Origin of the sequence: Pseudomonas sp. B6(2017), assembly GCF_002112765.1 — a bacterium.
In the GTDB taxonomy this organism is placed as follows: domain Bacteria; phylum Pseudomonadota; class Gammaproteobacteria; order Pseudomonadales; family Pseudomonadaceae; genus Aquipseudomonas; species Aquipseudomonas piscis.
Genome location: NZ_NEIQ01000023.1, coordinates 1 through 53,159, shown reverse-complemented (window position 1 = coordinate 53,159; position 53,159 = coordinate 1). Strand labels below are relative to the sequence as shown.

The following is a 53,159-nucleotide window of genomic DNA, read 5'->3' as shown; positions in this document are numbered from 1 at the left end:
TGGGCGGCCAGGTTCCCGACCTGGCACAGGATCCGCAGGCTGGTTTCGATCCGGATTCACTGCTACCGCCCAAGGAACAGCGCAAGATGGACCGCTTCATCCTGTTCGCCCTGGCGGCGGCGGAAGAAGCCCTGGCCCAGGCCAACTGGCGGCCGGGCAACGCTGCGGCCCAGGAGCGCACGGCCACCATCATCGCCTCGGGGGTCGGCGGCTTCCCGGCCATCGCCGATGCCGTGCGCACCACTGACAACAAGGGCCCGCGGCGCCTGTCGCCCTTCACCATTCCTTCGTTCCTGTGCAACCTGGCGGCCGGCCACGTCTCGATCCGCCATGGCCTCAAGGGCCCCCTGGGCACACCGGTCACCGCTTGCGCCGCCGGGGTCCAGGCCATCGGCGATGCGGCACGGATGATCCGCGCGGGCGAGATCGACATCGCCGTCTGCGGCGGCGCGGAAGCCACGATCCACCAGGTCAGCCTGGGCGGCTTCGCTGCGGCCCGGGCACTGTCCAGCGACTACAACGACACTCCGGAACGCGCCTCGCGCCCCTTCGACCAGGGCCGTGACGGTTTCGTCATGGGCGAAGGCGCCGGCTTGCTGGTCATCGAGGATCTGGAGCACGCCCTGGCCCGAGGCGCCCGGCCCATCGCCGAGCTGGTGGGGTATGGCACCAGCGCCGACGCCTACCACATGACCGCCGGCCCGGAGGATGGCGACGGCGCCCGGCGCGCCATGGAGCAAGCCCTGCGCCAGGCGGGCGTGTCGCCGAAGGAGGTCCAGCACCTCAACGCCCACGCCACCTCCACACCGGTGGGCGACAAGGGTGAGCTGGCAGCCATCAGGCAGTTGTTCGGCACCGGCAACGGCCCGGCCATCAGTGCGACCAAGTCCGCCACCGGCCATCTGCTGGGCGCGGCCGGCGGGATCGAGGCGATCTTCACCATCCTCGCCCTGCGCGACCAGGTCGCCCCGGCGACGCTCAACCTGGAGAATCCCGACAGCGCCGCTGAGGGCATGGACCTGGTGCACGGCCAGGCGCGCAAGATGCCCATGCAGTACGCGTTGTCCAATGGCTTCGGCTTTGGCGGGGTGAATGCCAGCGTGCTGTTCAAGCGCTGGGAGTGATCCCCGGCGCGATACCGCGCCAGCGCTACTTGCCCGCCTTGCGACGTCGGATCAGCACCCGGCCAGCAAGTCGGGCCGGTAGTCGCAGTGGATCTGCAGGCTTTCCGTGTGATTGCGGTGGATCTGGAACCCATGGCGCACCAGCGCGCTCTTGACCTCGTCCACCAACGTGCCATGGCGGGCCTTGCGCAATTCCTGGCGAGCTGGCGAGGTGAACACCCCCAAGGGCAGGAAACGCAGGCGCTTGCCAGCGAGAACGATCGATACATCGACATGGGTGCCGTCCACATCATGCCCATTGCTACCGAAGATGTCCTGCACCTCGTCCCGGCGCCCCGGGTAGCAGCACACGAACAAGCGGATGCCCAACCAGCGCGAGAGCCTACGGAACCCTCCCAGCCGGCTGCCTTTGTGCTCATACCCTCGGGTCACCAGCAAGCGCACGGTATCGGGCAGGCTCGACTGGACCTTGCGCAACTGCTGGAAGACCTGTCCTTCCAGCTGCACTGTCGACGAGGGCCAGCGCGGCCCGATCTGCAACCCCTGGTGGTTGCCCCTGGTAAGAATCAGCATGGAAATAAACCCTGGTGGCTTGCGCAGGGCAATACTACCCATGCTGGCGCCAAGCGCAGCGAAAATCCTCCCGTTCTTCAGGTTCTTGTCAGCCCCCGGTGACAGGCGATGGGCCGCTTCGGTATGCTATTGATGGCTCATAGCCATTACCATAAGAACAGTGACCACGGGTGCTGAATGTACGATTTAACGAATCTGGTCATTGTCGATAAGAGCTATGGCTTGACCGTCCTGCAGGTCACTGCGGACCTGGTTGCCGGCGCGCTGGAAGAACTACTGGCCAACTGTGCGGGCAACGCCAATATCACCCAGAAGCTGGACTACTCGATCCTCAGTCTCTACCAGGACAAGCTCGAGGTGGCCATGCGCAACATGAGCCTCCCGGCCCTGCCCATGGGCTCACCGGCCGAGAGCCTTCGCTGATCCAGGCTTGAGCCGCCAATGGCGGCTCAACGTCCCTGCTTCTGACGCCGCCGGCCACTGGCCGCAGCCGGCGCCTGCCCTTCGTTTTCCCGCCACTGGGCCAGCAGGCGCTGGGCATTCTCCTCGCAGCCCAGGCCTTCGGGCTTGCCTTCGATACCGGCGATCAGGGTCAGCAGATGCTGGCGATTCTGCGTCAGGCGCTGCTGCAGGGCTTCGATCTCCGCCACCTTGCTGCGCAGGCTGGCCAACAGTCGGTCATGCTGGAAGCGCCCATCGCTCCGGGTGGACTCCAGGGTCAGGGTGCGCATTTCCTCCAGGCTGAAGCCCGCCTGCTGACCGCAGGTAATGATCTCCAGGCGCTGCACCACATCTTCCGGGTAGTCGCGGTAACCATTGCCCAGGCGCTGGGCCTCGATCAGGCCGCTGGCCTCGTAGAATCGCAAGCGCGATGCACTCAATCCCGTACGTCGGGCTAGTTCACCAATTTTCATCGAGTTGCAAACCTCCTATTGACCTTAAGGATAACTTTAACCTTAGCCTTCTTTGCAACACAGCCCCCTCCTGCATACAAACCGACGCACGGGCTGTACCTGGAGAACCCCATGACTGCTTTCCAATCCCTGCGTTTACCCAACGGAACCCTGCTGCCCAACCGCATCGCCAAGGCGGCGATGGAGGAAAACCTGGCCAATCTCGACCAGACCCCTTCCGAGCAGTTGCTACGTCTGTACAAGGCCTGGGCCGAAGGCGGCGCCGGCCTGTTGCTGACCGGCAACGTGATGGTCGATCCGCGGGCCATGACCGGGCCCGGCGGCGTGATGCTCGACGACAGCCAGCAACTGCAGCGCTTTCGCGAGTGGGCGCGAATCGGCCAGGCCCACGGCGCGCAATTCTGGATGCAGATCAACCATCCCGGTCGCCAGATGCAGGCCAGCCTCGGTCAGGCCACGGTGGCACCCTCGGCAGTCGCCTTGGACATGGGCGGCCTGTCGAAGATGTTTCCCGTACCCAAGGCCCTGGATGAAGCCCAGATCGCGACCCTGATCCAGCGTTTCGCCCGCACCGCGGCCCTGGCCGAGGACGCCGGTTTCAGTGGCGTGCAGATCCACGCCGCCCACGGCTATCTGCTGAGCCAGTTCCTTTCTCCCCTGAGCAACCAGCGCCAGGACCGCTGGGGCGGCAGCCTGGAAAATCGTGCGCGGCTGCTGCTGGAGGTGGTGAAGGCCGTACGGGCCAGCGTCTCGCCGCGCTTTTGCGTGGCGGTCAAGCTCAACTCCGCGGATTTCCAGCGCGGCGGCTTCGAACCTGCCGACGCGCGCCAGGTCGTACTCTGGCTCAACGAACTGCCGGTGGACCTGGTGGAGTTGTCCGGCGGCAGCTACGAGGCGCCAGCCATGCAAGGCGATGCCCGCGACGGCCGGACCCTGGCCCGGGAAGCCTACTTCCTCGAGTTCGCCCAACAGATCGCCGCCGTGGCCCGGATGCCGGTGATGGTCACCGGTGGCATCCGCCGCCTGCCCGTGGTGGAGCAAGTGCTGGACAGCGGAGTGGCCATGGCCGGCATCGCCACCGCCCTGGCCGTGGACCCGGCCCTGCCCCGGCGCTGGAAAAACGGCGACAGCAAGGCCAGCGCCGAACTGCCGCCGATCCGCTGGAAGCGCAAGGCCCTGGCCGCACTCGCCTACATGGCGCTGGTGAAACTGCAGATGCGCCAGTTGGCCGATGGCCATTCCACCAGGCCCGGCGCCTCGCCACTACGGGCATTGCTGGCGGAACAGTGGAGCACCCTGCGCCGCACCCGCCAGTACCGGCGCATGATGCAAGGTCGCAACGACCCGGCAGCCGCCGCAACGGCCTGAACCCCTTGCCGCCACCCGGAGCCATTTCCGGGTGGCCCCGCTCCCGGCCGACATCTACCGAGCTACCTGGGGCCGGCCACAAGTCAAAACCTTGTACCACCAGGCTCTGCGGCGCAGCACTGACGGATCTGGCATGATGCCCCCGCGACCCCGCAAGACCTGCATCCCGAGAGGCCCTGCGCCTTCTCGCCGAAGTACCGTGCGCTTGCAAGACAGCGGCGGTCAGCCACATGGAGAGCGTTTTGAGCAATTACTTCGAGAGCCCCTTCAAGGGCATCACCCTTGACCGCCAGGTCACCAACCCCAACATCAAGGTAGGCCGCTACAGCTATTACTCCGGTTACTACCACGGGCACAGTTTCGACGAATGCGCACGCTACCTGCCCCCCGACGAGGGCGTCGACCAGCTGATCGTCGGCAGCTTCTGCTCGATCGGCTCGGGCGCTGCATTCATCATGGCCGGCAACCAGGGCCACCGGAACGAATGGATCAGCACCTTCCCCTTCTATTGGATGTCGGAAGAGCCGGCCTTCGCCGGAGCGCAGAACGGCTATGAGGGAGCCGGCGATACGGTCATCGGCAACGATGTCTGGATAGGTTCCGAGGCAGTCATCATGCCGGGTATCAAGGTCGGCGACGGCGCGGTGATCGGCACTCGCGCCCTGGTGACCCGGGATGTGGAACCCTACGCCATCATCGGCGGCAATCCGGCCAAGACCATCCGCAAGCGCTTCGACGAACGAACCGTGCAGATGCTCCTGGAAATGAAATGGTGGGACTGGCCCATCGACCAGTTGCAAGCCGTGATGCCGCTGATGACCAGCGGCAATGTCGAGGCCCTGTACCAACATTGGCAGGCCGCCAGCCAGCCTGCCTAGTTAGCCCATCGAGCTCCGGCCCGCAGGCTAGCGACCTGCCGGCCCACGGGCACCCTGCCCGCAAGCGGTGCCGGGCGAATCAGCCATCGGCCTGGTAGCTGGCCAGGGACAAGGCAAAGAACTCGCTGTCGATCACATCCCGCAACTCCACCAGCGACAAGCCCTGGTAGCCCGGCAGGACGCGGATGCCGAACGCCTCGATATTGCTGATCACCGCCGCACCGCGCCGGATGATCTGGTAGGCACAATAGGGGATCGAATCCTCCGCGGAGCAGTTCATCTTCCTGGAACGCACTTCGAAGGCCAGCCGCTCGGGATCGAAGATCTCGCACTTGTCGTGCATCACCTGGTTCAAGAGCTTGTCGAAGCGCCGCAGGATCGCCTGCTTCTGTGGCTCGTCGTAGGTGTTCCACTGGATCACTTCATATTCGAAGCGCTTGCATCCGCGGCAGACCACATCGCCATAGACGGTCGAGCAGAGCCCTATGCAGGGGGTCTTGATCTTTTCGAACAACATGAACAACTCCCGAAGGCCGGGCCCATGGCCCGGCCGTTGTCTGCAAGCCCGGTCAATCCCAGGACAAGGCTCCGCCGGTCTGGTACTCGATCACGCGGGTCTCGAAGAAGTTCTTCTCTTTCTTCAGGTCCATGATCTCGCTCATCCACGGGAACGGATTGACGGTGCCCGGGTATTCCTCCTTCAGGCCGATCTGCGACAGGCGTCGGTTGGCGATGAACTTCAGGTAGTCCTCCATCATCACCGCATTCATCCCCAGCACCCCGCGCGGCATGGTGTCGCGAGCGTATTCGATCTCCAGCTGAGTGCCCTGGATGATCATCTGGGTGGCCTCTTCCATCAGGGCGTGGTCCCACAGGTGAGGATTCTCGATCTTGATCTGGTTGATCACGTCGATACCGAAGTTCAGGTGCATGGATTCGTCGCGCAGGATGTACTGGAACTGCTCCGCCACCCCATTCATCTTGTTGCGCCGGCCCATGGACAGGATCTGGGTGAAACCGCAGTAGAAGAAGATGCCTTCCAGCACACAGTAATAGGCGATCAGGTTGCGCAGCAGCTCCTTGTCGGCGAATAGGGTGCCGGTCTTGAAATTCGGGTCGGATATGGCGCGGGTATACCTGAGCCCCCAGGCGGCCTTCTTGGCCACGGTGGGCACCTCGCGGTACATGTTGAAGATCTCGCCTTCATCCATGCCCAGCGACTCGATGCAGTACTGGTAGGCGTGGGTATGGATCGCTTCCTCGAAGGCCTGGCGCAGGATGTACTGGCGGCACTCGGGATTGGTGATCAAGCGGTACACGGCCAGGGCCAGGTTGTTGGCGACCAGGGAGTCGGCGGTGGCGAAGAACCCCAGGCTGCGCATGACGATGCGGCGCTCGTCTTCGCTCAGGCCTTCGGCGCTCTTCCACAGGATGATGTCGGCGGTCATGTTGACCTCTTGCGGCATCCAGTGGTTGGCGCAGCCGTCCAGGTACTTCTGCCAGGCCCAGTCGTACTTCAACGGCACCAGCTGATTCAGGTCGGCGCGGCAATTGATCATGCGCTTTTCATCGACGGCCACGCGCCCGGCAGCGCCTTCCAGTTCCTCCAGGCCTTGGGTGACGTCCAGCGCATTGAGCGCTTTCTTCGCCCGGACCACCGCGGCCGAGTCACGGGAGTCAATCATCCTGGCGTTTCCGGCAGCGGCATTTCCCGCCGCATCGAGGGCCCCGGCGGCGGTTGCCCGTGGTTCCGATCTATCCGCTGCATCAGCTCCTGGGGCCTTGTGGCCGTGTATATCGAGCTCATCCCAATTCAACATTTCATTCATCCTTACCTTGGCCGAACCGGCGGGCGACGAACCCGTTCGGGCGGCCAATATTCTTCTTGGTGAAAGCCGTTGGCTTCAGAACGCCTCGCCCCAGACAAAACACTACATATAGAATTAAAACAAAAACAAAACACCATATGTAGTGCCAAGGGCGAAAGCGAGGCACAAGGTATAGAACGAAGGCCGGGACGTCAACACAACATATTGTGCTTTTCAAAAGACAGAAACACAAAATATAGTACCCAGCATCATCCCCATCACCACTCAACCAGGGTCGGAAAATAACGTTCGCAACCAGATAAATGCAGGCAGCCGGCAGCGGCCATGCCAGGTCGACATAGCCCTGCTGCAGCGCAAGGATCGGGACAAAGCAGGAGCAAGGCCCGTGGTGGGCCTCGAGCCTATTCGCGGCGCAGCGCAAGCCTCAACGCTACCTGCAAGCCCTGGGAATGCCATGTGCGATCAACGGCGCCTCCGGCAGAGCCGGCCAGTTGATCGATCATCTCGCTGCCATAGCCGTAGCGCGCAGGTGGTGCGGCAATGGGTGGCCCACCGCTTTCCTGCCAGTCGATAGCCAGCTTCGCATCGGTCGTGCTCCAACTGATCCGCACCTGGCCTTCAGGAAGGCTGAGCGCCCCGTGCTTCACGGAATTGGTGACCAGTTCATGGAGGAACAACGCCAGCAAGTTGGCCAAGTGGCCCGGAACCGGGTGCCTGGGCCCACTGACGTGGCACTGGGACTCAAAGGGAAAGAGCACCGACCCCATGAAGGAATGAAGCTCTACCTGGCCGCCGTCGTCCACGGCCAATACCCTGTCGTAGACCCTGGACAAGGCCTTGAACTTGCCGGCGGCGATCGCCGCCAGCTGGTCGGTGTTGCCACCGGCGCGAGCTTCGCGATCGGCCATCATCATCACCGCGGACGCCACGGTGAACAGGTTCTTGATCCGGTGCACCATCTCCCCCGACAGCAACTGCTCCCTGGCCAGCAATTGGCCCAGTTGGCGTTGCATCAGCACCTGCTCGGTGACATCCCGGGAGACACAGACGACGGACTGGACCTGACCTGCGGAATCGACTACCGGGGTCAACAGGTTGTCCCAGTGCACGGTGTGCCCTGCCGCATCGCTGTAGCCGGCGAACCGGGCGCTGGTGCCGGTGGCGGCCAGGGCCAAGGCGTCACTGGCGGCAGCGTGGATGCCAACAGGCAGCAAGGGAATCCAGGCCATGCCCCTGACCCGCGCTTGCGGGATGCCCAACGCCATGCAGCCGGCCTCGCTCATGGCCAGGAGCACGCCGTCCGGGGTCAGGACCTTGATACAGTCGGGAGTTGCGTCCAGCATCGCGCGTTGTGCATCGAAGACAGGCGGCAGGCCACCTGGTGCAGGCCCGGCGGAATCGCCGGCGTCCTTATCGTCCTTTTCCATGATTTCAACTACCCAAAGGCCGAGACAGCGAGCCCAAAGATAGAGCAATCAAATCTTAACGACAATCGTTCAGCCATGGTCGACTCAGCCTTGCAGCGATCTGCGAGGGGCGCAGGTAGGTCCCGACGGCAACGCCCTGCCCTCGTCCCGCTTCCACTGCTCCATCCTGGTGATTCCCCGGCCCGGCGCGCATGATTGGGCGCCACATCCGCGGCATCGCCAGAGGAGTGTTTCAATGTATGAAATTCGCCCCGTATCGCTGCATGGCGTGCTGGCGACCCTGGCAGTGACCCGGGCTCGGAGCGTACCGGACGCGGTGATCCTGCAGGGTGCCGGCAAGCTGCCGCAGGCCCTCACCGACCCCGACACGGCGATCACCATGGAGCAGGAACTGGTGGTGTTCGACAACGCTCGCCGAGCGTTGCCCGAACCGCACCTGGGGCTGTTGATCGGCAGCTCCATGCCGATTTCCACCCTGGGCCTGCTGGGCTACACCCTGCTGGTGGCGCCGACCCTCGGCGATGCGCTGGATACCGGCCTGCGCTTCCCCATCCAGCTGGCCAGCCAGTTCGCCCCGGCCATGGTCCACCAGGGCGGCGAGCTGCATTTCGTCGCCAACGACTGCCATGGCTTCTTCGAAGGCCACGGGTTTTTCAGCGATGTGTTCCTCAGCGCCAGCCTGCGGGTCATCCGCGATTGCCTGCAATCGAACAGCGAGCCATTGTGCGTGCACTTCAAGCGCCAGGCGCCCCAGGACCAGGAGCCTTATCGCCAGCTGTTCGGGGGCGACATCCGTTTCGCCAGCCATGGCGATTCGCTCAAGTTGCCCAAGGCCCTGCTGACCCGCCCGCTACCGCTGGCGGACCCGATCAGCTACCAGGCCATGCTCAGGCTGACCCAGGCCCGGGAACAGGAACTGCAGGCCATCGGCGGTGGCGGTTTTGCCAGTGAAGTGGCCGCCCTGCTCAAGTCCGATATCCAGCGCTACAGCGACCTGCTGGCCGTGGCCCAGGCCCTGAATGTCTCCGAGCGCACCCTGCGACGTCGCCTGGCCGAGCGCGAGGTGAGCTTCAAGCGCCTGCAGAACATGGCGCGCCACCAGCTAGCCAACCGACTGCTGAGCACCACCCAACTGCCCCTGGACGCCATCAGCCAGCAACTGGGTTTCGCCGCGCCCTCCTCCTTCGTCCACGCCTACTACAAGTGGGCCGGGGTCTCGCCCGGACGCTTTCGCCGCTCGCTGCGCGGCTGAGCGTTAGTCGCCCCGGGACTGGCGACCGCCAGCTGGATTGGCCGGAAAAGACAAAAAACTGGCCGGCTTCAGCACCTGGCGCCCGCGCCCGGGCCAGATACTGGAACCCGCTTCATTGCCTGTCCAATTCTAATAATACGGTCGTCTCCGCCAGCCAAGGCTGCGTGGGACGGCTGACAGGAGCACGTCGAATGCGCGCCACCACCAGCACCGCACAACCCAGCACAGATTCCGCCGCCACAGGATCACGCCTGGTCCGCCGCCTTTCTCTTTCCGATGTACTGGTCTATGGCCTGCTGTACTTCTGCCCCCTGGCTCCCACGGCGGTATTCGGCATCGTCTACGGCATGTCCGGCGGCATGGCGGCCCTGGTCTATGCCGTCGCCGCCCTGGCCATGACCTTCAGCGCCATCAGCTACAGCGAAATGGCCAAGTCGGTGAATGTCAGCGGTTCGGTGTATCGCTACGTCAGCCTCAGCACCAACGCCTTCACCGGTTTCGTCACCGGCTGGCTGATCCTGCTGGACTACTTCCTGCTGCCGGCCCTGCTGTCGATCCTCACCGCCATCGGCATGGTCCTGCAGTTCCCAGAAAGCTCGCGGGGCTTCTGGATCCTGGCGTTCATCTGGTTGCCGGCATTGCTGAACATCATCGGCCTGAAGCTGACCATCCGGGTCAACAAGCTGTTCCTGCTGGTGCAGCTGGTGACCCTGGGCGTGTTCTTCGTCTATTCCCTGTGGGGCGTGCTCCAGCACAGCCACGCCATCGGCCTGCTCGCGCCGATCTGGGACGGGCAACGCTTCGAACTGCTGGCGATACTTTCCGCCATCCCGGTCGCGGCATTGAGCTTCGTCGGCTTCGACGCGATCTCGGCCCTCAACGAAGAGGCCAGCGGCGGTGGCCGGACCATCTCCCGGGCTACGCTGATGCTGCTGTTGCTGGTGTCCCTGCTGTTCTTCGCCCAGGTGTACCTGGTCAACCTGTTCGTTCCCGCTGGCACCCAATACGACACGGAGCAGGCCGAAACCGCCTTCTATACCCTGAGCCGCGATATCGTCGGCGCCTGGTTCCAGCCGATCATGATCGTGGTGGCCGGCACCGCCTCCGGGGTCGCCAACGCCATCGTCTCGCAGATGACCACCTCGCGGCTGATCTTCAGCATGGCCCGCGATGGGCGCTTCCCGGCCTGGCTGGCGCGCCTGGACCGGCGGGGCAACCCGGTGAGGGCCTTGCTGTTCGTCGCCATCGTCTCCAGCGTGGTCGGCCTGGTGGCGGCCAACCAGGTGGAACTGCTGGTGACCCTGGTCACCTTCGGCGCGCTGTTCGCCTACATCACCTTGCATCTCAGCCTGTTCCAGCGCTTTCGCAAACACCCCGAGCGGCACTGGTTCAAGCACGTGGTATCGCCACTGGCCGGCATCCTGATCCTGGTCGCCGCCCTGGCCAGCATGAACGACAACGCCCGCTGGCTGGGAGGCGCCTGGCTGTGCATCGGCCTCGTGCTGGCGCTCATCCTGCATCGCCAAGGCCGCCTGGGCAGCCTCCCGCTCAACCAATGACACCAGGCGCCAGCGCCTCCCCTACACCAGACCAAGGCAGCAAGGCATGTATTTCGATCAGCAACAACACATCTGCGCACCAGGCGGGCAGATCTGGACCGCCATCAAGCACGGCACGGACCAACACCCGCCCCTGGTGCTGGTGCATGGCGGGCCTGGCTCCAACCACCTTTATCTGTCGAACTTCAGCGAGCACCTCAAGGGCCGCACGCTGATCTACTACGACCAACTCGACAGCGGTTACTCGGCCCGCCCCCATGACCCGGCCCACTGGACCCTGGAGCGAGCCTGCGCCGAACTGGCGGCCGTCATCGAGTTCCATGCCCTGGAGCGCTTCCATTTGCTGGGCAGTTCCTGGGGCGGCTCCATCGCCACGGCCTACGCCAGCACCCGGGACCAGCGCCTGGCCAGCCTGGTACTGGCCGGGCCGTTGATCAATGGTGCCGACTGGAACGCCGACAACCGCCAGCATCTGCAGCGGCTGCCCAGCCCCTGGCGCGAGGTGCTGCTGGCGGGCGACAGCCGGCATCCGCAATTCGCAGCGGCGCTGCAGGTGTTCAACCGCAGGCACATGCTCAGGCTCGACGAGGAACCAGCGTTCATCACCGAGTCGGACCGCCTGCACAACCCCCAGCTATTTCGGCATATGTGGGGAGTCGCGGATTTCTTCGGCGACGGGGCCCTGGCGCAGCTGGACCTGGTCCCCCTGCTGCCGCGAATCCTCTGTCCCGCCTATTTCGTGGTGGGCGAACACGATGAGTGCACTCCGGACTCCATGCGTCGCTACGTGCGCCACCTCAAGCAAGGCAGCGGCCATGTAGTGCCCGATGCGTCCCACCTGGCCCATATCGAACAGCCAGGGCTGTTCTTCGGCTGGCTCGAAGAAGTCCTCGCACGCCATGATGCCTCGGCCCGAACGAGCTGGCCCGATCAGTCGAGGACGCCGCTGAGCACTTCGTAGATGAGCCCGGTGGCGACGGTCACCAGGATCAGGTCGGTGCCGGCCTGCCGCCACTCATAGCCGTCGTAGCGCGGCAGCTGGCCGAGCAGGCGGCCGTCGAGCTTCCTGGCGATGCCGGGAGGCAACGGCTTGCCCCGGGCCAGGTTCTTCTGGATACCGGGCGGCAACGCCGGACCGGGCCGCCAGTAATCACGATGGCCGCTCAAGATCCCCAGGACATCGCCACGATCGATGGACGGGCCGCCTTGCCAATTGCCCTGTTTGCCCCCTGCCCCTGAATTGCCATGCCCCCGGCCATGCTCGGCCGAGCCCTGGTCATGGCCTTTGCCCTTGCCATGACCATTACCGGGATCGGCGCAAGCGCCGATGGGGCCGGCGACCAGAGCGGCGCAGGCCAGGGCGACAACCAGGCCTCGTGGAGTGTTCATGCTGGATCTCCTGTCAGGGAAGGGACGTCATGAACTATAGCCACTCCCCGCTGGCGGCAAGCTGCCAGTTCACCTGGGCGCTCGCCCTCTCCTACAATGGCCGCCTCATGGACCGAATCCAGGCGCCGGGCGACGTATCGTCCAAGGCTCCTGGCACTCAAGAGACAGACGATGAAGACCACCACTGCCCTGCTGCTTCTACTGCCTGCGCTACTGGTCGGGTGCGGTCCCGACCAGCTCGTCTCCGACCTGCCATCGCCCGGCGGCACGTATCACGTCGAAATCCGCCAGTGCCCCGAAAGAGGCAGCATCACCTGGGGCCAGAGCCTGCAGGTCTCGGTGCTGGAAGCCGGGAAGTCGGAAAAGTGCAATACCTTCATCAGCGCCCTGGCCCAGTTCGGTGGGCAGGAGTCGGCAGACCAACTGCAACTGCAATGGCTCTCCGATACTGAACTGCGGGCCTGGCTGCCCAGCTTCGATCCCGAGTACGGCCCCCCGGCGTGGAATCACCAGCAGTCGCCGCTCAAGCTGGTCTTCAAGCCCGAGCCCTGAGCCGGTTCGCGGGTCCGTCCCGGTGGGCTCGAATGGCAGGAGCTAACCTGCGGCTGCCTCGAAACGGCGGAACAGCTGCACCAGGCTGCCGGGCGCGTCGGCGTCGAAGAACAGCTTCAAGTTCGCCTCGGTCCTGACGGCGGCCTCGTTGCTGCGAACAAAGAGTTCGGCCTCATAACTGGCCAGCGCCGCCTCCACATCACCAGCGGACTCCAGCAATGCCCTGGCCAGCTCGGCACCGTCGTACAGGGCCAGGTTGGCCCCCTCGCCGGCGAACGGCGACATCAGGTGCGCGGCATCGCCCATCAGCGTCACCCCGGGTGTCCGTTGCCAGCGGTGGTCGACGGGCAAGGCGTGGATCAGGCGGATGACCGGCACCGTCTGGCAAGCGCTGATCAATGCCCTGAGCGCAGGCGCCCACCCGGCGTATTCCCGGGCGATCCGCGGCAGCGCCGTGGTGGGCGCGGCCAGCTCCCCGGGACTGAACCAGTCCGCCGACACTTGCAGGGCCACATAGGCCTGCAGGGTGCCGTCGGCATGTCGGTGGGCGAAGATGCCCTTGCCCGGCATCACCGCCATCAGGGTCCCCTGGCCGATGATCCCGGCGGTCGCCGGGTGCTGCTCGTCCCCCTTGAAAAGGACTGTCTCGACGAAGGAAATGCCGGTGTATCGAGGCTTGGTCGCGCACACCAGCGGCCGGACCCTGGACCAGGCACCGTCGGCGCCCACCAGCAGGTCGGCCGTAACCGAGGCGCCATTGGCGAATTGCAACCGGTGGCGCCCGTCACCGATCGCCGTCGCTTGGACCAGCTTGTGCTGCCAGCGCACGCACCCTTCGGGCAACGAGTCCAGCAGGAGTTGGCGCAACTCGCCGCGATCGACCTCCGGCCGAGTACCCTGTCCAGCACCAGGGCGCTCCAGCAGCACATTGCCCCTGCTATCGCAGATGCGCTTGGCATCCTCGCCAGGCCGGACCAGGCGCAAAAAGGCGTCGTAGAGGCCCGCGGCCCTGAGCGCCAGCTGGCCGTTGTATTCATGGATATCCAGCAGCCCACCCTGGGTACGGGCGCTGGCCGAAGGTTCCGCTTCATAGACCGTCGTCGCCACACCATGGATGTGCAGCACCCGGGCCAGGAGCAATCCTGCCAGCCCTGCGCCGACGATGGCGATCGACGCCGAAGCCAGGCTTGTTGCATCGCGTCCGGCCACCAGGGGCTCCTTCTAAATGGATCATCGATTAACCCGGCCAGTGCCGCCCGGGCGCCACTCTCGCCATGCCCGGTGCGGCGCCCGGCGCCTCGCTCAGTGCACCTGTTCGGCCTCATCGGCCTGGCGCCGCTCCACATCCCAGCCATCGAAGAACGCGCCATAGGCCTCGGCCAGTTCATTGAACGCGCTGCAACGGCGCGCGAGCTTGTCCGCGGCCAGGACCTCGGTCTTGCTGACGAACAGCGTCCAGTCGCCTTCATCGTCCTGGTGCACGTTCTGGACGACATAGTCGTGGTCGACAAGCTCGGAATAGATCCCCATCAGGTCTTCCTCGGCCTTGGCGATGAAGAAGAACCCCCACTGCAATGGGCTCGAGGTATCCCAGCCATCCTGCTGCATCTGCGAATACGTGGCATCGATCGAGGCTTTACTAGTTTCCATTACTGACTCTGTACCTGGGTTGAACGACTGCCAACCTGTAGTGGTTGGCTATATGCAAGACGGGTTGCTTCACTGTGAGTTGTGAAATCAATCCCAATAGACGGTGTAGACGTGGTAGCCGGCCCGGGGCTCTGGCGCGCCAGCGTGCTTGCCATAGGGCCAGCCCTCGCCGATGCCATCGGCTTCCAGGCCTTCGAGCCACTGCTCGGCCACCGCCAGTGGCGCACTGGAATAGATATGGATGTTCTCCGCCGCCGGCCAGTCATCGGACTCCAGCGCCTCGCCCCACTCCTGATGCAGGCCCACATACACGCCCTGGACGTCGGGACGCTGCTCCAGCGCCTTGAAATGCGCGTGGATCCGAGCGATGGAAGGCCGTCCGAACTCCCATTGATTAGGGGCGATGGACTGCTCCTGGTCGTTACCCTGGAAATACTCGTCCAGGGTGACCAACGGAAGATGCTCCTCATCCAGCTCGTCCAGCACCTGGAGTCGCTCCAGCAGTTTTTCTCGATGATTCATGATTTACCTGTAGGTCGAAATCCTGTTCGCAAGCACCACGCGATGCATTGCGCAGGTGCCGTCATTTGTGTGACGCCAGCTCTGGCGCAAGGCTTTGGGCGGGCCGAGCCAGACGCTACCCCTCCTTGATCGGCCCCGGCAACAAATTCTGAACGCGCCGCAGGCAAGCCCGCGGCCAGGAGTGAAAGCGCATTACCGCCGCTTGGCAACTTTCATTAGGGTTATACGGCCATTTCTTTTAGTCTTTGCCCTGTTTTCGGCCTTTGGGTAGTTGGAAGTATGCGAAAGGACGATAACCCGACAGGTGCTTCCGGCTTGCTCGCGGCCGCTGGCCAGCCACCGGCCTTCGACATGCAAAGCGCGATGCTCGATGCGACCTGCGACTGCATCAAGGTCCTGACTCCGGAAGGTGTCCTGCTGGCCATGAGCGCCGCCGGATGCCTGGCACTGGGCATTGCACAACCCCAGGTCGAGGGGACAGCCTGGATCTCCCTGCTGCCGCCAGCGGTGCACGTCAGCGCTCGCCAAGCACTGGCGCAGGCGGCCAAAGGCCAGACGTCGCGCTTTGCCGGCCATAGCCAGGCAGCCGGACAACTGACGCATTGGGACAACCTGCTGACTCCGGTCGTTGACCGGGATGGCCGGGTCCGCTCCATCGTCTGCGTTTCCCGCGACGTGACCGAGCAGGTTTCATTGCGGCGGGAACTGGACCAGGCGCTGGAGCGAGAGAGATTGCTGTCCGCGGAGATGGTGCACCGGATCAAGAACCTGTTCACCGTAGCGGCGGCGGTCATGCTGATGGCCGACAGGGAGGCTCGGGCCTCGGGCTCCGCCGAACAGTTGGCCAGGATCGCCGCCAGCAAGTTGCAGGCACTTTCCAGGGCTTATTCCACGGTGCTGGAGGCGGACGACGTAGCCAATGTGGAAATGGAAGGCTTCATGAAGTCGGTGTTGCAGCCCTTCGGTGGCCAGTGCCAGTTCAGCGGTGCCAGGCACTGCGTGCCCGGACCATTGGCCAACCTGCTTGCCCTGTTTCTTCACGAGCTGGCGACCAACTCGGTGAAACATGGGGCTCTCAGCGTTCCTGAAGGGTCCATCAAGATCAGCTGGTGCCTGGGCGATGGCGCGCTGGGTATCGCCTGGCAAGAGCAAGGCGGCCCGCCGATTTGCGCCCCCCCGGCACGGCACGGCTACGGCACCAAGCTCATCGATCAACTGGCCGCCTCCGCTGGCGGGATAATCGACCGCGACTGGCATCGCCATGGCCTTCAGATCGGACTGCGGGTGCCGCTGCACCACGGACAGGTGGATCGGTGAGCAAGAAAATGCAAGGCCCATGATCGACCCGCCAGGTTGGACCCACTCGCCGTGGTCGGTGGAGCCTGGCGCGGGCGCTTTCTCAGCGCACGCCGTAGCCATACTCGACCCAGCGTTGCTTGACCTGATCCTGCAGCGCCGGCGGGAACGAATGCTTGAACGAGGCGGTGCCGGCCCGCATCTGCCCGCGGAACTGCTCGGGAAACAGGCAATTGATCACCGCCTTGCCACCGCTGCCCCGGGCCCTGTCGGCCTCATTCAGGTAAGGCACCATGGGAAACTCGCGCTGCTGCGGATAGCTGAAATGGTCATGGGCCGGATGCGAGCGCGTGGCCAGCGCCCACACCACCTGATCGATATCGGTGATATCGATATCGTTGCCCACCAGGATCAGCTTGGGGATCAGGTAGCCGGGGTGGGTGTCGAACACCGTCCGGGCGATCAGGTCGGCGAAGGCCCTGGCCGTGGTGCCCAGGGCCGCCAGGGCGACGGTGTCCACCGAGATCACCGCCCAGCAGCTCGCCGCCTCGTACGAGCACCACACCATGTCCACGGGAAGCCCGGCCTGTTGCAGTAGCTCCAGCAACTGCGCCGAGATCATGGTGCCCCAGATGGTGTGGTTTTCCTCTGGCGGCAACCCGGCCACGCAGATCGGCAGGATCGGTCGGTCGCGGAAGGTCACGGCGTGGACATGGAACACCGGCTGTTGGTGTCCCACATGATGCTGGTAGCCGTGGTACTCGCCCATGGGGCCCTCCAGCGCCGTCTCGCTGAGGCTGATCTGGCCCTCTAGGATGATTTCCGCCTGGGCCGGCACCCACAGGCCATTGGTCTGGGTCTGGACCAGGTCGATACCCTGGCCCATCAGCGCCCCCACATACCCGGACTCGCTCACCCCGGCCGGCAGCGGCATGCCGGCCACCGCCACGGCCGCCGGTGGTGCACCCAGGGCCATGGCCCACGGAGTGGCCTTGCCCTGCTGCGTCCACATCTGGCGGACCATGCCGATGTGCTGCGTGGGGATCGCCGGACCGGTGAGCCGGTTCTTGTCGAGCAGCATCAGGCGCCCGATGCCCCAGCTGTCCCAGGAGCGGTCCGGCGACTGGACCACATGGAAACCATAGGTGCCCAAGTAGCGCCCGCCATCCTGCTCATGGAGCAAGGGCACGGCGAAGCGGGTCAGGTCCACCTCGTCACCGCGCCAGATGTTCTGCTGCACCGGCCCCGTGGGCACATGGCGAGGGGCCACGGGCCGGGCTTTCATCGCCGCGCGGATGGCGGCGACGATGTCTTGTGCGGTGCTGGCCTGCGCCAGCCCCAGGTGCAGGGCCAGGCGCCCGTACTCGGCGCCCGGCTTGCCGCTCATGCCGGCCGGGGCGCCCAGCACCCGCGCGCCCAGGGCATTGCCGGCAATGTTATGGAACAGCGGCGCGGGCAAGCGCTCTTCGTATACCCGCCGGGTGATCGCGGCCATTTCCATGTCGCTGTCGACTTCGACAGTGACGTCGACCAGATCCCCTCTGTTCCTGAGTTCCTCAATGAATTGCCGAAAGTCCACGGCGCAATCATGCAGGCTCATGTTTCAACTCCCTGTGGTGGATGGGGCGAACTGGCGCTCGTAGGCCAGGACATGCTCGGGGAAGAGCTCGTCATAGGTGGGCGACTCGATGCCCAGCACATGCACTTCCATGGCGTCGATCCCGGCATCGGCCGAGTAATCGAGAATGCACAGGCCGGCCGCGCGAATCTGCTGGGGGCCAGCGCCTTGCACCGTCAGTTTGAACGCCCCCTGGTCATTCCCGGCGCAAGCCCGGACCTGTTCCTGGATCGCGGCATAACCAGGCCCCGGGACGAAGAGCCCGAAAGCCACGCCCATGGGCGGGTCACCCTGTTCGAGGTCGGACCAGCCAATGAGCTGCCCATGACTGAAGATCTGGAAGCGCCCCATGCCGATACCCTTGAAAGAACCAATGATTGGCTGGCAAGGGTAACCGATCGCGATTCACCATCGCGCGGCGCGGCACTGTCCTGACCCTTTGCAACTGACGGCCGATGTAGGCATCGGCGGCGTTTAATGAGATAAAGCCACAGCCCAGCCCATAGGAACTATCGATGATGCGCCACCTCAGTACCGCCCTCCCGGCCCTCGTCATGGCGACCCTGCTCTGTGCATGCACTACGCAATTGACCGATGGCGGGCGCCAGGTGAACCTGGTCACCGCGGCCTCGGCCCAGGCCTGCAAGGTAATCAAAGGCTTCACCGTCAAGGGCTCGTCCAATGGCGATGCATTGAACATGGCCTTCAACCGGACGGCCGAGTTGGGCGGCGACAGCGTGAGCGTCATCGATGTCGGCGACGATTCCAGGCTCCAGGCAGCGGCCCTGCAATGCCGCCGTGATGCGCCGCGCGACTGAACATCGCCTGTACCTTCACCGGCCCTTTTGCACCCGTTCCCCTGGTCGTGATCACGACCCCCAGAGATTTCAGCCAATGTCCAGGAAAGCACCCGCAGGGGCCCACACCGCCACCGCCGCCGATATCGAACGTTCGATCCAGGCCCTCAACAAGATGGCCGAACGCCTTTGGGGAGAAGGCCGGGAAGCCGAGGCCCAGGCGCTGATCAATGCCCTGGACGCCCTGAACCGGGCGCTGGATCGCATCCGCATCGGTGAAAGCCGCAGGGCCGTCACCGTTCACTGACCAGGCCTGTTCCCCCCGCCAGATCCATGAAAGCAGAGCGCCATTAGCACATCAGCGCTAGTCGACCCCTTTGCCCTGGTCCGCCTATAGTCCCGCCCCGCCGCCCCGATGCGGGCGTGACCAGAACCACCAAGGAAGGGCCACCCATGGCGAACTCTTTGCCGTGCGCCGGGCGTTCGCTGCTGGCGCTCAGCCTGCTGTGCGCCAGCGCCATGGCCGGTACCGCGGGCGATTACTGGATAGTCCACGGCAAGCAGGAACGCTATCGCCACGAGGTGTTCATTGCCGATGCCGCCGGTATCCTGCACAGCCCTGGAGGGGTGCAGTCGGCCATGATCATGCAGATCTACGAAGACCCGGCCATGCCGGTACTGACGGCCTACGAGATCCAGTACAAGTGCCAGGAACACAAGTTGCGCCTGGACAGCGCCAGGAACATGCGGCGCCTGGACTACGCCTTCAGGGACGCAGCCACCACGCGCGGCTGGATCGATCCGCAACAGTCCGCCTATTGGCTCCAACGCAGCTACGCGTTCGTTTGCGCCCCGGGCAACCGCGACCACAACCGGATGCTGCCACTCGGCAAGATGTCGAATGCGCAGATGGTCCAGGCCGTCCAGGCGATGTTCCTGGAACCGCAAGACAATTCCTCCGACAGCACAATGAACCCTGACCTGGATACGATGCTCGGCATTGCCCCAAGCGAGGCACCAAGGATGGGGCGGCCACCGCATCGAGCCAGGGCACGATGACCTGCCAGGCACCATCTGATGCGTTCGATCGGCATCTGCCAGCAATCGCACCCATAGTCCTTCACGCTCGAGGAACCTGCGGATTTCTCGCAGGTAGGCGCCTGGTTACGCGAACCTGAGCATATGGCCAATGCGCGGCAGGATCACCTCCTGCGCGCCCTTGATGCCCTCGGGCAAGATACCTGCAGCCTCTGCGCCGATCAGCCTGTCCTCCCCAGCGTGAGAATCAGCGCCGGCACGTCGATCTGCTTAAGCAAGCCCCTCTAGTCCGCATGTTCGATCGAACGAATGGGTTTGATACAGGCCAAGTGTGAAGTTTCCCTGACGAACAAGGCGCGACTCTTTGCGGTTGACGAGGGAATCTAGCCCTTGTTGTCAAATGACGACAACAGCTGCGCCGCATGGATTCGCCGGGGCATCTGTCGGTGGGAAAGGCCGGGGAAAAACGCTGCGAGGCTGGCCAATGTCTTGCGTCACGACGAGATGATCGGGCTCTTGGCGAACCCGTCGGGAAGCACCAGGCCCTTCAACACCTGCTCCACTGCGCCTCGACTATCGTCGTGCGGCGAGACCAAGAGGTGATGCAAGCTGACCAAGGCCGGATGGTCTTGGCGCGCGATGCCGGCAAAACGCTCGTGGAGGAGCCGCTAGCAAGCGATGGTCAACTGGCTGCTCGAGCATCTTCCCCAAATCATCGGGGCCGTCCTGATGCGCTCGGACGATCCGGCATGCGTAGCCAAGAAATAACCCAGGCGGCGCAACTGGATTCTCTGGGTCGCGACCAAGAAATTTCTGAACCTTTTCACCACGACCGTCGGTCCCGGTAGTTGATTAAAAATAAAACTCCAGCTGCACGCGTTCCTCACAACTAATGCATGGAAAAACATGCAAGGGATAGACCCCCGTTCAGCCTGAGGGAAACGATATGTTCTTACACAATAAACGACTTCAGTACACCGTACGCGTAGCGCAACCCAACCCCGGCCTGGCCAACTTGCTACTTGAGCAATTCGGTGGCGCCAATGGTGAACTGGCCGCAGCAGCACGCTATTTCACCCAGGCGCTAGCAGAGGAAGATCCAGGGCGCAAAGATCTCTTGATGGATATTGCCACGGAAGAACTTAGCCACTTGGAAATCGTCGGGTCGGTGATCGTCATGCTCAATAGAGGAGCCAAGGGCCAACTGGCCGAAGCGGTACAGGAAGAGGGCGAGCTTTATCGGGCAATTAATGGCGCAGGTAATGACTCCCATATCACTAGCCTGTTGTATGGAGCAGGTGCTCCATTAGTCAACTCGGCTGGAGTGCCTTGGACTGCGGCCTATATTGATACGATCACCGAGCCTACTTGCGATCTACGCTCGAACATCGCAGCCGAAGCACGCGCGAAGATTATCTATGAACGCCTCATGAATGTAACTGATGACCCGGGAGTCAAGGAGGCGTTGGGGTTCTTGATGACTAGAGAGATTGCTCATCAAAAATCATTTGAAAAAGCCTTGCACTCCATCCAGCCAAACTTCCCCCAAGGCAAGCTACCCGGCATGCCGGAGTTTTCACGGGTCTACTTCAATATGTCCAATGGCGAGGCTGCCTTACGTGGCTCATGGAACAGCGATGAAGAATTCGAATATGTAGAAAAGCCTCAGCCAGCCGTGGGCGGCGGCGACGGAAGCGCCAGCGTCACACTTTCCGAAGCGGATCAGGCGGTGCTCGAGGCAATGAAGATTCGTACTCAGTCGGACCCTGAACTCCAGCCAATGACAGGTGCGGAACTAGGCGCTGGACAAGCCCTGAATGAAAAAGATATCTGATCGATAGCGAGAGCGGTTTATCCGCTCTCCTCACCCGGTAATACGAAATGTTCCATTCAAAGAACACTGTAGCGTCTTTAGCCTCATGGAGAGTTGCCCATAAGCTTCGGTTATTGATGGGTGCTTCGATCTTCATGACAGGCACCCTCAATCTTCTGCTGGAATTACTAGGCCGGCTGTCCGCATAAAAAATCACTTTTCCTTCTGAAAATAGCGCTCATACGCCTGGACATCGAGGTAAGGCGTCTGTGCATCTGGCAATACCTCCAGACACCACCTCCATCCGGTATAGCTAGCGCGCCAGTCCCTTAAGCGGAAGAAATAAATAGAATTCTGATCCGGTAAATATGTCTATTTATTACACCCCCCGAAGGAAACGTATCCATGAAATTTTCGAAATTTTGCGAGCGTCTCAGTAAGTGGGCCGGTAGCCCAAAGACCTTCTTTTTCGCCTCGGGTCTGATTCTCGTGTGGGCCAGTACCGGGCCGTTCTTCCATTACAACGACACCTGGCAGTTGATCATCAATACTTCCACCACGATCATTACTTTTCTGATGGTGTTCCTGATCCAGAATACGCAAAACCGTGATAACGACATCCTTCACTTGAAAGTCGATGAGTTGGTACGGGCTTCCAAGGAGGCGACGAATGCAGCGCTGAATCTGGACAAGATGGACACCAAGGAGCTTCGTAAACTACGCAAGGAGTACAGCCTCATGGGACAGGACGAAACCCGCGATGGTGAGCCAGACCTACTTGGCAGCGACGATCCTGGCCCCCCCTCCAGACTGAGAGAGTGAACCTTCGTCAACGGCGCTCCAGTCGCGATGCCGCTGACTCCATCATTCCTTGTGCATGAAGTTGCGGCGTGCGGTAAAGCGCGGTTGGAAAAATCCATTATTTGCAATCCTGATGTCCGGGGAATCATGCAACCTGCATGACGACACCAACTATCAGAGCGAAAAAAACGTTTAAAAATAGAGAGTTATAAAAAACTTGGGATGGCACAAACTATGCCTTGTTCATTACGAGTGCCATGAGAGCACGCCACCCAATCGTGACGAGGTCAACAATGAACGCCATTGATCTTTTGAAAACCGATCATGAAAAAGTAAAGTCCATCCTTGAACAACTGAGCGAATCGACGGATCGCGCGGTGAAGAAACGCACGGAGCTACTCGAAAAACTAGAAATGGAGGTCACCATCCACACACAACTTGAGGAGCAAATCCTATATCCCGCATTCAAGGCTGCAGGAGGTAAAGAGCAAGAGGAAATGTATTATGAGGCCAAAGAGGAGCATCGCACCGTCGACTCGCTGGTATTGCCCGATTTGAAAAATACCGACCCAACCAAACCCGAATTCGCCGGACGCGTAAAGGTGGTCAAGGAATTGCTTGAGCATCATATCGAGGAAGAAGAAACCGAAATGTTCGTGCAAGCCAAGAAACTACTTGGCAAGAGCAAGCTCGAGGAGTTGGGAGAACAAATGCAAGTCATGAAGTCCGCCCTAAAAAAAACTTATAGTTCCTCCAAGACGGCCGCTTGATACTTAACTCCATAAAGCCCGCGTCAAGCGGGCTTTTTTCCGCCTGTAACACCCACCTCCTGGCGCCGTCTGCATATTAAGGACCTACAACTTCATCGCGCATAAAAAAGCCCGTAGAGACTACGGGCAAGGTAGGAGTTACCGAGAGCCCACCTTTGCCGTATGCGGGCTCAATATTAAGAGGCCGGGACAAGACAACCGTTGTTTTTTTTAATAAGCCAGCTGACGAACGGCCTCACGAAAAAGCTGTACAAAAAAAATTTAGATGTACAAATAATAATTTGAACCCACCTGCGTGCTTCTCCGCCCAACCTTTGGACGGAGGTCATCATGAATACGCTTTTCATCATCGATTACACGCTTAACCACGAACAAAGATCGTTCATTATCCGCAGCACAAAGATGAACAGTGCCCTGGCTTGGCATTGGGCCTGTTGTGATGCCGGCATTGGACGCATTCCCAAGTTTGGTCGTGAGCAAGTCAAGCAGATCAGCAAGCCGTTGGCGGAACGTCATGGCGTTGAGAATGTGCAATGGCGACCCTCGGGGAACAGACCGTTTCGCCCCAAGCCTTATACGCCACCCCCTCCGGAATGAGGTTCGCTCATCCCCATGAAAAATACATATCCACTTCGATACGGATTGGAGGCAAGCAATGAAAAGGAAAACTGCAAATGCCGGTCCCGAGATCAAGGTGCTATGGCGAGAAGCCACGGATCTAAGCAACAAGCTGTTCCGAGAGGCTGCCGAGCTGGACGACATTGCCTATCGCATACTCAGCGACGCAGTGGCCAACGAAAACACTCTGAGAGAGTTCCAAATTGCCAAGGACCGGGCCAGTGCCAAATACCAGGAAGCGATGGAGGCCTGGGAACAGGCCAATATCGAACTCGATAAGGCTCGCGGTTTGTTATGACCTGTGGGCTGGTCAGGTCGGCACGGCGGATATTCGAAGAGTCCTATCTTATCCGGCTCCCGAACACCCGCCTTAACTATCGAAATACCCAATGCTATCGGTACTTAATGGATAACATTGAAATCTTGACGTCCATGGAAACTACTTCGCAGCCTGTCGATACAATTTGATTGAATACAAGCAAACGCTGAGTGTAAGGAGTCCAAGACGATAAAATCGTGTTTCCTCCACAAAGCGGCCCGCTCGGATAGATGAAACTGACGTGTTCCATGTATACAGTGGCCGTACTTTTAGCCACCAAATTCCAAGGCAGCCCCCTGGCCGTAATCAACGAACATAATGGAGTACTTCCGGAGAAAGTTACGCGCGTGACTTGCGCCACTCCTGTTTCATCGACCTGCCCTTGCACAGATATGCCACACTGTAGCGCTACGCCAAATGTAGCTGGCATCTTCAGACGGATCGAACCACTACCGTCGTCGGAAAAAGCGCTGCCTATAGGTGTAAATTCAAAACCAGCAGCAGCACCGCAGAGCGGGATTGAAGTCAGGCCAATTGCGAGCACGCCACCGATCAGCAACCTGTTTGGACTTTTCATTGATTTTCCTCTTGGACAGGCGAGTTGGCTCGCCAAACAATGGCCCGGCCGAAATGCCGTCGGAAACAACAAGTCATCGCGTTCTAGCCAGAAATCGAAGTGCATCGCCGCCACAGGCACTCAGAACAACAGGTCGCCATTGGCCGCATAGAAAATCAAAAATTGATTCTAAAAAAGTTTTTTAAACTCCTAGTCACAAAACTCCGATTCGTCAACTTCCGCTTTCCCTGTCCCCTGTGAAAACAGGCTGGATCGAACCACCTAGCGCTAATACGAAGCACAACGTCCTCAACCTGCCAGGTATGCCCCGGGGAATGGTGCAGCCCTTCTGGAGGGCGGGGCGCACTGGGAGGGTATATGTGCTTCATCGACCGGTTGAAGTTTGCCGAATGGCTCCCGGGGGGCCGACCATTGATGCGCTTGAAAGCCCTGCTGAACGCAGGTTAGGAGGCATAGCCCACACGCTGGGCGAGCGCGTCGATAGAGACAGTGGAGGGCCGACGTTCGGTTGCGCCCCGGTGGCGTGGTCGGGCTGATGGCACGAGCGATCCAGGATCATGCGGAAACCGCTGGAGGCACAACAAAGGGTGCTCATGGTGCTGCTTGGCTATCGGCACTGTACCGCCCATTGCGGGCTGCACAGTGCCAGGCGACGCCATAGCCGCACCCTCGATACCAGGTGCGAGGGCTTCAGCCCACGACTGGTGCCGTGGCGTTCTCTGTCCGCTGCTCCTGGGGACGTTCCTTGGGCTTGGACTGCTTGCGTCGCGCTTGTCCACGCTGGCGTGAGGCCTGTTGCCTGGCATGCAGCGCCTGGGAGGCGGTGACCGTACCAGCAGCCTGGCCATCCAGGTCGAGCCGCGGCGCATCCTGGGTCATGCAGGTCCAGTAGCGACTGCCCTTGCACCAGGTAGCGATACCCAGCTTGAGCTGCTCGCTGGTCAGGCCGAGCAGTTCCAGGTGCTGCTCGGCATCCTTGAAGATGCCCTCCTTGAGCGGAACCTTGGGCGCCGGATTGACCGGAAAGACCAGTGGAAAGTGCTTCTGCAATCGCCAGATGGCCTCTACCGCAGGATCTTGCTCACGGGGCTTGGTGTGCGGCGCAGGCTTGCGCTTACCCTGTTTGCTGCTTTCAGTTTTTACCTGCTGTTGTTCAGCCCGCAGGCGGTCACGTAGCTCAGCTAGTTGCTCAAAACCCATCGTTCATTTCAGCTTCATGGTTGATTCGTGGCGCAAGATTACCCCAAGCAGTCGTTTGGAGCAGCCTAAACCAACAACGAAATCAACACCGCACTCCCAGCGGTAGCTGGCCCCAGGGCCTCGGCTCTCACTCCCTCAGCTTCTGGGCAATCGTGCGCAATGGCGCAAGTACCTGGCGCCTGGCGCCGGCAAGGAGCGATTCCTGCTCGAAGATGGGCAACGGGCCAACTCGCTCATTGGGCTGCTTGTAGCCGGGGAACAAACCCAGGGCGTTGCCACGTTCGACACCGACAGCCACGCCGGCGCCCCAGAAGCCAGAGGCGACCAGCTCCTGGACCTGCGCGCGGCTATGGGCGCCCGAGGCGAAGGGGCTGTCGGTGCCGAACAGCAACCGATCCGGCTCGAACAGCTCGCGCAACGTGGCCATGGCCGGACGCGATAGCGAGGTGGCGGTATCCAGGTAGAAGCGCCTCAGGTAGGTCAGAACGCCCTGGGGGGCGGTGTCGCCGTACTCGATCATGGTGTTCGCCAGCGATACCCGCCAGGCGACATAGGGCAGGAAGCCCCCGGCGTGGGCGAGGATCCAGCGGATCCTGGGGAAACGCTCCATGGTGCCGGACAGGATCAGGTTCAACCCCGCTCGCGTAACATCGCAGGGGTACCATTGACCGCCATGAACCCCGAGCAGCCATAGTTGGGGCTGCTATCGGCGAGCTCCGCCTATATCCATTCGAAAGCCTGGTCCGCTTCCGGACCTTGCTCGATAAAGACCATGCCGTATCGCTGGCCTCATTGACTCAAGGCGAACGGGCGCTGGAAGCAACGCCGCCACCTTGACTTGTTCGCCAGCGCTACATCTGCTTGCCATTTCGAGCAGAGATCGCAACGGTGGTCGGCGAATCGGCAAGTGGTACGAACTTGCGCGTCGCGCCATCCAGCGCATCGATCCCCCCCGCTTCGATGTCGTAGACCCAGCCGTGCAAGTTCATGCGCCCCTGTTCGAGCGCCAGTGCCACGGATGGATGCGTACGCAGGTTCGCCAGTTGTGCGATCACGTTCTCACGCACCAGGCCATCGAGCTTCGCGCGGGGCGTGTCGAACTCATGGGCTGCGTTGATCGCTTTTGCGGCGTCCGCATGGCGTAGCCAGTTGGCGACCGCCGGAAGGTGATCCAGGCACGTGCAGCGTGAAATCGCCCCCATGGCTCCGCAGTCCGAGTGGCCGCAGATCACGATGTCCTGCACCCCAAGTACTGCAACTGCATATTCGACAGTGGCCGAAACGCCGCCCGGCTCAGGCCCATAGGACGGCACGATGTTGCCGGCGTTGCGAATAACGAACAGCTCGCCCGGTTCACGCTGCGTGAGGAGCTCAGGCACAACACGACTGTCCGAGCAGGTGACGAACAACGCCTTGGGGTTCTGTGTCGTCGCGAGCTGCTTGAAAAGCTCGATGCGTTGCGGATAAACCTCGCGCTGAAAGCGCAGAAAGCCGTCGATAATGTCACGCATGGAGTTCTCCAAACCCAAATACCAGATGTTGGCGCAAAGCACTCAAAGGCCATCACGCCGCAGTGCTCGTCATTATTGCAGACGTCGCACGCTGGCTGTAGATAGACATCGAGACATAATCATCGCGGCAGATAGGGATAAAACAATACCGACCAAGAGCATCGCCCATGCAGAATGCTGACGACCCAATACCCTCACATTGCCTGGACGGCGCGCCATAGCATGGCCTCCTGCACAGAAACTTCTGCAGAAATGGTCACACCGAACTTCACCGCATACAGGATCAAATCCTCGGCGCTCGCATAGCTTCAGGCCTCGGGATTACCCTGGCCCACTTCAAGGACTAACGTCATGTTCGGGGCTCCACATGGCCAAACCACTAGAGCCGCGCACCTTGAGACCTATTCGGGACATGCGATACATCGCTTGCTCGAACAAATCATCCTCCACCGAATGCGTACACTCTTCGATAACGGCGAAAGCGTCCGGCGTACCAATCGCTCGCAATGCCCAGAGGCATTTTTTATAGAAGCTGCCGTAGTTGTCGTAGTCGAGGTATTCAAGATCAGGCTTGAGCAATATGGCTTGGCGGAGAAAGGGAATGCTGTCGGGATTCGCAGCCTGTTGGAGGGACCAGATAATCTCCTCGTGGTCCATGTGATCTGTTTCAAGAAGGCGCTCGCACTCCTCACGTACTTCTACTGCATCCATGTTGTCTGTTACCCATCTAGCGGTCGATCAAATGTGCCGCATTTTGAGAAACATCCTGAGGATGGGCAAGCGAATAAAAAACCTACAAGACAGTAAAGCGTTGGTATGCCTGGCTAGAATTTTTGGTACGCCTGCGCTTTCCTGCAGACAATAAAAAACCCCGTAGACGTTAATCTACGGGGTTTTCAAGGGTGGAGGCCGAGGTCGGAATCGAACCGGCGTAGGCGGATTTGCAATCCAGATAAAATTTCATTGTTTTCAGTTGGTTAGTGATAGATCTGTTCCGCAAATGCCAACGCCTAGAAAGGCTGTAACCCGCGGCCCTCGCAGGTCGTGATTTTGATTGCGGAACTGATTTTGTAGACCTATCCCACTATTCAGAATCCAACAACTGCTGCCCTCCACCGTCGCTAGGCTTGTGCGCTGATGGCTCAAAATCGGATAGGGATTCGAACCCGACCATAATCAACCGTAGTCCGCTCAAGGCCACGAAATTAGAGTATGTAGCACCTGAGTTAAGGCCTATATAGGCCTAAAGCGGTATCCGCTATGCCCTAAAAATGCCCTAAGATCATCTGCGCTTCTAGCCAACAACCTGTTCGGCATCTGCAAACCAGGGTAGCGAGGATAACGCGACCGAGGTGTGCCAAGTGATCAGCCACTCGGTGTGGATCAAATCCGGCAGGCTGATCCCGTTTTGTGGGAACGCGTCACCCATGCGCCTTTCGCCACCATATTTCCACTCAAGCGGTCCGAAGCCGTCTGCCATACTTCGGCCAGAGAGGCTGTCATGGCCAACTCTGTATCATTCGTAATAAGTTCAGCGTCTCGCAGGGCCTGCGTGTAGCCGATTGCATTATGGTAGGCGCGAACACCAGAAGCCCAGTCGCTCGATTTATGTACTGAGTTCAACCGCAAAAGCCAGGCTGTTTGGACTCTGCGCTCGGCAAACCGGGCTGATCGCTAATCGTTAATACGCTGATGCCTGGCATGCCCCAATCCCCATAATTAAGCGCTGCTTATACGCTTACCAGCACGACCGGTACCAGTAGCCAAATGTAGGGGGCATGGTTACCGCGACCACTAAAAAGGCCCACATCCCCTAGACGAGCAGGCCAGTCCCACCTCGGCTGGCTTTCGCCTAATCAACCCTTGTTCGCAATAACCCTCTTTGCCAAGGTTGATCAACAGGGACATCTCTTCCAACGGAACTCAACTGCTCCGTTTGTGCGTGGTGGGTGTTTCACCAAACCTTGAAGTCCTTTCCAGGGTTTCTTCAAGCGCTCGAACCAGTACATTTGTGCTAGTTGACTCCCCCCCTCCTACGGGGATCATAGTCCCGACTAGTGCTGCCATTCTGAGATTCCAGTCAATCGGACATTCCGACTAGTCGCGCAGTATCACAAGGGACGTTTGGCTGGGTAGTTTAACGCTCGAAGTTGATGACAATCGATGAAATATGTTATTTACTTTTTGATTGTAACGAAGCTAATTTGCTTCTTAATTTAATCGCCAGACGCTACGAGCATGGCAGCATGTGCTGGCCAGCAAATATCACTGACTCGAGATACTCAGTTGAGAAATTCTATTTTTTAGCGTGCTTGTTTGGCTTGATTGATTTAATGTAAATGGATAACAAATTCATGTTCAAGGAGGCACGACACAGCATGCCAGAGTTTTTGAAGTTAAATAAATACGTCATACCAATTACTTTACTACTTGCTGCCTCCACTTCAGCGATAGCTGACAAAGCGAACCCCATTGGCGATTGGTGGCGTGTCTATAGCATAGGCACGGGCAAAAACAACATAGTGTTTGTCGCTGATCTCACGTCCATGACGCCACGGAGTCAAGCGGCGGATGGGCTTCAGTCAGTAGATGTAAACCAAGTCTTCGCTGACCCATCCAAGCCATTGGCGGATGTCTATTCAGTTGAAGTCCAGTGCTCCAAGCACAGAGCCCGCTTTCTTAAAGGAACATCAATAGAACGAACGAGCTACGCACGCCGGGATTTAAAAGTCTCCAATGAGTGGCATACGTTGGATGACGAGGCGCTTTTATATACATTTGCCTTTGTATGTAATCCCCAAGATCGAGTCTTCAACGGCATGTTGTCACTGGGTAAATTTGATCAGATGAAAATGCTCGGGATCATCACGGAGGTACAAGCACCGCCGAAGAGCCCAATGGAAGAGCTGGATGAAATGTTAAACAACAAAAATCCTGAAAAGTCCAGGTAAGGTAAACTCCATGATATATCAATGGATTAAAACGTTTTCTTTAATGCTAGCAGTGTCAGGAATAATGGTAAGCAGCGGCTGTTCCTTAATTGCTCAAAGTCGTTGGGAAGGTCGCGATGCCCAAGAGGCGCTGAATCTGTTTGGCAGGCCCGATACGATGAAAGCAACTCAAGATCCTGATGCAGGTACACTTGTCGTAATGACGTGGTACAAATCCTCTCAGTGGTCGACAACTGAGGCAGCCGGAACATCCATGACACACGGCAGTAATGGTTTGACCCATACCGAGTATTACGAGAACGTCGCTCATAGCTCCGAATGCAAAATTGAAGCAACGGTGAACAAAGCAAAAAAAATAGTGCTTTTCAAAATTCAGAATGGAGAAGTATTTCATGGCAAGTGCCAAAATATTCCTTATGTTCCCGGTTATATCCCCCCAGGCTTTTAGCATCTTCTATAAGTGCTGAAGGGATAACTGATGAGGGGATTCGCGGCAGTTATTTTTTCGAAACAGTCCCTCAGACCGCCTAGTATTGCACCCTCGGATTTTTTCCTAATCCTAATAATGGTCTGAAGGGACGCTCCAAAGTTTTGCCCAGTTTTGAAACGAAAACACCAAGACCCGACAACTGCAACATTTTCAGTTTATTGACGTTGGGTCAACGACTCATGCCTCCCTTGCTTTGCTCCTTGGGCTGAAGAGTTGAATGAACAAATGCTGCTGATGAAGGCACTCAAGAAAAATCCAGGATCCTCCAAACTCGTTGCCTAGGTTAATTTTAGACATAAACAATAATAAGCCCGGACTATCGCCGGGCCTCTTCATTCTGACTACTCTTTGCTCGCTTGCAGCCCCCGCACATACTCCTGACACGCAGCCAACGCGATCAGTCCCTGGTCACCGTCTCCGGCGATGGCGATAATTCGTTGAGCATGCGCTGAGTCAAGTTCGGCTCGCGCTTCTCCATGATCCACGCCGGCGCCGCCGGTGTCGGCTGGCAGCCCTCCGCCACCACCCGGGGCGGCGAGTAGGACTGACAGCCGCACATCAGCAGTAGCCAGCCGGTCACGCAGGCGAGCCTGATCGGTTTGAGCATTTCGCAGTTCCTTGTAGTGGGTTTCGTCATTCATGAGCGAAGGCTTTCTGCGGATTGGCCAGGGCAAGACAGAGAAACGCTTGCGAATTCTTCTGGAGGACGCTGGCAAACAATCAGGCTTGGCGGTCTTCCTGGAGAAACTAAAGGAACGACGCGGCATGAATCGCATCAAGACCTCAGTGCTGATCACTAACTCTTCAGGCTTGCGCATGAGCCATGCAGATCCTGCGCAATCGCTGGGATGAAGCCCGGGAAAAGGCCGCTATCAAGGCAGCTGCCGATGGCGATAACGCTCTGGCAACGAGCATCCGGCAATTTCAGTTTCGTGACATACGACCAAAAGCCGCTAGCGAGATAGCCCTGGAGCATGCCAGCAGACTGCTCGGCCACTCTTCCGAGGAGATCACCAAGAAGGTCTACCGACGTGTCGGAGAGATCGTAAAACCCACGAAATAAGGAGGGGGTTGCGGAACACCTGACAAATTTCAGGCAAGAAAAAAGCCCGTAGATCATTGATCTACGGGCTTTTTATAGTGGAGGCCGAGGTCGGAATCGAACCGGCGTAGGCGGATTTGCAATCCAGATAAAATTTCATTGTTTTCAGTTGGTTAGTGATAGATCCGTTCCGCAAGTGCTATCGGCGAGAAAGGCTACAACTCACGGCCTATGCGGGTCGTTAATTTGATTGCGGAACTGATTTTATAGGTATCCTTGAGCGTTCAGAACCCAAAGACGGCACCCACTGCCGACAGGCTTACGCTCTAACAGCTGAAAACGGATAGGGATTCGAACCCCCTCCTGTTGACCAATAGGCCGGTGCAGGCCCGAATTTACAGGATATTGAGGCTTAATGATCAGCCTAAAACGGACTACAGCGGCCCCCGTTTTACCCTAAATTTGCCCTCCTTCAGCAGGCTCTACAGACAAGCCTCTATCAAAGAGAGATCCTCGCACAGCGGCATACGCTCCCTGATGGTCAAGGTGTTGGCAGCAACAGGCGATGTTGAGACGATGCAGACCACTCTTGGCCATTACTGAGTCGATCACAGCAACCCACATCTGGGCGTTGACCAGCTCGTTATCCGTAGAACATTTGAATTTGCCTTATAGACGACTATCACTTAGCCGATATGACAGTGGCACATTGGCATTTGTGTCTGGTATTAATAGGCGTGTGTTCCTACGCCAAGGAGAAGGCTGGTGACGATTATTCAGGAGAAACCCGCGTGGCCTAAGGGACCTCCGGCCTAGCAGCAAACTGCGATTGCTCGACGCTACGAAGATTGTACGTTTATGCTCTGGCCATACGACCTACTCGTTGTATTGAGCCCCTCACATATATTGCCTTCCAAAGCAGCGGTAACTAGGAGTTAATGGAAAGGGAGAGTGCATTGAAACGATTGCCGAGAAATCCTGAGAAATTTGACACCGTTGAGCTGTTTACAGCGATGTCTCGTGAGCATGATTATGAGCTTCAGTCCACTAAAGATCAGGCTGACTTCCTCTCAAAAATAGGTGCATCTATAAAGTCAGCCGCTGATGATCAGCGACTGCTTCATGGAAAGAGAGTTGAGGGCTTATTTCAACATGTGGCGGGGGCCCTAGGTGGCTGCCTAATGATTAAGCCAGAAGATAGCGGCGCAATGGTCGCGGCCGGGCTGAATATTCGCGCCCCTGACTACTCCGTTGTTCTAAAAAGTGGACTTAGACTTCTGATAGAAGTAAAGAGCTGCTTTCTTGTCGATTGCAAGTCTAACTATGAGTTTACCCGGGATTATTTAGAGGGGCTTGAGAACTATGCTCGGCTGCAAGGTGCGGATCTGAAGTTTGCAATTTATTACTCGCAGTGGAATAAGTGGGTATTGCTATCCAAGCAGGCTTTTGTAGAGCATAAGCGGAAATTCACAATTAATTTTTTGCATGCCATGGCCAAAAATGAAATGGCCACGTTAGGAGATCGTTCTATTGGCACCACTCCATCGCTCGCCATTGAGCTTGTCGCGAGTCAGGATAATGACTCCTCTATTTCGTCAGATGGTATCGCGAAATTTGTTATCGGAGGAATTAGAGCATTCTGCGCGGGAGAAGAAGTAACTAATAGCAAAGATATTCAATTGGTGTTTCAGTTCGTTAGATTTGGCCGTTGGGTCGAGGCGGAAAACAAAGCCGTGTTGGATGGTGATAAAGTAAAGTCACTAAGGTTTGAGTACCGTCCGCATGAAAACGAATGGGATAAAGAAGCAGGGTTTGCAATTGTGGGTGATCTGAGTTCTTTGGTGAGCAGTGCTTATAATGAGCACACTGTTTACGAACGAAAAGTGATTGCTTTAGATTCTAAATATGATCCGGAGTTCTTCAAGGTTGATATCGCTGATGGTTATTCAGGCGAGAACCTTCCTCTCTGGCAAATCCAGTTTGAGCCGAATTTTGATTTTAAACCATAGCGCCTCTAACAAACTACTGGGGCGCGACGGTTATAGAAATAGAATGTCGCATACATGTCTCGCATGTCGGTATCTTGCGAGTAAGAACCATGCAGTTATTCGTCGGTATTGCTAAAAAGGAGAGTTATATGCCATTTGAAGAGTTGCATGCTGTATGGAATGCCAGGCTTGTAGATATTTTTGGCGGCAACATACCTGAGAGAGCTGAGTGGTACGGCCCACAAATAGTGCCAGTCTTGAACGCTGTTTCCGGAAGTTTTAACCATGTTTTTTTTCCGGATGGTGGCGGATTGGATTTACTTGGATGCCGGTTTTCAAACGAAGGCTTATTGGAGTGGGCCACCAGTGACAGCGGTTTTGATACTTTCGTGCATGTTTGCAGCCCTGTGCGACTCCTGTTTTGGAATCCCGGGCCAACCTCTCGAGAGGCAAACTTTATTTTAGAAGTTTCAGGCCTTCCCCCGGTTGACCCTGACCATCGAGGTGCACCCGGAGCAGCAGAGGAAGTGGTTGAGTTATCACCTGGTCGTTACATACCTCGCTATGCTTGGGACCAAGGAGAGTATCAAGGGCAAAGACTTCCTCAGACTGCTCGCCTTTTAGTGCGAGTAACTCAGGCGGGACGTTTTGCAATTTTTGGCAAGGGCGCTCTATATAACCAGTTCCGAGGCGGTGGATTTGACGCATACAATGCTCACCACAATGATCCCTCTGAGTTTAAGCGGATAGTAGAGCAACTTTCCCAAATGCCAGACTGAAAGCCTGATAGCTCATAACGCTCGTGATGTGTTTAACCTACGCTAAGCCTGCATCAGACGGGCTTAGCCGTAGGAATCAGACATGAGCTTGACCGGCCTCGGAGAAGCACTGAATTCAAGAAAATGAACTGCCGTAGTTTTTTATATATACCCTACAAGCTCGCAGCATACAGTTTCAAACTCTACCGGTGATTTGTTCGCCACTGTTTCGCAGAGAAACGGAGAGACCGCTTTTGGCCGTTAGCTGCCCTTCCCGAAATGCAACTATGGGTTCAAAGGAGACGATTTCACGCAGATTCTTCTCGGGTATCGACGCAAAAAGCAAGAAATAGCATTGACTGGCATACAGGTTGTCCCCATTTTGCTCCACGACATCCTCAGTTGCAGGACACCCTCCAAAGCTGATCAAGCTTGGTCGTATAGCTCTGGCTCATCATCTCCCGCCGCATACCCCAATCGGGGTCCGTAGGCACGCTGGCAGCGCGGAGCGTGCCCCTCCCCCAACGGTTGTTGATCTGGTCCAGGACCTTCATCACCTTTTCAGTTTCCGATGGTTGCGCCACCGCAAAGAGATCGTCGGTGTACTCGCCTGGCTGGCACAGATTCAACAATAAGACCTCGGCCTTACTGTATTTGAAGCCCGGCCTGAAAACGCGGTCCAGTGCTTCCACAGCCATTTTCGTCATGAGCCGGACATCATTGGTTGGATACGGCAGCTCTACCAGGACACCGTTGGCGTACTTGGCTTCCTCGGGGTTAAACATGCCCGTACGAATACTGACACGGATTTTCTTACACAATGAATTCTGAGCCCGCAGTTTTTCCGAGGCTCGCATAATGTATGTGGCAACCGCTTCTTTGATTGGAGCCAACTCGGTTAGCCGTCGCCCAAACATCCGACTACAGCAAATCTCCTGCTTTGGAGGATCTGGCTCGTCCAGCTCCAGGCAAGGCGTACCCGCCAGTTCCCGTGCCGTCTTCTCGATCACGACACTGAAGTTCTTGCGCAACGTCCACGGGTCGGCCTTGGCCAAGTCCATAGCAGACTTGATTCCCATCCCATCCAGATGGGCCTTCATCCGCCGGCCGATACCCCACACCTCCGCGACATCAGTGTTTCGCAACACCCAATCCCGCTTTACCTGATCGGTGATATCTACAACGCCGCCAGTGTGCGCTTGTAGGCGCTTGGCAGTGTGGTTGGCCAACTTGGCGAGTGTCTTTGTAGGTGCGATCCCTACACCAACCGGAATGCCTGTACAGCGCAGCACCTGGGCCCGGATCTGGCGGCCGAACTGCTCAAGGCTGTTGATCCCAGTGAGATCTGCGAAAGCTTCATCGATGCTGTACACCTCGACTGCCGGCACCATCGATTCGATCAGCGACATCACCCGCTCGCTCATATCGCCGTATAAGGCATAGTTCGAAGAGAACGCCACAATGCCGTGCTGCTTGAGCTTGTGCCTGATCTGAAAGTAAGGCTCGCCCATTTTTACGTGGGGCTTCGCGTCATAGCTGCGAGCGATCACGCATCCGTCATTGTTTGATAGAACGACGATAGGGACCCTGGACAGGTCAGGGCGAAAGACGCGTTCGCAACTTGCATAGAAGCTGTTGCAGTCGATCAGCGCGAAGACAGACGCAGCCTTAGACATGACTGCGCACGCTACCAATGATCACGCCCCAGATCGACAGCTCGTCCCCCTCCAGGATGTAACGTGGTGGGTACTTGGGGTTCTCAGACAGCAAGACGACATCCTTTCCCCGGATAGATAGCCGCTTGCAGACTGGGTCATTGTTCAAGAGGGCCACCACGATGTGGCCATGCGCCGGCTCAATTGAGCGATCTACGACAGCCAGATCTCCATCGAAGATACCGGCACCCTGCATGCTCTCCCCGGTGATCGACACCAGGTAAACGTGTGGCGCACGAATGTTCAGGACTTCATCGAGAGAAATATGGGCTTCGATGTGATCTGCCGCCGGTGATGGAAACCCAGCGGGCACGTGAAAGAGGCAGAGAGGCAGCTTTAGGCCGCCCTCCGCAATGGGGCCTTCGATTGTGAAACTCATGACGCACGACTTCCAGAACTGTACGAATATACAGTTAAATGGACCAATTGGTTACCGTCAATTGCGCCTCAGTACATTCTGACAGGCGGAATCCCGCCAGCCGATCCTAGACCCCTCCTCGATGTCTACAGTTCAGGAACCAGCTGAGTGGCAGCGATGCAATCGGCATTGGGAGGTGCAGATGTGTGGACGATTTGTACAGTACGAGGGGATGGCGATTTTTATCGAGGAGCTGAGTCCGCAGCGCGACCTTTTTAGCGGCTACGACGCGCAGCCTATCAATCGATTCAACGTAGCCCCATCGACCCGAGTACAGATACTGCATGGGGCGCGGGATGGGATACATATCGACGCGGTGCGGTGGGGATGGGCGCCCTTCTGGGCGGTTGGGAAACGGCCAGCCCCCATCAATGCCCGAGTAGAGACGGTGACGACAGGGAAGTTTTTCAAGCAGCTTTGGCCAAGTGGGCGCGCGGTTGTGCCCAGCGAAGGATGGTTCGAATGGGTGAAAGACCAGGCCGATCCGAAGAAGAAGCAGCCCTACTTCATAAGGCTGAAAAGCCAACGACCTATGTTTTTTGCAGCGCTAGCCCAGGTGCACCCAGGTATGGACCCGCATGAGGGCGATGGCTTCGTGGTCATCACGGCAGCCAGCGACCAGGGTATGGTCGATATCCATGATCGCCGGCCCTTAGTCCTTTCTCCTGAGCTTGCCAACGAATGGCTAGCCCCTGAGCTTTCTTCTGAGCGTGCCGAGGAGATAGCGCTAAAGCTGTGCCGGCCGACGGAAGACTTCGAATGGTATCGGGTTGGAGCAGAGGTGGGGAATGTCAAGAATCAAAACCCGCAGTTGATTCAGCCTGTCGATTAATGCCCTCAATGCACCTGCGCATTAAGCAAATGCACTTCATGCTTCCTTTGCTTGCTTAGTGGAAAAACAAATACACCCTCGCATATAATTGTGTCTATTTATTACATGCTAAATAAACAGACCTAACAATGAATTTCACAAGCTTTGTGAAAGTCTCGTGCGAGGCCAACAGACCACACAGCAACATCTCGATACTGCGCTAGGGGCATGTGACAACCGCACAATTCCTTAAAAATTCTTGCTACTGACAATATTGTGTCTACGCTTACGAGTGCGTTACCTTTTCCGACTGCAAGCTCTAAAGGAGCTACATACGGCTACATAATGCCTATGGTGGTTATAGAACATCAGGTAACGGACCCTACAACTCACAGTCTAAAAGGAATATAGACATGAGCATTAGTGTTAAAAACAACACCTCAAATAAAATTGAAGTTGCAATTAACCAATGGGGCAACGACGGCCAAACTGGTTACTTCGCTATCGCCGTGGACCAATCAGATAGCTGGAATAGGAGCGACAGCCGTGGTTTTGTGCTATCGCTAAGAAAGGGCGGCACAGAAAAGCCATACTACGTACAGTCTGACAGTTCAATTGTGGTTGGAAACTCTGAAGTTAAAGATAACGGCCGCGTTATCTCTCCTCTTAGCAACTAGCTCAAAAGCATAATTCAAGGTGCCTATTAGGCACCTTGTCTTTAGAAAAAAATAATCCCGATCAATAGTTATCGTTGGTTATTCTCACGTATATACGCTTGACACGCCTGCAAAGCGATCAGTCCTTGATCGCCGTCACCGGTGATGGCGACAATTCGTTGAGCAGCCGCTGGGTCAAGTTCGGCTCGCGCCGTTCCATGAACCACGCCGCAGGTGTCGGCGGTGGCTGGCAACCCACCGCCACCACCCGAGGCGGCAGTGTTGAGTAGGACTGACAGCCGGAGATCAGCAGTAGCCAGCCGGTCGCGCAAGCGAGCTTGGTTCGATTGAGCATCGCGCAATTCCTTGTAGTGGGTTTCGTCATTCGCTTGCAGGCGATCCTCGAGCGTACGGCGGGTGTCTTGCTGCTCACCCTGCCAGTTGATTACCGCCGTAGCGGCCTGCTCGCGGTCGGTGCTGTACGCCTCGGCTTGCTCGGCCATGGCCTTGCCGTAGGCGTTGGCCTGCCAGGTCCATGCGCTCCAGCCGCCCAGGGCGAACCCCAGCACCAGGGCCAGGGCTGGCAACAACCAGCCCGGGGCCTTCATGCCAGCACCTTAAGGGCGCGGTCATACAGTGCCTGGCGATCCGCCAGGCCGTTGATACCGCCGTTGATGCGCTTGGTGATGGTGAGAAAGTCGCCCTTATCGGCCAAGGTATTCAGGCCAGCCTTCTGCCAAAACCAGCCCGCCGACAGCGCGGCATAGACTGGGTTTTCCAGCAGCTCAGGGGTATTGAGCAGTCGAGAGTCGCCGAACAGCGCTTCGCTGCACGCCTCATAGTTGGCCCGACCGGTGACCTGAATAAGGCCCCGCCCTCGGTACTTTTGACCGTCGCCATCGGCCTGCGGAGTATTGCCCAGCCGAGTGGCCAGGGTGCCGGTGTCGTACTTGCTCAGGTACTGATCGTTGCCCAGCTCGCGCACATACAGCAGCTGGCCGGACTCATGGCCGATCTGAGCGATGAACGCCGCGATTCGCAAGCGAGTGATAATCGCGTACTTGCTCATGGCCGCGTTGAGCCCAGGAACAAAAACGCCGGCTTTAGCGCCGGCGTTGGGAAGGATTTGCAGCAGCTGCTGCACTGTGATCGTCATGCGTGGTTTCTCCAGTGGTGATGGGTTACAGCTGCTCGACTCGCAGCGGCTTGGTGGCTTTCTTTTTCTTGCCCTTGGCTTTCGCCTTGCCCTTCTTGCCGCCGTTGCATTCGACGGTGGTACTCCAGCCCGATTGGGTAAACACCTGCTCGACCGAGTCGACCAGGTATTCACCATCGAGCCCGACCTTGAAGCCCTGGGCGTAAATCATGCGTTCGGCGAACAGGTCGGTACGCCCGGGCATCTCCAGCCGCACGCCGGCGGTGCTGCGGTTGAATGCAGCCAGCCGGGCCTTGGCGGCCTGCTCTGCGGCGGATTTGTTGGGGTAGATATGGCGGTCGGTGTGCACCGGCGGCAGGCCGTCCGGCGAGTCGTCGTTGCTCAGGTCGACCACCCGCAGCTTGCCGCTCTTCTTGTCCTGGTGCTTGGTCTGCACTGCCTTATGCGTGCTGCGATCGCCAAGCCGAAACTGGTAGCGACTCACGTCGCGGCGGGTGATGGTGACCATGCCCAAGGCCTTACCGGTTGCGCTCAGACCCTCCTGGCGCGGCAAAGCCAACAACTTGCCATCGGCCACCTTGGCTGTGCAGTCGTACTGCTTTGCCAGGCGGGTGATGAAGTTGAAGTCCGATTCATTGAGCTGGTCGACCCGGGGCACCTTGGTCGTGACCGGGCACACCGACTGCCAGCCATTACGGGCGGCGATATCGCGCACGATCTGTTGCAACGGCACATCCTCCCAGCTACCGCTGCGAGTGGTCTTGCCACTGCCGCGCATGTCGCTGGCCTTACCGCGTATCTCGATGGTGTCGGGAGGGCCGGTGACCACCACTTCATCCACGATGTAGCGCCCCAGCCGGGCCAGGGCTCGGCCTTCGTAGCCCATGAACACCTCGATACTGGCGCCCCGGCTGGGCACCGCCACCGCTTGGGCGCGGTCATCGATGCGCAATTCAAACTCGTCCGATTCCATGCCCGGCTTGTCCGAGGTGCGCAGGGTCACCAGCCGGTCATTGATCAGCGCGGTGATGTCGCGGCCATCGGCGACAACTCGAAAAATAGGGGTCATGCCTCAAGCTCCAGGAAATGAAAACCCCGCACTTGGCGGGGTTGTAAGTTGAATCATTGATCAGTCCCATAGCAGCACCTGTGCATCGACCGCCGCCGGCAGATCCGGTAGCACGATCAGCACCCCAGCCCGGAACGGCTGGGGTTCATCGCCCAGCCCCTGGTTGGCATCCAGCACCGCCTCGACGCTGCCGTTCAGGTGGCCGTAGAACTGATAGCAAATCGTGTCGAGCAGATCCCCGCTAGACGTTCTGCATGTCGTCGCCATAGCTCACGAACTCCAATGAAAAGCCCTGTTTACGCGGCACTCCGCCAGCCAGCAGGTGGCTCTGTTCTTCTTCCAGGCTGGTCAGGCACCAGGTGCCCAGGACTTCGCCATACCCCGTGGTGAGGCTCAGCGGCTGGAGCCGCCGGCCGATACTGCGCAGCTTCTGCAACTGGCCGAGGCCGGCCTTGAAGCCAGGGAACACCGCGCCCTTGAGGGTGATCTTGTCGTCCCCCTGCCCCACCGCCTGCTGGGCAATGCTGCGCGTCAGGCGTTCCTGGCCCGCCCACCTGAACGCCGTCTGCCGGCGCAGTTCGTCGAAGGCGGCCGTGTCCAGATTGAAGTAGTAGGGCTGCGCCCCTGGGCGCAGCGGGTGGATGATCAGCAGGTGCGGGAACGGCTTCACTGCGGCCGCCGCCGGCATGCCCAGACCACCCAGGGCACCGCTAGGGAAGATGCTGCCTAGGGAGGGGCTGACCTGGCCGCCGATACGGTTGATCGCAGCCCCCGCCCGGGCCGTCTGCTCCTGCAAACTGCCCAGACGCTGTTGGATCTGCCCCGCCGCCGACACGGCCTGGCTGTAGCCTGCGGCGACCTGGCCCACGACCGATTGCGCAGCCGTGATGCCGCGTAAGGTCCGTTGCAACTTCGCGCCGATCTCCGGGCCCACGAACGGCACATTCTCCAGCTCGGACGCAGCCCCCGTAATATCGCCGATAGCCCCGTTCAACGGGGTCAACATGCCATCTGCGCTGGTGCGCCCGGCCTCCCCAGCTGCAACCAGGGACTGGAGCCCCGATTGCAACTGCTCCATATAAGCCATAGGGCCTCCTTATACGTGTGGTTCATCCGACAACTGCCGGGCAGCGGCCTGCCGGCTGTATTCGTCGAACTGCGAACGCAGGTGTGGTGCCAGCTCCCGGGCCAGCTGGGCCGGGTCCTTAACATCACCATCGACCCGGATCGACAGCGCCGGGGCGAAGCTGAATTGCTGATCGACCTTCGGCGGTAAGGGCTTCACCAACTCCGGTGCCTTGAGCAGCGCAGGCGTTGCGACTGGCGACTCTGTCCCCGCCATCGAGCGCACCACCTGCCCCAGCGGTTTTGCGGTCTCGGTTGTCTTGAGCATGAGCGGCGCCGGGCCGGCCTTGAAGGACCTGGCGATATCGCCCAGGACCGGCGGAATGTTCTTGCCGGCATCGCGCATCATCAGTGGGCCGGCGTCCGGCAGCCGCTTAAGCGAGTCGTCAGAGCCGAACAGCGCTTTCCCGGCCTTTGCGCCCAAGGCATCACCGCCCCAATAGCCGAGGGCGCCACCCACCGCGGCCCCTACAGCCCCGCCGATGGCCGTGCCGAGTCCTGGCACAATCGAGCCAATGGCAGCCCCAGCCGCCAGCCCCGCCTTGGTGCCGAGCATGGCGCCCGCCAGGCCACCAGCCGCACCGCCGTAGCCTTCGGCTTTTTCATCCTGGGTCTTGGCGTTCTGGTAGGTGTCCGCGACCTTGAACCCGGCCCCCAGCGCCGACAGCACGCCACCACCTTTCACCCAGGGCGACATGCCTTTGACCAGGCCGCCGACACTCTTCAATGCCGACACGCCCAGGCTGGTGGCGCCCTTCAATGCCGCGCCACCCAGCCGCGCCGTGCGGCCCAGGACACTGGGCCGGAAAGCAGAGCGCAACGCACGCCCGGCCCGACCGAGCCGGCCACGTACACCGCCGCCCGCCTTGCCGCCCTTGGCGCCTTTTCCGCCCTTCTTGTCGCGGCCTCCGTCGAAGTCGTAATCACCGCCTAAGCCGCCGGCGTTGGTGACAAACACCCGTTGGATCACATTCGGGTTGCCCATCAGTGAGCCCCGGGCAACGTTGAACAGCCCCTTCCCCATCTTGAACATGCTGAATGCTGAACCCAGCGCGACCAACGCCGCACCTACACCCACCACCCCAGCGACAACACCCGGCATCTTTTCGGTGAGCCCGGTCAAGGACATGGCCACCGTTCGAACACCCTTGGCCACCGCATCCGTTGCCGGCCGCAGCGCATCACCCACCGCACGCATGCCGTCATTGATTGCCTGCACGGTTTCTGCCCAGAGCTGCGCCGAAGTCTCGCGGCGCTCTGCCAGGTTCTGATCAAGGATGCCCTTGCCGTTGAGCGAGTTCTTTTTCTGCTGTTCGTACAGCTCGCGGTTCTGCGAGTAGGCCAGCAGGGCCATCTTGACCTGCATGTCCGCGAACAGATTGCCGGTACGCAACGACTCCTCCAGCGCGATCAACTGCGCCTTGGCCGCCTCCGGATCAGCTTCCTTGCTGATTTTGGCCTGAGCTTCCTGCATCTTCGCGGCCTTCGCCGGGTCCGTGGCCTTGATGTAGCGCATCGCCAGCTCAAAGGTGGATTCGAAAGTCGACATCCCTTTCTGGATACCCGTGTTCAAAGACGCTTGGTAATCAATGCCCACATCCTTATAGGCCTTGACTACATCTTCCGCACCCGATTTGGACATCCAGTTCATCAGGTTGTTGGCCGCCTCGTCCGCACTGCCGGCGGTCTTCATCTGCACTTGCAGCATCGACCCCAACTGCACAACGGCATCCATACCAAACAACTGGGTGTTACCCATGTTGGCCAGCAGCTTGGGGAACCAGCGCGCCATGTCGGAGGCCTCGAAGCTGCCCGACTGGCCCTGCACGGCGATAGCCTCCAGCGCCTTTTCCATGATTTTCGGATCGTTGATCTTGGCGTTCTGCTGCAACGCAAAAATCATCTTCGCCGTCTCTTCACCACCCGAGCCCTGCCCGACTGCGAACTTTGCAGCGAGCGGCGCATAGGACAGCGCCTTGTCCAGCTCCAGGCCAGCAGCCACCAACTGGTTCACCAGGTCCGCCACATCGTTTCGACCCATGCCAGTCTGCTGGGACGTCTCGATGATCGTCCGTGTCATCTGCTGCTCTTCGGGCTTGTTCGCAATACCAGCCTTGATCGCGATATCCCGAATGATCGCCTGATAGTCAGCACTGATCTTTGTCGGGATCGCTACAGCAGCAGTCCCGGCCACGGCCTGGCCAATGCTCGACTTGAACCCTTCCTTGCCCTGCTGGATCTGCTGGTGCCCCTTGAGCTGCAAATCTGCGCCCTTGGCTACCCGACCGAGGGCCTGGTATTCCTGGCGCAGCTTGCCGACCTGAACGCCCTGCTTTTGCAGGCTGCTTAGATTGCGCTCCAGCTTGCTCAGCAGGCCGGCCGCCGAGGCGGCGCCGCTGTCGTGGGCTCGCTTCCATTCGTCCCGCAGGCGCATGGTTTCGCCGATCGTGCTTTTCAGCACCTTGGCCTTGCTGCCCTGCTCCTCAAGCTTCTTGATGCGGTTTTCAACGGTCTTGAAGGCCGCGCCGACTGTTGCACTCACGGCGCCGCCGATCACAAACCCCAATGCGATATTGCGTGCCATCTGGTCCCCCTACACGCGTAAGGCTCAATCCGTGAGCCACCAGACCATGTCGCTAAAGCGCATGGTCATGATCTCCTCGGCGGAAAAATGCAGCTCGCTGGCGAGCCGCTTTGCCGCCATCTTCAACACCGCCGGGTCAAAGTTCGTCGTCTTGCACCAGGCGAAAATAACCGGCCTGCAAACGCTGGTAGTCCTTAAGGGTCATGCCCTCCAGATCCTTGCTGCCGACCTCGGCCAGGCTGGCGAACAGCGCCAGCTCGCGCTGTTCGTCATCGCCGCCGGCGGCGGTATTCGCTGCGCGCACGTCGCGCACGGTGGGGGCCCGCAGGGTGACCTTGTCGCACTGCACGCCGTTCAACTCGACTGCCTTGGTCAGGGTCACCACCACGCTATCGGGGGTCAGGGTCATCCAGGCCGGGGTTTTCTTAGCTTGAGTCATGAGGGTTTTCCTTACAGGCCCAGGGCCGAACGTTGGGCGGCGAGCTGGTCGACACCGTTGATCACACGCTTCATGCCGAGGGCATCGATCTCGTAGATCAGGCGCCCGTCGACCTCCAGCTTGTAGTAGGTCAAGGCCACGTTGTGCTTGATCTCGGCCTTGTCGCCGGCCTTCCAGTCGCCCATGTCGACCTCTTTCAACAGGCCACGAAGGGTCACGATCACCGCAGTGGTCTTGCCCTTGAGGCCCTTGAAGGCGCCACGGAACACGCCGTTGAACGCGGTCCCGTCAGACAGGCCGAACATGCGCAGCGACTCGCGGCGCACGCCGGTGGTGGTGAAGCCGGCTTCTTGCTTCTCCATGCCCATGTCCAGTTCCACCGGCAGATCCATGCCGCCGGCCCGGTGTTCCTCGGTCTTGAGGGTGAGCTTGGGCAGGGTCAGGCTCGGCACGTCGCCTTGAAAGCTGATGCCGTCGACGAACAGGTTCATGTTCGCCAGGGTTTCGGGAATCATTGCCATTGCTGCGGCTCCTTAAGCGGTTTTATCGAGGACTTCGGTCAGCCACTGGTTGGTGACTTCGACGCGGAAATTCGGGTTCTCGGCAGGCGGTACGTCGGTGAAGCGGATGTTCCAGTACACCTTGCCCTGCTCCAGCTGGCTGGCGGTGTTCAACTCGGGGTCGGCATAGACCTCGAAGTTGATGATCGCGCCCTGGTTCTTCAAATCGCGCATGAAGGCCTGCAGGCCCTCGGTGACGTCCTTGACGTAGGTGGCGGTGATGGAGCGGTCCACTGCCCACTTGTGGCCGTAGAGGATGGCGTCCATAACGATGTCCATGGTTCGCACTCGGGTGACGAAGACCCATTTGGGATCGCTGGACAGCGTGCGGTTGCCCCACAGGCGGAAGCCGGCGTCACGAATGATGGTGGTGATGTTGGCGTTATTGAGGAGGTTGGCCCGGCAGGTCTCGTCGCCGTCCAGGAACTCAACAGGCCGGCCTGTGCCGGTGATGCCTACGAACTCCTTGTTAGAAGGCGAGGCCCAGAAGCCGTACTCGCTATCGGTCCAGGCGAACAGGCCCGCGACCCAGGCCGAGGCCGGCGCATCGACCGTGGCGCTCGCCTGGCCATCCCAATACTGAACACCCGGATCAACCAGGTAAGCGCGCTTGGCGCCAAAGTTCTTGGCGTACTCCATGGCCGCCTCGTCGGTGCTGCTGGGCCCGTCGATGATGGCCAGGCCGCGCAGCTTGTCGCCCAGGGCCACCAGGGCCGTACCGACCGCCTGGGTGGCACTGTGCTTGGGCGCCACCAGCAGGCGCGGCTGGGCGTTGAAACGGCTCTTGCCGTCCAGCAGCGCCTGCAAGCCAGTACGCTTGCCGCTGGCCAGGACCCCGCCGATGATGGCTGAGGTTTGCTGCGCCGCGTCTGCGACCTTGGCCACACCACAGGCGACGATCACCGCCTTGGCTCGCTGATAGATCGCCTGGCACGCCTTGGTAATCGCCGCATCCGGGCCCCAGGCCGCAATGGCCTCGCGCTCGCTGGTGATCAGCAGCAGGTCGTTGGCCTTGGCACTAACGCCCGGCCCCTCGGTGAAAGTGTCCACCAGGCCGATGATCGAGGACGTAGGCAGCGCAATGGTGCGTGCGCCGGTGTCCACGTTGGTGACGGTGACGCCGTGGAAAAAGCTCATAGAGTCTCCAGAAATGACAAGGCCCCGCTAAGCGAGGCCGTGGGTGCAACGGGCGCCGAAGCGCTGGAATGAAAACGCCCCGACAGTGCGGGGCGTTTATGGTGTGGGCTCAGGCGCTGGTGGCCAGCTAACTGCTCGAGGGAAGCCCGACTGCTGGTCAACGCGGTTGACTGCCACCCGGTACTGTTTCCACTTCTTCAGTTCTGCTTCTTCTGCTGCTGTTGCATCGCCGAGGTCAACCGCGTCTTGCAAAGGGCTGATTCGTGTAGCAGCCTGGAGCAATAGCTGGTCACGCAGGCCCAACGCCTGCGCTTTCTTCGCGTCGATTTCGGCATTACCGTCCAACTTCCATTTTCCAGCCGACCAAATGTGAAAAGGTCCCGGTCTTGGCGTTGAAGTCAGGCCCGCTGGCAGTTCGCCGAACTTCTGCCATTCAACCGGTTGACCATCCGCAGTTCGATACACAACGCCCCGGAAGTCTGGTAACAGGCTCCAAGCTTCGAAGCTTTCCGGAACGTGAACAATGGCAAATCCCTCTTTGCCCGGCGGCGGTGCCTCCAAAAATGCAGCCCCCGGGATTAGCCAGTTGCCGTCATCAAGCGGGTCGGGATCAGCCCAAAACTGCCCGACATACTCGCCGGTCAGTGGGTTGGCTTGATACACCTTTGGCGGTTCTTTATCAGACATAAGCCCTCCTCAATACTTAATGCACGCCAGTAGCGCGATGTTGACCGGACGAGTCTCCGAACCGACCCTCGGTGTGCCGCTGATTCCATCAGAAACAACACCGCCCGTAGCCGGCGCAGTATTGATTCCACCGCCGCTGCTGGCCCCACCGATCCCGCCGGCATACACAGTAAAACCGGAAGAACCCGAAGGCATGCCGTGCGCGTGCCCCTGTACCTGGTCGAGTTGAAGACTGCTGAATCCTCGCCCCGGATCTATACCCCGCCCATCATCGAAACCACGCAAAAAGACGCCTCGCATGTCGGGAAGATTGAACGTTGTAGAGCCGTCCCCAGCTCCATACATCACCCCAATTCGTGCAAACAATCGAGCATATGTCGTACGGCTGACCGCCGCGCCGTTCGCTCTGAGAAAGCCAGCGGGTGGAGCATTAAAGAAGAAGTACACAATCGCACCGGTTAGCTCGCAGTTGCTCGAAAGCAGGAACGCGCCCAGATCAGTTGTGTCAACCGTGGCCTTCAGATCGGTTGCGTTCCACCCGATTTTGATTGCGTTAGTCAGTTGGCCGATGCCCGTTCCTTGTTGCACCGGCGCGAAACCAAGCTTTGGCTGGAGATTTCCAGGATTGAGGTTTGCGGAGCTCCACACCTCTTGCCACCCCTGAATCGATCCATTCACCGACCCACGAAACCATGCACGACTGTCGCCCGTTGACACTGCAAACTGGGTCCAGTTTCCGGTGGGCTGGTCATATGAGATGTGCAGAACCGTTCCGTATGTGGAGCCGGCCGGCCGGTTTGCAGTTAATGCATGAAAGCTGTTCAGCCCTGAAGAACTGACCGTGTCGAGATTGTTTGAAGACGGGACCGCTTGAGCTTCAATACCGCCCGCGAACTTTTTCATCGCGTCAGTGATGCCGTACCCAGCGAGCGTTGTGGCCTTGGCTGCTTTCCCGGCGAGGGCGTTTGTCATCGTCGTGGCAAAGTTCGGATCATTGCCGAGCGCATCTGCAAGCTCTTTCAACGTGTCGAGTGCGCCGGGCGAGGCTGCGACCAGCGCGGCCACCGCTTGATTGATCGCCGCCGCCGTTTCCGGCTTGGTGAAAGCATCGGTGATGCCGTAGCCAGCCAGAGTCGTCGGGTTAGCGCCGCTGAGGACGATGCCACGCTTGTCGATGGTCACCTGCCGGTAAGTGCCGGGGGTTTTATTCGCGGGCAGCGCCGTGGCCAGTGAATCGTCGACATATTGCCGAGTTGCCAGCACCACCGCAGGATCGATCTTGAGCACGATCTGTGCAGTATTCGACACGATAAAATTCATGCGAATGATCTGGGTCTTACCGGTGCCTTGGGCCAGCAGTGGCTTGAAGCTCGGCGCGCAGTTGGCCACCGCCACCAGGTCGCCCGCAGCGTCATACAAGCCGACCTCACGAATCCAGCGCCCGCCGACATCCGACGGAATCACCTGTTCAGTGATGATCAGGTTGGGGGTGGCTGGATCGGTGCGAACCTGGTTGACCGGCGCCCGACGCCATTCGTTGATCAGCTTGGTCTGCGTCTTGTCCGGTACGGGGTCGGTGCCATTGGCATCCCCCACCGCCATCTCCTTGAAGGTCCAGGGAATGCCCAGGGCGGTGGCGTTGGCCTGTTTCGCCTCGCCCACCGCCGTCAGGATGGCGAAGAACTGACTGTTGGAATCGATCATGGGTACACATCCAAAGTGTCTATTTCGTCAATGCACACGACCTGGCCATAACGGCCGGTCACTTCGATATCGCGAGGAGTCGGCGGATAGATGTCGATCACCTCGCCCTGGTCGACGTAGGCGCCGAACCTGATGGTTCCTGATGTTTCCAGACTGATGGCCAGGCCGGTCATATGGCGACTGACCGGCTTGGCGTCATCGATCAGGCGCGTAAGCTCGGCATACATCGCTTCGGTGATACCGGTATCCAAGACCCCAACCTTCAGGGCGAAGGTGGCCGGCGGGCCCTGAGGAACCATCTGCCACCATTCGATCACCTCGATCAGGTAGCCCAGCGGCTCCACCACCCGGCGAAGGGCGCCGATGGTGCCCTTGCGCGCATGGATGAAGAACGATGCGCGTATTGCGTTGCGCTTGACCGTCTCGGCCCAGGTCGGGTCCCAGCGATCCACCGACCAGGCCCAGGCCAATTGCGGCAACAGGTGCGCCGGGCAGGTCGCGGGGTTGTAGAGCGTGCGCAGGATCTGCGCGACCTCCCCAGGCCGGGCCCCTACGCTTTCCATGGCCCGTTCCAGCGGCGTGCTGTTGATCGGCAGTAGGCTGGTCATATCAGCCCCCCAGCGTGACGCTGTAGCTGGTGCAGTACGCCGCCTGGGCCCGCGTTGGGGCAATGTCCTGCCATCCGGCCAGGTCCACCCGGGCTACACCCGCGACGTGCAACTGGGCATCGATAGCCGAACGCGCTATCTCCAGCCCAAGGCGCCGACGCGGGTTGACCCAGGCCGCCAGCTTGCGCCGGGCCTCGACCAGGGCAGCATCGCTTTCAGGTCCGGGGCCCTTCATGTACAACACCGCATCGATGCGATAGGGCAGTACCTGGGCACTCTGCACCTTGACCCGGTCCCCCAGCGGCCGCACGTTCTCATCATTGAGAGCAACTGCCACCGTCGCCAGCAGCTCGGAACTGGCTTTTCCGTCACCGTCGAGGCTCAACACCGTGACCGTGACGCAGGCCGGCGAAGGGCTTTCGGCTTCGGCATCCGCTACCAGGGCCGAGGCGTTGCGGGCGTGTAGGATGTAGCTGTTGCGCGGGCCCGCCGTGGTCAGGCCCTCGTAGGCTAGTTGGACGCGCTCGCGCAAGGCGTCGTCAGACTCCTTGACCTCTTCCACCGGTGGCACTGCCTGGGAGTCGGCCGAGCGGATCACAAGGCGGGACAAATTGACGTTGGCCGCCAACTGGTCCAGGTCGCTCCCCTGGGCGTGGGCCAGCAACAGGGCCTTGGCCGCGTCGTTGATCCGGGCCCGCAGTTGCAGATCCCCGTAAGCCGACAGCTCCAGTTGCTTGGTCACCGGGTCGCTCTCAAGGTCCGCCGTCCAGGCTTCCCCCATGTGCTGACGAAACATCGCCAGCTTGCCCTGGTACAGCGCCTCGAAATCCAGGGCCTCCAGCACCTGCGGCGCCGGCAGTGCCGACAAGTCCAGTATGCTCATGCCGTCACCTCCAATATCGCGCTATCCCCCAGGTACTGGCCCACCAGCTGAAAGCTGATCTGGCCCCCCACTACCGCCACCACCTGCACCCGCTCCAGCTTCAAACGCGGCTCCCAGCGCAACAGCGCCCGAGCCACCTCGGCCTGGACGGCGCTTTTCCAGCCGCCGGTGACGGGCAAGTCGACGTAGCGGCGCAGGTCGCTGCCGTACTCCGGGCGCATCCGCCGGCTGCCCAGCGGCGTGGTCAGGATGTCCTCGATGGACTGGCGCACATGGGCGATGCCCGACAACGACTGGCCGGTGCGGCGATCCATTCCGATCATCGCGTCACCCCTGCGGTTGTAGGTCCGGATGCGAGCGCAGGTAGTCCAGCGCCACCTGGTCCCCCGCATCGGCCGTAACATGGCCTTGCTTCACCGCCAGTTGCCGGCCGTCCGGCAGGACCAGCACGCGGGAGGTATAGAGGGTGTCGCGGAACACCGAAGCGCCGGGCGCTGCCGGCTCCCCGCCGGGTTGCTCGGCGGGTTTCTTGGCTGTGGTCATGTTTGCTCCAGGCGAAAAAAAGCCCGCTGCTGCGGGCTGCTGGTTACTGAGGCACCGCGGTCGATCCACCACCGGGCATTACGCCCGAATGGGTATGAGTCGAACCGACGTTGACCCCGTTGTGCTTGAGGCTCGCGCCGTTGATTTGAACGTCACCGTTCAAGGTGATTTGCCCGGTCAGGGTGATGCTGCTGGCCTTGCCGGTGATCGCGCTATCGGTGATCACCGCCGAGCTACCGCCGACCTGGATCGTCACCGTGCCGCTGGGTAGGTTGATGCTGTAGGTCTTGGCCTGCCAGTCGTAGACCAGCGAGCCGCCATCGTCGAAGCGCCACACTTCGACGTGGTCGCGGTTGTCCGGCTGGGCTCCAGCGTTGCCGTATAGCCCCGGAACAAAGGTCCCCTGGGCAGGCTCGCCGCTGGGGCTGATCAAGGCCCCCTGCTCGCCCAGGCTCGGCACCCGCCAGTGCCGGGCCTTGCCGGCGGCCTGGCTGTGCCAGCGCACCCAAGCGCTGGTCCAGCCGGCACCGTCAGACACCCGTACCATGGCCGCAGCCAGATCGACCGCAACCACGCTACAGGGGATGATCAGGCCGGCCAGCATTCGGTCATGCTGTGCGCTGACATAACTCATGAAAGCTCCTCGGGCCGGACGTTGCCGACACCTTCGCCGAGGTTGAACACCAGCGTTCCAGGTGGCTGGTTGGGCCATGGCCATTCCTCGAGGCCGAGGTACAACACATGGGTCCACTCCACAGCCCACACCGCCATGGTGTCCAACTCTGGGCGCGTCCAGTCCCGGCCAGCCCGCACAAACTCGGCAGGCTCCACCTCCACGCCCCAGGTTTGCAGGCGCAGCAGCACTGCCAACTGAGCCGCACAAAACGCGGCTTGCTGCTCGCAGTCTTCCTGCTCAGCTGCGACGATAACCCGGGCCTCGAAACGCGCCTGCACAGCCGTTTGACCAGTGAGTTGATCAAGGGCGGGCTCAAACTCCACCAGCTCAATGACCACGGCCGGCAAGGCCACTGTTTGGAGCATGTGCGGCATGGTGCCGACATACCGCAAGTCGGGAATAGCGTCCCCAATGTGCTGCTCGATGGCGCCATACAACTGAACAAGACTGAAAGGTTCATCAGACACGGTTACTCCCCCGAAGGTACTTTTGCAGTTCGTAGTTCAATTCCTGCTCCAGGATCACCAACAGGCGTTCATCTGCCTTTCTGACCCACTCATTGAAGCTCGGGCGCACGTCATCGAGTGACACCTTGGCCTTGGCCAGGGGGAAGCGGTTGTCCTGCTCAGACACCCACCCCGACCCCGAGCCGAGGCCCGAGATATCGCTTTCGGGGTAGTCCCTCGCGTTGAAGTGCTTGCTGCTGGTCCTGATCCAGATATCAGGCTTGCCGCCATAGACGCGCTTGAAGAACGCACCCTGATAGCGCCGCCCCGCCACCGAGACCCCGGTTCGATTCTGTCGGGCCCGACCGATCCGGCTGGACTCAATCGGGTTGATGCCGAACCATAGCCGCCCCTGCCCGTTGCCGTTGACCGAGTACGCCCGCAGGCGCTGGCGAACAGCGCCGACCACGATCCGTTCCTTGGCGCTAACCGCTCGGGCGATATGGGTTCGCAGCCAACCCAAGGTCTTGTTGATCGCCCGCCGCTGGGCCGCAGCCGCAGCCTTGGGCACCAGGGCCGCGAAGTCTTGGAACGCCCGCAGATCGGCGGCCGACGATTGCAAGGTGATCATCCCGTGCTGGGAAGCCACCCGAGCATAGCTACCGACGTTCATGGTCTAGCCCTCAGTATCAGCGCCGCCCAGCCGGCCTGGGCTGGGTCGACGCGCACCAGGTCATAACTACCGCCGCCATCCTGGGCCGGCAGATCAATCGAAACCTGCCGGCCCGGTGTGATACCCGCCGCATCGCTGATACGGATCTCAAAGCGCGGCTCCCGAAACCCGGTGTTGATCTGCCCCAGCTTCGGCCGAAGCCAGGGCGCGTTAAGGAAGCCCGGCACCGGCTGGGCAATGCCCTCGATCACCGCTTCATCACCGAGAACATCCAGCAGCCGTGCATCCATCACTGACACGCGGTCGCGAAAGGACATGATCAGTCCTCCCCGGACTGCTCGACGTCCAGCTTGCCGCGCTTGGCGATCTTGCCTTCTTCCAACAGCAGATCCCGAACCTCAGCGTTGGGCGGGTCGTAGACTTCGCCCTTCTTGACGATCTGGTTGCCATCCTGGACGCAGCCGTCGACCACCACGTATTCAACTTTCGCGGCCATGTCACACCACCTTTGCGTAGATGAAAGCGTCTGGTTCCAACAGGCCGGCAAGCGGCGCGCACTGGAGTTTCAACCACCGCTGGCTTGGCTCCTCAGTCACCCAGCTTTTCGGGAAACGAGCAGCTTCTACCAGGCCGCTTTCGATAGCG

Annotated in this window: 65 protein-coding genes and 1 pseudogene (1 of these 66 running past the window's edge); 26 read left to right on the top strand and 40 right to left on the bottom strand. The window is 59.8% G+C overall.

The window, feature by feature from the left end; genetic code table 11:
• Positions 1 to 1,124: the 3' portion of a beta-ketoacyl-ACP synthase II gene (gene fabF / locus CAG11_RS29370; protein ID WP_085599666.1), read on the top strand. Its footprint begins 145 nt before the window's first position; 1,124 of the gene's 1,269 nt are visible here — the last part of the coding sequence; its start codon lies off the left edge, out of view; the stop codon is at positions 1,122 to 1,124.
• Between the two features lie 51 nt (positions 1,125 to 1,175).
• Here fabF and CAG11_RS29365 read toward each other — a convergent pair whose 3' ends face one another.
• Positions 1,176 to 1,697, bottom strand: a complete 522-nt coding sequence (locus CAG11_RS29365; protein ID WP_022639150.1) for a hypothetical protein — start codon at positions 1,695 to 1,697, stop codon at positions 1,176 to 1,178.
• Between the two features lie 177 nt (positions 1,698 to 1,874).
• Between CAG11_RS29365 and CAG11_RS29360 the strand changes: the two genes are divergently transcribed.
• Positions 1,875 to 2,120, top strand: a complete 246-nt coding sequence (locus CAG11_RS29360; protein WP_022639151.1) for a hypothetical protein — start codon at positions 1,875 to 1,877, stop codon at positions 2,118 to 2,120.
• 26 nt (positions 2,121 to 2,146) lie between these two features.
• On the opposite strand, the gene CAG11_RS29355 is transcribed toward CAG11_RS29360, so the two are convergent.
• Positions 2,147 to 2,611 (bottom strand): MerR family transcriptional regulator, encoded by a 465-nt coding sequence (locus tag CAG11_RS29355; RefSeq protein WP_085599664.1) that lies wholly within the window; start codon positions 2,609 to 2,611, stop codon positions 2,147 to 2,149.
• Positions 2,612 to 2,722: 111 nt separating this feature from the next.
• Between CAG11_RS29355 and CAG11_RS29350 the strand changes: the two genes are divergently transcribed.
• Together CAG11_RS29350 and catB are read left to right on the top strand one after the other, a co-directional pair.
• Entirely contained in the window at positions 2,723 to 3,979 is a 1,257-nt protein-coding gene (locus CAG11_RS29350) for an NADH:flavin oxidoreductase/NADH oxidase family protein (protein ID WP_085599662.1), read from the top strand.
• A 242-nt stretch (positions 3,980 to 4,221) separates the two neighbouring features.
• Positions 4,222 to 4,857, top strand: a complete 636-nt coding sequence (gene catB, locus CAG11_RS29345; RefSeq protein ID WP_085599660.1) for a type B chloramphenicol O-acetyltransferase — start codon at positions 4,222 to 4,224, stop codon at positions 4,855 to 4,857.
• 79 nt (positions 4,858 to 4,936) lie between these two features.
• On the opposite strand, the gene CAG11_RS29340 is transcribed toward catB, so the two are convergent.
• The 3 genes from CAG11_RS29340 to CAG11_RS29330 form a co-directional block, all read right to left on the bottom strand.
• On the bottom strand, positions 4,937 to 5,374 hold the full coding sequence (locus CAG11_RS29340; RefSeq protein WP_085599658.1) for a DUF1289 domain-containing protein: 438 nt from the start codon (positions 5,372 to 5,374) through the stop codon (positions 4,937 to 4,939).
• Positions 5,375 to 5,426: 52 nt separating this feature from the next.
• Complete coding sequence (locus tag CAG11_RS29335) at positions 5,427 to 6,677, bottom strand: ribonucleotide-diphosphate reductase subunit beta (protein ID WP_085599656.1); 1,251 nt, start codon at positions 6,675 to 6,677, stop codon at positions 5,427 to 5,429.
• 410 nt (positions 6,678 to 7,087) lie between these two features.
• The gene (locus CAG11_RS29330) at positions 7,088 to 8,113 is read right to left on the bottom strand and encodes a sensor histidine kinase (RefSeq protein ID WP_085599654.1); all 1,026 of its coding nucleotides are present in this window, start codon (positions 8,111 to 8,113) and stop codon (positions 7,088 to 7,090) included.
• 235 nt (positions 8,114 to 8,348) lie between these two features.
• On the opposite strand from CAG11_RS29330, the gene CAG11_RS29325 reads away from it, so the two are divergent.
• The 3 genes from CAG11_RS29325 (at position 8,349) to CAG11_RS29315 (ending at position 11,885) form a co-directional block, all read left to right on the top strand.
• On the top strand, positions 8,349 to 9,365 hold the full coding sequence (locus tag CAG11_RS29325; protein ID WP_085599652.1) for an AraC family transcriptional regulator: 1,017 nt from the start codon (positions 8,349 to 8,351) through the stop codon (positions 9,363 to 9,365).
• A gap of 191 nt (positions 9,366 to 9,556) precedes the next feature.
• Positions 9,557 to 10,924, top strand: coding sequence for an APC family permease (locus CAG11_RS29320; RefSeq protein ID WP_085599650.1), 1,368 nt, complete (start codon positions 9,557 to 9,559; stop codon positions 10,922 to 10,924).
• A 46-nt stretch (positions 10,925 to 10,970) separates the two neighbouring features.
• Positions 10,971 to 11,885, top strand: a complete 915-nt coding sequence (locus CAG11_RS29315; RefSeq protein ID WP_085599648.1) for a proline iminopeptidase-family hydrolase — start codon at positions 10,971 to 10,973, stop codon at positions 11,883 to 11,885.
• On the opposite strand, the gene CAG11_RS29310 is transcribed toward CAG11_RS29315, so the two are convergent.
• Positions 11,855 to 12,313 (bottom strand): anti-virulence regulator CigR family protein, encoded by a 459-nt coding sequence (locus CAG11_RS29310; protein WP_085599646.1) that lies wholly within the window; start codon positions 12,311 to 12,313, stop codon positions 11,855 to 11,857. The two genes, CAG11_RS29315 and CAG11_RS29310, sit on opposite strands and share 31 nt — an antisense overlap.
• Before the next feature lie 171 nt (positions 12,314 to 12,484).
• On the opposite strand from CAG11_RS29310, the gene CAG11_RS29305 reads away from it, so the two are divergent.
• Entirely contained in the window at positions 12,485 to 12,865 is a 381-nt protein-coding gene (locus tag CAG11_RS29305; RefSeq protein WP_085599644.1) for a hypothetical protein, read from the top strand.
• A gap of 42 nt (positions 12,866 to 12,907) precedes the next feature.
• Here CAG11_RS29305 and CAG11_RS29300 read toward each other — a convergent pair whose 3' ends face one another.
• The 3 genes from CAG11_RS29300 to CAG11_RS29290 all read right to left on the bottom strand — a co-directional run bounded on the left by CAG11_RS29300 (position 12,908) and on the right by CAG11_RS29290 (position 15,037).
• A complete protein-coding gene (locus CAG11_RS29300; protein ID WP_256578768.1) occupies positions 12,908 to 14,074 on the bottom strand; it encodes an NAD(P)/FAD-dependent oxidoreductase in 1,167 nt (388 codons plus the stop codon).
• A 93-nt stretch (positions 14,075 to 14,167) separates the two neighbouring features.
• Complete coding sequence (locus CAG11_RS29295) at positions 14,168 to 14,515, bottom strand: ribonuclease E inhibitor RraB (protein ID WP_085599642.1); 348 nt, start codon at positions 14,513 to 14,515, stop codon at positions 14,168 to 14,170.
• Between the two features lie 87 nt (positions 14,516 to 14,602).
• On the bottom strand, positions 14,603 to 15,037 hold the full coding sequence (locus CAG11_RS29290) for a hypothetical protein (RefSeq protein WP_085599640.1): 435 nt from the start codon (positions 15,035 to 15,037) through the stop codon (positions 14,603 to 14,605).
• Between the two features lie 279 nt (positions 15,038 to 15,316).
• Here CAG11_RS29290 and CAG11_RS29285 point away from each other — a divergent pair, with 279 nt between their 5' ends.
• Complete coding sequence (locus CAG11_RS29285) at positions 15,317 to 16,354, top strand: PAS domain-containing protein (RefSeq protein ID WP_085599638.1); 1,038 nt, start codon at positions 15,317 to 15,319, stop codon at positions 16,352 to 16,354.
• A gap of 82 nt (positions 16,355 to 16,436) precedes the next feature.
• Here CAG11_RS29285 and CAG11_RS29280 read toward each other — a convergent pair whose 3' ends face one another.
• A complete protein-coding gene (locus tag CAG11_RS29280) occupies positions 16,437 to 17,933 on the bottom strand; it encodes a UbiD family decarboxylase (RefSeq protein WP_085599636.1) in 1,497 nt (498 codons plus the stop codon).
• A gap of 3 nt (positions 17,934 to 17,936) precedes the next feature.
• On the bottom strand, positions 17,937 to 18,230 hold the full coding sequence (locus CAG11_RS29275; protein WP_085065957.1) for a hypothetical protein: 294 nt from the start codon (positions 18,228 to 18,230) through the stop codon (positions 17,937 to 17,939).
• A 236-nt stretch (positions 18,231 to 18,466) separates the two neighbouring features.
• Between CAG11_RS29275 and CAG11_RS29270 the strand changes: the two genes are divergently transcribed.
• The 8 genes from CAG11_RS29270 to CAG11_RS29235 all read left to right on the top strand — a co-directional run bounded on the left by CAG11_RS29270 (position 18,467) and on the right by CAG11_RS29235 (position 24,086).
• Positions 18,467 to 18,769, top strand: a complete 303-nt coding sequence (locus CAG11_RS29270) for a hypothetical protein (protein ID WP_177409193.1) — start codon at positions 18,467 to 18,469, stop codon at positions 18,767 to 18,769.
• A gap of 76 nt (positions 18,770 to 18,845) precedes the next feature.
• Complete coding sequence (locus CAG11_RS29265; protein WP_085599634.1) at positions 18,846 to 19,055, top strand: hypothetical protein; 210 nt, start codon at positions 18,846 to 18,848, stop codon at positions 19,053 to 19,055.
• Between the two features lie 146 nt (positions 19,056 to 19,201).
• Positions 19,202 to 19,807: a hypothetical protein gene (locus CAG11_RS29260; protein WP_085599632.1), complete on the top strand. Its 606-nt coding sequence runs from the start codon at positions 19,202 to 19,204 to the stop codon at positions 19,805 to 19,807.
• Positions 19,808 to 20,732: 925 nt separating this feature from the next.
• Entirely contained in the window at positions 20,733 to 21,620 is an 888-nt protein-coding gene (locus CAG11_RS29255; protein WP_085599630.1) for a manganese catalase family protein, read from the top strand.
• 384 nt (positions 21,621 to 22,004) lie between these two features.
• Entirely contained in the window at positions 22,005 to 22,421 is a 417-nt protein-coding gene (locus CAG11_RS29250; RefSeq protein WP_085599628.1) for a low affinity iron permease family protein, read from the top strand.
• 272 nt (positions 22,422 to 22,693) lie between these two features.
• Positions 22,694 to 23,170, top strand: a complete 477-nt coding sequence (locus tag CAG11_RS29245) for a hemerythrin domain-containing protein (protein WP_085599626.1) — start codon at positions 22,694 to 22,696, stop codon at positions 23,168 to 23,170.
• Positions 23,171 to 23,500: 330 nt separating this feature from the next.
• Positions 23,501 to 23,767, top strand: coding sequence for a DUF6555 family protein (locus CAG11_RS29240; protein ID WP_085599624.1), 267 nt, complete (start codon positions 23,501 to 23,503; stop codon positions 23,765 to 23,767).
• A 58-nt stretch (positions 23,768 to 23,825) separates the two neighbouring features.
• Positions 23,826 to 24,086 (top strand): hypothetical protein, encoded by a 261-nt coding sequence (locus CAG11_RS29235; protein ID WP_085599622.1) that lies wholly within the window; start codon positions 23,826 to 23,828, stop codon positions 24,084 to 24,086.
• Between the two features lie 94 nt (positions 24,087 to 24,180).
• On the opposite strand, the gene CAG11_RS33450 is transcribed toward CAG11_RS29235, so the two are convergent.
• From CAG11_RS33450 to CAG11_RS29215, 5 genes are all read right to left on the bottom strand, one after another.
• A complete protein-coding gene (locus CAG11_RS33450) occupies positions 24,181 to 24,684 on the bottom strand; it encodes a hypothetical protein (protein ID WP_143494811.1) in 504 nt (167 codons plus the stop codon).
• 690 nt (positions 24,685 to 25,374) lie between these two features.
• Positions 25,375 to 25,884, bottom strand: coding sequence for a ProQ/FINO family protein (locus tag CAG11_RS29230; protein ID WP_085599620.1), 510 nt, complete (start codon positions 25,882 to 25,884; stop codon positions 25,375 to 25,377).
• Between the two features lie 127 nt (positions 25,885 to 26,011).
• Positions 26,012 to 26,518, bottom strand: coding sequence for an amidohydrolase family protein (locus CAG11_RS29225; RefSeq protein ID WP_371857931.1), 507 nt, complete (start codon positions 26,516 to 26,518; stop codon positions 26,012 to 26,014).
• Between the two features lie 217 nt (positions 26,519 to 26,735).
• Complete coding sequence (locus CAG11_RS29220; protein WP_085599616.1) at positions 26,736 to 27,395, bottom strand: carbonic anhydrase; 660 nt, start codon at positions 27,393 to 27,395, stop codon at positions 26,736 to 26,738.
• Between the two features lie 336 nt (positions 27,396 to 27,731).
• Complete coding sequence (locus CAG11_RS29215) at positions 27,732 to 28,106, bottom strand: hypothetical protein (protein ID WP_143494809.1); 375 nt, start codon at positions 28,104 to 28,106, stop codon at positions 27,732 to 27,734.
• 1,442 nt (positions 28,107 to 29,548) lie between these two features.
• Between CAG11_RS29215 and CAG11_RS34580 the strand changes: the two genes are divergently transcribed.
• The 3 genes from CAG11_RS34580 to CAG11_RS29195 are packed head-to-tail and all read left to right on the top strand — an operon-like array spanning position 29,549 to position 30,794.
• A complete protein-coding gene (locus CAG11_RS34580) occupies positions 29,549 to 29,734 on the top strand; it encodes an ATP-binding protein (RefSeq protein WP_083235727.1) in 186 nt (61 codons plus the stop codon).
• Positions 29,735 to 30,346 carry a hypothetical protein gene (locus tag CAG11_RS29200; RefSeq protein WP_053130902.1) on the top strand — a complete coding sequence of 204 codons (612 nt, stop codon included), beginning with the start codon at positions 29,735 to 29,737 and terminating at the stop codon, positions 30,344 to 30,346.
• A 10-nt stretch (positions 30,347 to 30,356) separates the two neighbouring features.
• Complete coding sequence (locus CAG11_RS29195) at positions 30,357 to 30,794, top strand: hypothetical protein (protein WP_228022280.1); 438 nt, start codon at positions 30,357 to 30,359, stop codon at positions 30,792 to 30,794.
• Between the two features lie 383 nt (positions 30,795 to 31,177).
• Here the strand turns inward: CAG11_RS29195 and CAG11_RS29190 are convergent.
• Positions 31,178 to 31,474: pseudogene (locus tag CAG11_RS29190) on the bottom strand (lysis protein); the annotation flags it as partial.
• A 1-nt stretch (position 31,475) separates the two neighbouring features.
• Here CAG11_RS29190 and CAG11_RS34255 point away from each other — a divergent pair.
• From CAG11_RS34255 to CAG11_RS33445, 4 genes are all read left to right on the top strand, one after another.
• Complete coding sequence (locus CAG11_RS34255; protein ID WP_256578775.1) at positions 31,476 to 31,688, top strand: hypothetical protein; 213 nt, start codon at positions 31,476 to 31,478, stop codon at positions 31,686 to 31,688.
• On the top strand, positions 31,660 to 31,899 hold the full coding sequence (locus CAG11_RS29185) for an integrase (RefSeq protein WP_256578765.1): 240 nt from the start codon (positions 31,660 to 31,662) through the stop codon (positions 31,897 to 31,899). Before CAG11_RS34255 ends, CAG11_RS29185 begins: the two co-directional genes overlap by 29 nt.
• Before the next feature lie 935 nt (positions 31,900 to 32,834).
• Positions 32,835 to 33,887, top strand: a complete 1,053-nt coding sequence (locus CAG11_RS29175; RefSeq protein WP_143494807.1) for a hypothetical protein — start codon at positions 32,835 to 32,837, stop codon at positions 33,885 to 33,887.
• Between the two features lie 89 nt (positions 33,888 to 33,976).
• Positions 33,977 to 34,645, top strand: coding sequence for a hypothetical protein (locus CAG11_RS33445; protein ID WP_143494805.1), 669 nt, complete (start codon positions 33,977 to 33,979; stop codon positions 34,643 to 34,645).
• Positions 34,646 to 35,022: 377 nt separating this feature from the next.
• Here the strand turns inward: CAG11_RS33445 and umuC are convergent, their stop codons facing one another.
• Together umuC and CAG11_RS29165 are read right to left on the bottom strand one after the other, a co-directional pair.
• Positions 35,023 to 36,300 (bottom strand): translesion error-prone DNA polymerase V subunit UmuC, encoded by a 1,278-nt coding sequence (umuC, locus tag CAG11_RS29170; protein ID WP_085599609.1) that lies wholly within the window; start codon positions 36,298 to 36,300, stop codon positions 35,023 to 35,025.
• The gene (locus tag CAG11_RS29165; protein ID WP_077934292.1) at positions 36,293 to 36,718 is read right to left on the bottom strand and encodes a LexA family transcriptional regulator; all 426 of its coding nucleotides are present in this window, start codon (positions 36,716 to 36,718) and stop codon (positions 36,293 to 36,295) included. The genes umuC and CAG11_RS29165 overlap by 8 nt, the downstream gene beginning before the upstream one ends.
• A gap of 181 nt (positions 36,719 to 36,899) precedes the next feature.
• Between CAG11_RS29165 and CAG11_RS29160 the strand changes: the two genes are divergently transcribed.
• Positions 36,900 to 37,589, top strand: a complete 690-nt coding sequence (locus tag CAG11_RS29160) for an SOS response-associated peptidase family protein (protein WP_085599607.1) — start codon at positions 36,900 to 36,902, stop codon at positions 37,587 to 37,589.
• 392 nt (positions 37,590 to 37,981) lie between these two features.
• The gene (locus tag CAG11_RS29155) at positions 37,982 to 38,245 is read left to right on the top strand and encodes a hypothetical protein (protein WP_085599605.1); all 264 of its coding nucleotides are present in this window, start codon (positions 37,982 to 37,984) and stop codon (positions 38,243 to 38,245) included.
• Between the two features lie 68 nt (positions 38,246 to 38,313).
• Here CAG11_RS29155 and CAG11_RS29150 read toward each other — a convergent pair whose 3' ends face one another.
• From CAG11_RS29150 to CAG11_RS33440, 21 genes are all read right to left on the bottom strand, one after another.
• Positions 38,314 to 38,832 carry a lysis system i-spanin subunit Rz gene (locus CAG11_RS29150; RefSeq protein WP_085599604.1) on the bottom strand — a complete coding sequence of 173 codons (519 nt, stop codon included), beginning with the start codon at positions 38,830 to 38,832 and terminating at the stop codon, positions 38,314 to 38,316.
• Entirely contained in the window at positions 38,829 to 39,380 is a 552-nt protein-coding gene (locus CAG11_RS29145) for a glycoside hydrolase family 19 protein (protein WP_085599602.1), read from the bottom strand. Before CAG11_RS29145 ends, CAG11_RS29150 begins: the two co-directional genes overlap by 4 nt.
• Positions 39,381 to 39,405: 25 nt before the next feature.
• Positions 39,406 to 40,449, bottom strand: a complete 1,044-nt coding sequence (locus CAG11_RS29140) for a phage late control D family protein (protein WP_085599600.1) — start codon at positions 40,447 to 40,449, stop codon at positions 39,406 to 39,408.
• 60 nt (positions 40,450 to 40,509) lie between these two features.
• Positions 40,510 to 40,716 (bottom strand): tail protein X, encoded by a 207-nt coding sequence (locus tag CAG11_RS29135; protein ID WP_085599547.1) that lies wholly within the window; start codon positions 40,714 to 40,716, stop codon positions 40,510 to 40,512.
• On the bottom strand, positions 40,691 to 41,536 hold the full coding sequence (locus tag CAG11_RS29130) for a phage tail protein (protein ID WP_085599598.1): 846 nt from the start codon (positions 41,534 to 41,536) through the stop codon (positions 40,691 to 40,693). The genes CAG11_RS29135 and CAG11_RS29130 overlap by 26 nt, the downstream gene beginning before the upstream one ends.
• Positions 41,537 to 41,545: 9 nt before the next feature.
• The gene (locus CAG11_RS29125; protein ID WP_085599596.1) at positions 41,546 to 44,158 is read right to left on the bottom strand and encodes a phage tail tape measure protein; all 2,613 of its coding nucleotides are present in this window, start codon (positions 44,156 to 44,158) and stop codon (positions 41,546 to 41,548) included.
• Positions 44,159 to 44,294: 136 nt separating this feature from the next.
• On the bottom strand, positions 44,295 to 44,597 hold the full coding sequence (locus CAG11_RS29120) for a phage tail assembly protein (RefSeq protein WP_085599594.1): 303 nt from the start codon (positions 44,595 to 44,597) through the stop codon (positions 44,295 to 44,297).
• 11 nt (positions 44,598 to 44,608) lie between these two features.
• On the bottom strand, positions 44,609 to 45,118 hold the full coding sequence (locus CAG11_RS29115; protein WP_085599592.1) for a phage major tail tube protein: 510 nt from the start codon (positions 45,116 to 45,118) through the stop codon (positions 44,609 to 44,611).
• Between the two features lie 12 nt (positions 45,119 to 45,130).
• Positions 45,131 to 46,294 (bottom strand): phage tail sheath family protein, encoded by a 1,164-nt coding sequence (locus CAG11_RS29110; RefSeq protein ID WP_085599590.1) that lies wholly within the window; start codon positions 46,292 to 46,294, stop codon positions 45,131 to 45,133.
• 96 nt (positions 46,295 to 46,390) lie between these two features.
• On the bottom strand, positions 46,391 to 46,981 hold the full coding sequence (locus CAG11_RS29105) for a tail fiber assembly protein (protein WP_085599588.1): 591 nt from the start codon (positions 46,979 to 46,981) through the stop codon (positions 46,391 to 46,393).
• Positions 46,982 to 46,990: 9 nt separating this feature from the next.
• Positions 46,991 to 48,685, bottom strand: a complete 1,695-nt coding sequence (locus tag CAG11_RS29100) for a phage tail protein (protein WP_085599586.1) — start codon at positions 48,683 to 48,685, stop codon at positions 46,991 to 46,993.
• Positions 48,682 to 49,293 carry a phage tail protein I gene (locus CAG11_RS29095; RefSeq protein WP_085599583.1) on the bottom strand — a complete coding sequence of 204 codons (612 nt, stop codon included), beginning with the start codon at positions 49,291 to 49,293 and terminating at the stop codon, positions 48,682 to 48,684. The genes CAG11_RS29100 and CAG11_RS29095 overlap by 4 nt, the downstream gene beginning before the upstream one ends.
• 1 nt (position 49,294) lies before the next feature.
• Positions 49,295 to 50,176 carry a baseplate J/gp47 family protein gene (locus tag CAG11_RS29090; protein WP_085599581.1) on the bottom strand — a complete coding sequence of 294 codons (882 nt, stop codon included), beginning with the start codon at positions 50,174 to 50,176 and terminating at the stop codon, positions 49,295 to 49,297.
• Entirely contained in the window at positions 50,173 to 50,499 is a 327-nt protein-coding gene (locus CAG11_RS29085) for a GPW/gp25 family protein (RefSeq protein ID WP_085599579.1), read from the bottom strand. Before CAG11_RS29085 ends, CAG11_RS29090 begins: the two co-directional genes overlap by 4 nt.
• A 4-nt stretch (positions 50,500 to 50,503) precedes the next feature.
• A complete protein-coding gene (locus CAG11_RS29080) occupies positions 50,504 to 50,719 on the bottom strand; it encodes a hypothetical protein (protein ID WP_085599577.1) in 216 nt (71 codons plus the stop codon).
• A 43-nt stretch (positions 50,720 to 50,762) separates the two neighbouring features.
• Complete coding sequence (locus tag CAG11_RS29075) at positions 50,763 to 51,353, bottom strand: phage baseplate assembly protein V (RefSeq protein ID WP_085599575.1); 591 nt, start codon at positions 51,351 to 51,353, stop codon at positions 50,763 to 50,765.
• On the bottom strand, positions 51,350 to 51,862 hold the full coding sequence (locus tag CAG11_RS29070; RefSeq protein ID WP_085599573.1) for a hypothetical protein: 513 nt from the start codon (positions 51,860 to 51,862) through the stop codon (positions 51,350 to 51,352). The genes CAG11_RS29075 and CAG11_RS29070 overlap by 4 nt, the downstream gene beginning before the upstream one ends.
• Positions 51,855 to 52,514, bottom strand: coding sequence for a hypothetical protein (locus CAG11_RS29065; protein ID WP_085599571.1), 660 nt, complete (start codon positions 52,512 to 52,514; stop codon positions 51,855 to 51,857). Before CAG11_RS29065 ends, CAG11_RS29070 begins: the two co-directional genes overlap by 8 nt.
• Positions 52,511 to 52,831, bottom strand: a complete 321-nt coding sequence (locus CAG11_RS29060) for a hypothetical protein (protein WP_085599569.1) — start codon at positions 52,829 to 52,831, stop codon at positions 52,511 to 52,513. The genes CAG11_RS29065 and CAG11_RS29060 overlap by 4 nt, the downstream gene beginning before the upstream one ends.
• A gap of 2 nt (positions 52,832 to 52,833) precedes the next feature.
• Positions 52,834 to 53,010, bottom strand: coding sequence for a hypothetical protein (locus CAG11_RS33870; RefSeq protein WP_178081834.1), 177 nt, complete (start codon positions 53,008 to 53,010; stop codon positions 52,834 to 52,836).
• A 1-nt stretch (position 53,011) separates the two neighbouring features.
• The coding region (locus CAG11_RS33440) for a major capsid protein (RefSeq protein ID WP_178081833.1) at positions 53,012 to 53,159 on the bottom strand (148 nt) is incomplete at its 5' end.

What these genes read in the sequence shown, in the direction of transcription:
- CAG11_RS29120 (WP_085599594.1), bottom strand. Translation starts at nt 44,597, where the DNA reads ATGACTCAAGCTAAGAAAACCCCGGCCTGGATGACCCTGACCCCCGAT.
- CAG11_RS33445 (WP_143494805.1), top strand. Translation starts at nt 33,977, where the DNA reads ATGCAGTTATTCGTCGGTATTGCTAAAAAGGAGAGTTATATGCCATTT.
- CAG11_RS29065 (WP_085599571.1), bottom strand. Translation starts at nt 52,514, where the DNA reads ATGAACGTCGGTAGCTATGCTCGGGTGGCTTCCCAGCACGGGATGATC.
- CAG11_RS29360 (WP_022639151.1), top strand. Translation starts at nt 1,875, where the DNA reads ATGTACGATTTAACGAATCTGGTCATTGTCGATAAGAGCTATGGCTTG.
- CAG11_RS29245 (WP_085599626.1), top strand. Translation starts at nt 22,694, where the DNA reads ATGAACGCCATTGATCTTTTGAAAACCGATCATGAAAAAGTAAAGTCC.
- CAG11_RS29105 (WP_085599588.1), bottom strand. Translation starts at nt 46,981, where the DNA reads ATGTCTGATAAAGAACCGCCAAAGGTGTATCAAGCCAACCCACTGACC.
- CAG11_RS29340 (WP_085599658.1), bottom strand. Translation starts at nt 5,374, where the DNA reads ATGTTGTTCGAAAAGATCAAGACCCCCTGCATAGGGCTCTGCTCGACC.
- CAG11_RS29185 (WP_256578765.1), top strand. Translation starts at nt 31,660, where the DNA reads ATGCAGATCCTGCGCAATCGCTGGGATGAAGCCCGGGAAAAGGCCGCT.
- CAG11_RS29085 (WP_085599579.1), bottom strand. Translation starts at nt 50,499, where the DNA reads ATGATCGGAATGGATCGCCGCACCGGCCAGTCGTTGTCGGGCATCGCC.
- CAG11_RS29305 (WP_085599644.1), top strand. Translation starts at nt 12,485, where the DNA reads ATGAAGACCACCACTGCCCTGCTGCTTCTACTGCCTGCGCTACTGGTC.
- CAG11_RS34580 (WP_083235727.1), top strand. Translation starts at nt 29,549, where the DNA reads ATGACAATCGATGAAATATGTTATTTACTTTTTGATTGTAACGAAGCT.
- CAG11_RS29330 (WP_085599654.1), bottom strand. Translation starts at nt 8,113, where the DNA reads ATGGAAAAGGACGATAAGGACGCCGGCGATTCCGCCGGGCCTGCACCA.
- CAG11_RS29275 (WP_085065957.1), bottom strand. Translation starts at nt 18,230, where the DNA reads ATGGGCGTGGCTTTCGGGCTCTTCGTCCCGGGGCCTGGTTATGCCGCG.
- CAG11_RS29315 (WP_085599648.1), top strand. Translation starts at nt 10,971, where the DNA reads ATGTATTTCGATCAGCAACAACACATCTGCGCACCAGGCGGGCAGATC.
- CAG11_RS29125 (WP_085599596.1), bottom strand. Translation starts at nt 44,158, where the DNA reads ATGGCACGCAATATCGCATTGGGGTTTGTGATCGGCGGCGCCGTGAGT.
- CAG11_RS29135 (WP_085599547.1), bottom strand. Translation starts at nt 40,716, where the DNA reads ATGGCGACGACATGCAGAACGTCTAGCGGGGATCTGCTCGACACGATT.
- CAG11_RS29335 (WP_085599656.1), bottom strand. Translation starts at nt 6,677, where the DNA reads ATGTTGAATTGGGATGAGCTCGATATACACGGCCACAAGGCCCCAGGA.
- CAG11_RS29095 (WP_085599583.1), bottom strand. Translation starts at nt 49,293, where the DNA reads ATGACCAGCCTACTGCCGATCAACAGCACGCCGCTGGAACGGGCCATG.
- CAG11_RS29250 (WP_085599628.1), top strand. Translation starts at nt 22,005, where the DNA reads ATGAAATTTTCGAAATTTTGCGAGCGTCTCAGTAAGTGGGCCGGTAGC.
- CAG11_RS29325 (WP_085599652.1), top strand. Translation starts at nt 8,349, where the DNA reads ATGTATGAAATTCGCCCCGTATCGCTGCATGGCGTGCTGGCGACCCTG.
- CAG11_RS29060 (WP_085599569.1), bottom strand. Translation starts at nt 52,831, where the DNA reads ATGTCCTTTCGCGACCGCGTGTCAGTGATGGATGCACGGCTGCTGGAT.
- CAG11_RS29285 (WP_085599638.1), top strand. Translation starts at nt 15,317, where the DNA reads ATGCGAAAGGACGATAACCCGACAGGTGCTTCCGGCTTGCTCGCGGCC.
- CAG11_RS29355 (WP_085599664.1), bottom strand. Translation starts at nt 2,611, where the DNA reads ATGAAAATTGGTGAACTAGCCCGACGTACGGGATTGAGTGCATCGCGC.
- CAG11_RS29195 (WP_228022280.1), top strand. Translation starts at nt 30,357, where the DNA reads ATGATATATCAATGGATTAAAACGTTTTCTTTAATGCTAGCAGTGTCA.
- CAG11_RS29155 (WP_085599605.1), top strand. Translation starts at nt 37,982, where the DNA reads ATGAGCATTAGTGTTAAAAACAACACCTCAAATAAAATTGAAGTTGCA.
- CAG11_RS29350 (WP_085599662.1), top strand. Translation starts at nt 2,723, where the DNA reads ATGACTGCTTTCCAATCCCTGCGTTTACCCAACGGAACCCTGCTGCCC.
- CAG11_RS34255 (WP_256578775.1), top strand. Translation starts at nt 31,476, where the DNA reads ATGAGCGAAGGCTTTCTGCGGATTGGCCAGGGCAAGACAGAGAAACGC.
- CAG11_RS29270 (WP_177409193.1), top strand. Translation starts at nt 18,467, where the DNA reads ATGATGCGCCACCTCAGTACCGCCCTCCCGGCCCTCGTCATGGCGACC.
- CAG11_RS29290 (WP_085599640.1), bottom strand. Translation starts at nt 15,037, where the DNA reads ATGAATCATCGAGAAAAACTGCTGGAGCGACTCCAGGTGCTGGACGAG.
- CAG11_RS29200 (WP_053130902.1), top strand. Translation starts at nt 29,735, where the DNA reads ATGGATAACAAATTCATGTTCAAGGAGGCACGACACAGCATGCCAGAG.
- CAG11_RS29295 (WP_085599642.1), bottom strand. Translation starts at nt 14,515, where the DNA reads ATGGAAACTAGTAAAGCCTCGATCGATGCCACGTATTCGCAGATGCAG.
- CAG11_RS29240 (WP_085599624.1), top strand. Translation starts at nt 23,501, where the DNA reads ATGAATACGCTTTTCATCATCGATTACACGCTTAACCACGAACAAAGA.
- CAG11_RS29090 (WP_085599581.1), bottom strand. Translation starts at nt 50,176, where the DNA reads ATGAGCATACTGGACTTGTCGGCACTGCCGGCGCCGCAGGTGCTGGAG.
- CAG11_RS29145 (WP_085599602.1), bottom strand. Translation starts at nt 39,380, where the DNA reads ATGACGATCACAGTGCAGCAGCTGCTGCAAATCCTTCCCAACGCCGGC.
- CAG11_RS29100 (WP_085599586.1), bottom strand. Translation starts at nt 48,685, where the DNA reads ATGATCGATTCCAACAGTCAGTTCTTCGCCATCCTGACGGCGGTGGGC.
- CAG11_RS29080 (WP_085599577.1), bottom strand. Translation starts at nt 50,719, where the DNA reads ATGACCACAGCCAAGAAACCCGCCGAGCAACCCGGCGGGGAGCCGGCA.
- CAG11_RS29265 (WP_085599634.1), top strand. Translation starts at nt 18,846, where the DNA reads ATGTCCAGGAAAGCACCCGCAGGGGCCCACACCGCCACCGCCGCCGAT.
- CAG11_RS29115 (WP_085599592.1), bottom strand. Translation starts at nt 45,118, where the DNA reads ATGGCAATGATTCCCGAAACCCTGGCGAACATGAACCTGTTCGTCGAC.
- CAG11_RS29235 (WP_085599622.1), top strand. Translation starts at nt 23,826, where the DNA reads ATGAAAAGGAAAACTGCAAATGCCGGTCCCGAGATCAAGGTGCTATGG.
- CAG11_RS29140 (WP_085599600.1), bottom strand. Translation starts at nt 40,449, where the DNA reads ATGACCCCTATTTTTCGAGTTGTCGCCGATGGCCGCGACATCACCGCG.
- CAG11_RS29320 (WP_085599650.1), top strand. Translation starts at nt 9,557, where the DNA reads ATGCGCGCCACCACCAGCACCGCACAACCCAGCACAGATTCCGCCGCC.
- CAG11_RS29365 (WP_022639150.1), bottom strand. Translation starts at nt 1,697, where the DNA reads ATGCTGATTCTTACCAGGGGCAACCACCAGGGGTTGCAGATCGGGCCG.
- CAG11_RS33870 (WP_178081834.1), bottom strand. Translation starts at nt 53,010, where the DNA reads ATGGCCGCGAAAGTTGAATACGTGGTGGTCGACGGCTGCGTCCAGGAT.
- CAG11_RS29230 (WP_085599620.1), bottom strand. Translation starts at nt 25,884, where the DNA reads ATGGGTTTTGAGCAACTAGCTGAGCTACGTGACCGCCTGCGGGCTGAA.
- CAG11_RS29165 (WP_077934292.1), bottom strand. Translation starts at nt 36,718, where the DNA reads ATGAGTTTCACAATCGAAGGCCCCATTGCGGAGGGCGGCCTAAAGCTG.
- CAG11_RS29130 (WP_085599598.1), bottom strand. Translation starts at nt 41,536, where the DNA reads ATGGCTTATATGGAGCAGTTGCAATCGGGGCTCCAGTCCCTGGTTGCA.
- CAG11_RS29260 (WP_085599632.1), top strand. Translation starts at nt 19,202, where the DNA reads ATGGCGAACTCTTTGCCGTGCGCCGGGCGTTCGCTGCTGGCGCTCAGC.
- CAG11_RS29160 (WP_085599607.1), top strand. Translation starts at nt 36,900, where the DNA reads ATGTGTGGACGATTTGTACAGTACGAGGGGATGGCGATTTTTATCGAG.
- CAG11_RS29110 (WP_085599590.1), bottom strand. Translation starts at nt 46,294, where the DNA reads ATGAGCTTTTTCCACGGCGTCACCGTCACCAACGTGGACACCGGCGCA.
- CAG11_RS29220 (WP_085599616.1), bottom strand. Translation starts at nt 27,395, where the DNA reads ATGCGTGACATTATCGACGGCTTTCTGCGCTTTCAGCGCGAGGTTTAT.
- CAG11_RS33450 (WP_143494811.1), bottom strand. Translation starts at nt 24,684, where the DNA reads ATGAAAAGTCCAAACAGGTTGCTGATCGGTGGCGTGCTCGCAATTGGC.
- CAG11_RS29255 (WP_085599630.1), top strand. Translation starts at nt 20,733, where the DNA reads ATGTTCTTACACAATAAACGACTTCAGTACACCGTACGCGTAGCGCAA.
- umuC (WP_085599609.1), bottom strand. Translation starts at nt 36,300, where the DNA reads ATGTCTAAGGCTGCGTCTGTCTTCGCGCTGATCGACTGCAACAGCTTC.
- CAG11_RS29310 (WP_085599646.1), bottom strand. Translation starts at nt 12,313, where the DNA reads ATGAACACTCCACGAGGCCTGGTTGTCGCCCTGGCCTGCGCCGCTCTG.
- CAG11_RS29280 (WP_085599636.1), bottom strand. Translation starts at nt 17,933, where the DNA reads ATGAGCCTGCATGATTGCGCCGTGGACTTTCGGCAATTCATTGAGGAA.
- CAG11_RS29215 (WP_143494809.1), bottom strand. Translation starts at nt 28,106, where the DNA reads ATGGATGCAGTAGAAGTACGTGAGGAGTGCGAGCGCCTTCTTGAAACA.
- CAG11_RS29150 (WP_085599604.1), bottom strand. Translation starts at nt 38,832, where the DNA reads ATGAAGGCCCCGGGCTGGTTGTTGCCAGCCCTGGCCCTGGTGCTGGGG.
- CAG11_RS29075 (WP_085599575.1), bottom strand. Translation starts at nt 51,353, where the DNA reads ATGAGTTATGTCAGCGCACAGCATGACCGAATGCTGGCCGGCCTGATC.